This is a genomic window from Alteromonas sp. a30, assembly GCF_026788005.1.
Lineage (GTDB): Bacteria > Pseudomonadota > Gammaproteobacteria > Enterobacterales > Alteromonadaceae > Paraneptunicella.
In genome coordinates, this window is sequence record NZ_JABEPE010000010.1 from 1 (window position 1) to 57,671 (window position 57,671).

Here is a 57,671-nt window from a genome sequence, read left to right on the forward strand (position 1 = left end):
CTTTGCTAGACTTGCTGCCGCCGCATTTGCCTTCACCGCATTTGCCTTCGCCACACTTACCTTCTTTGCTAGACTTGCTGCCGCCGCATTTGCCTTCACCGCATTTGCCTTCGCCACACTTACCTTCTTTGCTAGACTTGGCGCCGCCACACTTGCCTTCGCCACATTTGCCTTCGCCGCACTTACCTTCAGCAGCTTCTTGCATGTAACCAGAATCTAATGTGTTCATTGCAAAAGGGTTAGCATTAGCTTCAATTGATACAGTGGCCAAAGAGCCTAATACAACTGCACCTAAAGCAGTAGCGATGTTCGTTTTCTTAACTTGTTTCATATTTGGTTCCTAATAACTAAGTTACGAGAGTCACGTTTAAGTATTACGCTCAAAGGCGTTTTCAAGTTTATAGACCTATAGTGCTAACTTTTAATTTCAAAATCAGCGCCACAAAAATTCTAGTTCATGTTCACTAATTTTTATCATTTTGTTAGTAGGAATATTGTGTTTACTCGTCTTAAACCCTCTAAATATTAACAAAAATAGGGTTGGTACTTCTCTATAAAACTCGCTAATAATTAGACATTTATGTTCTAACCACCAGTCGATAAGGAATTATTTTAACCGAATCAATTGGTACATCAACATCTTCTATTTACAAAGAACTAGGTCAATTCATTTAAAGTGAAAATTTGAATTTGAAGGTAAGACTTTTGTTGTAACTAAATATAAATAAGCAATCTCTACTCTAAAAGAGATATTAGATTTTAGGCATTAAAAAAGGCTCCTAGGAGCCTTTTTAGTTTAGAGCTTGATGCCCCGATTTTTTGCTTTTTCCTTGATGTAAGGTTCCCAAGCTTTAGCACTTCTAGAAGTGGAAGAGTCTTTACCCGCTTCTTTAATATGCTTGTAAGCTTCTCTGAACTTACCTTGGTAGAAGTAAGATTCCATTATTGCCATATGCACTGAACCCTTCTTCTGAACACCTGCATCTAAGGCTTTCTTAAGCGCTTTTATCGCCTCAGGATACTTCTCTGCACCCAGTAACAATGTACCTTGTTTTCTGTAATGCTCCGGATCTGAACTTAGCGCAGCAGCTTCGCCATAGTAACGAGCAGCCTTAACAAACTCCTTAGCTCTGTGGAAAGAGTTAGCAATTCGCGCCAAATTAGTCGCATCTTTCTTCAATAAACCCGAATCCACATATTTCTCGTGTAAAACAGCCGATTTATATGGAATTTCATTGGTCGCATAAAGCTGAACTAATGCGTTAATCTCGGATGATTTCGACAAATAACCTTGAGTATAAGCAAGTTCAAACGTCGCTAATGCCTTTTTGTAATCTTCAACAAGCATGTAGAAGAAACCAAGCTGAGTCCACCACTGTTTACTATCAGGGAATAACTTCACTAATGTTTCTGCTACCTTGATTGTCTCAGGGTACATCTTTCTCTCATAATAAGAAGTCATCTTAAGAACATAAGGGTTCTTATTTGGCTTCTCAAAGAGGGCGATAGCTTTGTCCGCAGGAGCAATCATTTTGGCTAACTGCTTAGTTTCGTAATACGCTTGAGCTTGACGCGTGAAAATGTCAGGGTCTTGCTTACACGTAAAATCGATCCAAGCGTCATACCACTTGATGGCGTCCTCGTAATTTTTCTCCTGCATATTCAGGTCACCAATCAATCTTAGAGTAATAGCGTGTTCGCTATCATTAAGTTGTTTGGTTTTCACTGACTTCAATAAATAAATCAAAGCTTCTTTACCATGCCCCTCTTTGCCGGCAATCAAATTACCAACAAAGCGGTTAACATAGGCCTGATCGAACTCATCTGAAGCATCAATATCCTTAAGAATAGCGATTGCTTCATCGACTTGATCATTGTTGTAAGCTTCAAATGCAGCTTGAACTTTTTTACCAACTCGTTGACCCGGGATTTGAGTAGGTCCTTGTTTGTAATTCGGACATACTACTGCGGCTGTAGATTGTGCGTATGCAAAATTAGCCGACAATGCTCCCACGACAACGAATGACGCAGATAAGCTTTTCAATAGTTTTTTCATTAACCAGCCTCCAATCTAAAGTCTAATTGGACTTTCATGTTGAACTGTTTAACGGGCTTACCTTCGACAATCTTAGGCTTGTACTTCCACTTACGGAGAGCACGCTTCGCCTCGCGGTCGAAAACACGTCTAGGCTCAGCCTCAATAACTTCAACATCATCTACACCACCAACTTCGTTAATGGTGAACGATAATCTAACCCAGCCTTCTTTACCGTCACGCGCAGCCTGAATCGGATAACGCGGTTCGATACGAACAATTGGAGTTGCCTCGCCATCTCGTTGTAATGCACCAGGTGAACCAATATCGATAGAGTTACCACCAAGATCAACTCCTGGCATATTAAATGAAACCGCACCTGCATCAGGATCTGATGCCTCAGGCTCCTGAGGTTCAATCTTAGGAGGTTGCTGAGGTGGTGGAGGCGGCGGAGGTGGCACACGTTGGCGCACCTCTGTCGCATTATCGGGTTCATCCATCACGATATCGATTACCGGCGTTGGTGGCACTTCATCTGCTGGTCGTTCTGAATTTTCGATCAGCTTAGCCATCAAAACGAACAAGGCAAAAGTTACTGTGGCACCTAATAATACTGATACTATTAGACGTCCCATATTAACCACCTTTTGCTGCGACCGAAATCCTAGCAATACCTGCTGCTTTGACTTGATCCATTACTTCCACAACTTTGCCGTGCTCAGCTTTTACGTCTGCTTGGATAATAACAACTTCGGTTGGTTGTTCTGCAAGCATTCTTTCAATGTTCGCGCGTACACGCTCAACATCAACTTCACGCTTATCCATCCAAACATCACCATCTTCATTAATTGCAATGAAAATATTTGCTGATTTTTGCTTAGTTGCATTACTTGCATCAGGTTTATTAACTTCAATACCCGCCTCTTTCACGAAAGAGGTAGTTACGATAAAGAAGATAAGCATGATGAACACGATGTCGAGCATCGGGGTCATATCAATGCTTGCATCTTCTTCTTCTGCACGATGTTTACGAGCCATATAAAAATCTCTCTAGTGATGAGGCAAACTGTCAACTAACTTTTCTTTGGCATATTTAACTTTCGCTTCAAGTCTGGTGCTGAAGAACAGACCAGAAAGCGCTGCAACCATTCCCGCCATAGTCGGGATTGTTGCTTTGGAGATACCTGCTGCCATTAGACGAGGGTTACCAGTACCCTGCGTTGCCATGGTTTCAAATACCTCAATCATGCCAGTTACCGTACCAAGTAGACCAATTAATGGACACATTGCTACTAAAGTCTTAATTAACAGTACACGCTCACTTAACTTATCGGACGCTTCTGAAATCCATGCGTCACGGATTCTATGCGCATACCAGGAAGTGGTATCCGTCCGCTTTTCCCAATCAGCAATTATATTGCTTTGTAACTTAGGGAAAACCGAATTAAGGAACCAAAAACGCTCTACCATGAAAATCCACATTAGAAAGAGCGCAAATGCGACAACATAAAGTACATCGCCGCCAGTAGCGATAAAATCCCTGACAGATTCCCAAAGTTCTATCAGGAATAACATCTTACTTCTCCCCTTCTGCTCTAGCCGCTACGATACCCGCAGCCTGCTCATCGAGAATGTGGATGATTGATTTACTACGGCCTGCAACAATGCTGTGCAACAAGATTAGAGGCAATGCCGCAATGATACCCTGTGCAGTTGTTACCAATGCCATTGAGATACTACCAGCCATGATGCGAGGGTCACCTGTACCAAACAATGTGATTTGTTGGAAGGTTGCAATCATACCGATAACTGTACCTAGTAGACCTAGTAAAGGCGCAATAGCTGCAAGAATCTTAATTAAGTTAATACCACTTTCGATTGATGGTAGTTCACGAAGAATCGCTTCATCAAGTTTTAACTCTAGGGTTTCAGTATCAGCACCTTTGTTCTCTTCATAAACCTTAAGGATACGACCCAGAGGATTAGAAGTAGAAGGTGAGCTTAGATTATTTAGCTGTTTTCTAATTCCACCACCCATTACTGTAAGAACAATAATTTTGTAAAGTGCAATCAATAAACCAAGCGCTAACATACCAGTGATAACATAACCAGGTAAGCCACCTGCATGGTATCTTTCCATTAATGTTGCTTTAGCTGTTAACAATCCTAGAATCTGACCTTGTGAAGGGTCGATATATACTGGGAATAAACCATTTGAGCTAGCAGAGAACTTAGATGCACTGTTTACCATGTAGCCATCAGGTTGACGACCAAGTGGTTGAACTTGCTTCAAGTCATCTTTGTAAGCCAAGTAACCTTGCTCACTTATTAGGTTAAATGTACCAATACGAACTACTTCAGTTTGTTGAGAGCCACCATCTAGGCTTACAACTTCTGTAGTAAAGCGAGACACCTTACCAGACTGTGTCATTTCCGTTTGAAGCGCGAACCATAAGTCTTCTAATTCTTTAATATCTGGAAGACCTTTAGATTCGTTCGACATTCTTTCCAAGAATTCTGAACGACCAGGATACTCAGCACTAACAATTGAAGTAGAAATTCGACCATAAGCCTCAGCTGATGCTTGGCGTACAACACCGAACATCTCGCCCAAAGTACCCACGGCGTTTTTCAATTCAACTTCTTTATTTGCTAAAGTAGTTTCGTTTTCAGCAAACTGTGCTTTCAAACGTTCACCACGATCTTGCTCTGCTTTTAGCATTGCTTGCGCTTTTCGCAAAAGTGCTTGCTTATCGGCACGCGCTGCTTGGAACTCTGCTTCACGTTGTTTATTAACTCGTGCTTCAGAAATACGGTTCTTTTTAACTTCTTCAAGAAGTGCGTCTAGTGAATCCGCCGCCTGTGCAGAAACAGACGTCAAAGCTACAGCCCCACCGACGAATAGTAGTTTAAACAAATTCTTCATTGTCTCTTACTCCGCAGCTCGGATTGGCATCTTGATTAGGTTAACAGGAACAATCTTACGTGCCATTTTAACTGACTCAACTACGGCACCTAAGTATTCGCCACCCAATTCTTCCCATACACGAGATTCGTTATTCCAAACCCATGCGTTTTTCTGATCAAGAGACAATGCTAACATCGCAGTACGACCTAAGTTGAAGAAGTCAACCGCAATATTTGTACCATTGTATGATAGCTCACCTTGATAAGCGCGGATGCTTGAACCATATTCAAGTTCCACTTGATAAGCTTCTAAAACTTGGCGGAATTGCTCAGAAGTAGAAACGTTAGAGTTAGACATTAAATCGCGTAAACGTGCTACGCGTGCTTGTCTTTCCTCTAGGTTAATAGGTACGTCAAGATTGATGAATTGCTCTAAAGACTCAATCATCTTGTACATTAAAGGTACTACGCCACGCTTAACACCTTCGATACTGTTGATTTGGCGTTGTAAGTCGTTAATACCTTCTTGTTGGTCTGCAACCAATCGTGCAACATGATCGTTGTAAACTTTCAAGTTTTCAGTTTCATCTAGAACCTGACGATACTCAACCAAAAGGTCTTGAGTCTGCTCGTAAAGCTTATTAATACGCGTTTGGGATTTAACCGCAGCGGCGTGATTTTTTGCTTCCTCTTTTTGCAGGTTGACGAGAGGATCTGCAGAGACTGCGGGGCTGCTACTAAGGGCGAAGGCCCCCATAATTGTAGAAGCAATAATATTTCTCTTGCTCATCTTGGACATAGTTCCCAACCAATTGTCTAGTTTTGAATCCTCGTTTTCAGCATCCTGATGCCGTTAACAAGGGACGATTAAAAACGTTTTATTTTATTGGATTTCAGCATCGACCGAGACATCAAGGTCAGACACTGGAACTCGAGGATATTCACACGGAAGACAACGCTAAGTCAAGCCGATCTGGCCTAAAGAACTATGGTAGAAAACACTATTTAAACATCATTTATAGTTATTTCGGCACATTTGGAAACATTTCAAAGCATTTTATGGAAATCCGTAGTAAATTTAATCTAAATACGTAATTTTATTACGGTAAATTAATGGCACTACCCACGTTTATTATTTAATCAAAATATATAAAATGGATTTTTATGCATATTTTAATATATTAAAATTCAGGATATTCAAATTACCATATCGTTTTCACGAACATCAAAAGCAATGGTTAATCTCTTATCTGATAGGCCATTCGGCAGAGTCCCGTGCCACATATAAGAAGGAAATAGAACTAACTTCCCTACCTCCGGTTTTATATATTTAACCGGCTCTGTCTTTGCACTTCTTTGCAATGGAAGACTTCCAAAATGCAACCAGCTTTCTTTTTTCACCTCATCGCCGACAACAACGTCAAGGTAAAAAACACTGCTTAGCCAGCCTTCTGGGTGTATGTGACTATTATGGTGCCCATTGTGACTTAATTTAACCGACCACGCCCCAGCAAATTCAACTTCGCCAACATCCCTTTCACCATGAAAATTTCTCGGTAGTGATGCACATGTGTTTTTATAGTCCTCTACACACTCTAATAAGATTTCTTTTAGCGTTTGAATCAAAGTTTCCTGACTCTTAAACAAATTTCCTTTTGTTTGTGTCCCTTCGACTAGCGTTTGGTTTAGTGGGGCACGTTGGGCAGAATGTTGTTTCAACAAGAACACTTTTATGTCATTTAGGTAATCTTTTCCAAGCTTTTCTTCCAAGCGTTGCAGAAGGTTGTATTCTTTAATCATACCTTCGTAATCATTTACATTTTCTGCCCATTCAGGATTGCTTTTCTCTCGACAATAAGCCAACAGTGCGATTCCTAGTTGATCATTTGGCTCTTGCGTTAATAGTTCAACTAACTGGGCTTCTGCCTCTTCTAGACGATTAGCTTCAACCAACTGATGCCCCAGTTCTCTCTTCAACCCTTGGTGCTTGGTTAAACTAACACCAAACCGAAGCGTGTCGATAGCTTCGTCATAATGCTCTAGAGCAAATTCGCAGCTTGCTTTGAATCCATAAAATTCTGCTTCGGACTCAAGCATATATTTATATTGCTCAAGTGTGGTTAAAGCAGATTCCCACGCTTTAGCAAAAACCAACAGTTCGATATATGAAAACAGTAAAGGTGGAGATATTTGACCAGTATTTAGAAGAGGCTGAAATGAAAGTAAAAATTCTGAATTTCGCTCTGATTCCCATAGTAGATGATTAAGATTTTTATGCGTTTCTACGTAGGTTGGGTTGTATTGTAGCGCCACTTCGTAATTCGCTATCGCCTCATCAATATTCCCCATATCAGAATAAGTATTACCTAAATTATGATAAATTGAGAAGTTTTCGGGCTTTGCTTGTTTAACTCTCTTGAAGCAAAGCAGCGCTTTATCCAAGTCTCCATTCATTCTGCAAGCAATACCTAAGTCATGCAGAAAGCTTATATTGTTAGCCTCACCTGCCAGTAATTCTTCAAATACTTCAATCGCGGTGTCATACTTACCAACAAAATTCGCAGCCTTAGCGTATAAATACCGAACATCAGTATCCGAATGCATTTTTAACATCGCGTTATTCGCTGAGCGCCAAACCGCGGCAAGATCCTGCTGCTGCATAGCCAACTTCACAATATTTTTATGTGCGCTTTTAAAATCAGGCTTATGTGCTATCGCCTTTTCGAAACATTCCATGGCTTCATCTAACTTATTCATACGTTTAAAACACGCACCTAAGTTATTCCAAACATGGGGCTGTTGTGGCTCCACTTGCAAAGACTCTTGCATTAGCCTTGCCCCTTCATCTAGGCGATGGGTGGACATTTTCAAAAGCCCAAGCAATTGCAAAGTGTTGTGTTCTTGTGGCGCTTCTTTTAATTGTTTCTGATAAAGTTCTTCTGCCAGCAAAGCATTTCCACTTTGATGGGCCGCGATAGCTTGTTCTAGATGTTTCATTCTCACACTTTTTTCTTTTTCAGACGTAGGATCCATCCGATGCAGTCATCGATTTTTTCAGATTTATCTTGTTTGACACCATGCAGCGGACTTAAAGTTTGAATCAACTCGGCATTTGCTTTCTGATTTTCTCGGCAAGCATCAATAATTTGATGTAGTGATATTTCGGATTGAGCACTCTCAACCATTGAAGCCATTCTTCGCTGGTAGGCTTTCATTTCAATGGACGTATTATCAATCCAATCCGAAACATCTTGGCTGTTATAGCTTTGTATCTTCGAAAACATATGCCCTAATTCAGAGAATATGCGAAATAAATATCCACCGGCGATGTGTTGACTGTATTCGGCGAATATAGCTTTACATTGATTTACGCACAAAGAGAATGCCTTATCTTCAGAGGCAAATGCAGATTGTGGTTTTCTATTTGCCATCACCTCTGCGGCGGTGGCGAAGACACGTTTTCCTTGGGCAAGCACATTCGAATCAAAAAAGGCTTTGGTGGCCTTCGCATTGGCAACACACTCCTGATAAATAGAACCATTTTTTGCGTGGACAATAGCGACAAATTCGCCATTATCACGAAGGCAACGTATTGCTTCTTCAAATGCCTTTTGGCCGGAATATTCAATGCCATATTGACTGATAATAAGGTCAAAACTTGCACTCGCAAAGGGTAAATTAGCAGAGTCACAACAAACCGCGTTTATTTTAGCATGACGTTCTAACGTCTCTGCGCAAGCACTTCGAGAGTAGTCGCTTGCATATAAATTTAAAGCCGTATTGAAAGTGTTATATTTAGCGAAATGATGTATTAAAGCCCCATCCCCACAAGCAATGTCCAGCACATTTAAATATGGTCGTTCTGCTAACGTTAATGAAGAAAATAGCTGTTCCCATGTGCCCTGAAGTGTTGCTGTTTGCTCACCAAAACAAGGCATCTGATTATCTTTAGCAGTATGCTTCCAAAAGTTATCCCAGCTATTAGCGCTCATGACAGCACCTCGCCTTTAATGTAACTTTCTAACTCCGGTAGGTTTGAGATAAATGGAAGATAATGCTTGGCGACGCCATTAAAATTGGAAACTTTATCCCTAACCTGTAAAGCACTGAAGGTAGTAAATGCCTGAGCTTCTATACCTTGCTGCAAATCTATTTCTTCACCTTGTAAGCCTAATGTTTGCATTAGAGATTCAAAAAAGCTTTGGGGATTTTTTACCAGCTCTTCATAGGAAATATTGATAAAGTGGCGACTCTCACTTCGCCAATTTGCAATAAATCTCTGATACACGCCGTATTGGTGAGCTATTGACTCTAAGGAAGTTGCATAAGACCATAAATGACTAAACTCATGCCTAAAGATAGAAAAGATTGTCTCTAGTGGCTCTCTCTCAATATTAATAATTAAAGCATTGGGGAACAAAGTGCGAATTATCCCAACACTCATATAATTGGCAGGATTTTTATCAATAAAAAAGCAACTTTTGCCCTGATTATTGCCTTTCGTAACATATTCATCAACGAAGGAGGTTAAGACCGTTCCGAGTCGCTCTTCATCAATATCTCCTTTTATAATGCTACTTAGTAGGTTAGGAAATTCGATTCTTTCACCCGTCTTATGGATACTAGGGTGGCACGCCAACATTCCTTCCAACAGCGTCGTACCTGAGCGAGGCATTCCAATGATAAAGATAGGACTGCATTCATATTGCTTCGAAGCAAACAATTCAGAAAATTTATGATGGAGAGATGTTGAAGCGTCCAGAACACGCTTAAAAAAGTCTTCTGCATCATTTTTGTTGTATTCAGCGCCTTTCTCTTGATTGCTTTTCTGTCTCAACTCATTGGCTTTTTGATACCACTCATAGGCCAGAGAATATTCTTCGGCATCGTGATAAAAGTGCGCTACAACAAACGCAAGTGAGTCATTTTCAGGATGATCACTACCAGCTGCTTTTTTTAGTAATTGCAATTGCGATAGAGAAATAAGCCCAGACTCAATTCGGACTAGCTGAATGAAAATAGTTAAGTACTCGGGAAACTGCTTTATGCACTCTAAGCAAAGGTTCTTGGCAGTTTCTTTATCACCTTGAAAGATAGCTAATTGTGCTTGTGCATTGAATAAACCAGGAGCATTAAACGACACCGAAGTTAATTGTTCTATTGTTTCTTGCGCTTTCTCAAGCGCTAAAGAACTGACACATAACTCAACATATTTCGCTTTGTCCTTCAAAGTTTCAACGTCATCCTGATTTGAAGGCAGCGAAAGCAGTTTTTCATAGACAGAAATAGCCTCGTGCTGGCGACCAAGTTGAAAAAATGCTGAGGCAAGAAATCGATACCCATTTTTATCTGTATCAAACTGAGTACACCACATTTGAGCCGCTTGAGAAAGTTTACTCCATAGGTGCTCAGCATCATATAACCAACACAATACATGCCAATAGGACGCATCATATCTTGCTTGTGCTTGATATTGTTCAAGTATGGCGATTGCTTCATACTTTTTATCCATTCTTACAAGCAATTGGGAAAGTGAAATTAAGCGCTTTAAGCTAAACTGAATTGTTAGCAGCTTTTTTAATGCCTCGACTGAAATTTCCTTTTGATTTGATGCCAACGATGTACTGACGAGGCATTGCCACGATTGCTCATTCATTGAGCCATCAGGAATATTTTCAATTAATAAAGAGGTAGCTTGTTTTGGATCTCCTTTTCTCACGGTGTGAGTTGCTAGATTAACCCAGAAACCTTCCTCTTTTGGCTCTAACTTCAGCGCGCCTTTGAGTAGATTTTCAGCTTCATCAAACTGGCCTAATTGAGATAAGACACTTCCCTTCAAACTTAATAATTCTGCATTATTGGGGGAATGGGTAAGGAGGTCGGAATAAAGAGAGAGAGCTCGTTCAAGTTCTCCCTTTTGGTGAGCTGCTAACGCAGCTTCAAATGTATTTTGTGAATTAGTCATATTACTTTAGATTAGCCACTGCTTAAAGAAGCTAACTTTCGTCGCACTTCTGATCGATTCGGTTGCACCGAGTATATCGACGACGAGAGGTAGACTCCAGTAGTACCAGAGTCTCAATGAATCATTTTGACTAATTCTTACCGACTTAACGGCTAGTAGAGGTAAAACCTCTTTTTTGCATGTGATCTACCATACCTTGGCTAGCTTCTGCTTCTCGTCGACGTTGCTCAGCTGTAGTACAAATGCGTTTAGGTAAACGGCTTCCCGTAACCATTTCGTTTCTGCACACTAATCCCGTTCTAGCAACGGATTCTTTAGAAACACAATCTTCTTTGTGCTCTTTATTTTCTTTCATGCACTTGGCAATCTTTTCTTTTTTAGTGTCAACATCTGCTGTTTTAATATCAGATGTTGCTCCACATGCACTTAGTAATAGGCTTGCCACAAATACGGCAATGCTTTTCTTAAACATAACTTACTCCCAAAAATGTTATGAGCTATCTATCCTCACCTTTTACGGACGATAAATCAATCAACTTGCTATTCTAAATCTACAAAAAATGTATATTTTTCACACTCATATGTTACAATTTTTTTCAGCATAACATGTTGTTTTATATGGCTTTTATTTTTTGAGTTTAATTTTTACCTGCTCTTTTGGATATAAAAAAGGCCAGCTATAAAAGCTGGCCTTCTTCATTACTCATCAAAGATTAGAACGATACGTTCACACCCATGAAGATGTAACGACCTAGGTTGTCATAGTGAGGGAATGTATTACCATTCGCAGAACCAGAAGGCGCATCAGGAAGTAGTGGTGGCTCTTCGTCAAATACGTTGTTTATACCTAAACGTAATTGCGTAGATTCCAATACATTCCAAGTCGCCGCTAAGTCAAAGTAAGCTTGGCTATCTAATGTAGTTTCGCCATCTGTACGGTTGTTATTACCATCGAATACAGCTTCTGTAACTTCGTCGATATAACGGATTGTACCCGTAATCGTTGCATCCCAAGGTGTTACCCAAGAAGCACGAACGTTGTAGCGAAGTTCTGGAGTAGGTGGTCCACAAGTACCACGGTCCCATACACCAGCACAATCTTGAACACCTTCACCTGGTACAGGTTCTTGATCCCACTTAGTTAGGTAAGTACCAACTAAGTTAAGTTTCAAGTCGCCCATATCAGCTAAACCGAACTCGTAAGAAACATCAAAGTCAACACCAGAAGTTTCAAAGAAGCCAATGTTAATGTCTGTAGATTGGATGAAGCTTTGGTTGTTGATCCAAAGGTCACCGGCAGCACCACGATTAATGAGTGAACAGAACGCTGCGTCACCTGATTCGGCACACTTAGCCAAAATAGTTGCAGGAGGAACTTCACTGATTGCATCTGTTACTTCAATGTTGAACCAATCCAATGCAATGTTTAGGTTAGGAATAGCACTTGGCGCTAATACCAAACCAAATGAAACTGTATCAGACTCTTCTGGCTCTAGGTCTGGGTTACCACCACTCAACTGGTTGTATTGACCAGCAGGGTTAGCAGAAATATTTCCGTACTGAGCACTTGTTACGCCGGTACGAGCACATTGTTCTTCTGTAAAGTCAGGGTTTGTGCCTGCACAAGGATCAGTATCTAAGTTAAATAGACCCACTGTTTGAGGACGGAACAACTCACGTACGTTACCTGCACGAACGGCACGTTGGAAGCTCGAACGGAAACGAACATCGTCATTGATATTCCAGTCTAAGCCCACTTTATACGTATCAGTTGTTTTATCAGTTGAGTAATCAGAGTAGCGATATGCTAATTCTAAGTTAATTTGCTCAGCAAAAGCCTGACCTTCAACCAATGGAATTAACGCTTCACCGAAGATTTCTTCAACGTCGAAATCACCAGAAACGGATGCTGTTGGACCACCTTGACCCGCACCGTCACCTGATTGGTAACCTTGGTCAGGGCTGTATACTAACTTCTCAGTACGACGCTCAACACCTAATACAAGGTTAACACCAGTAGATGTACCAGGTACTACGAAACCTGCGTCAGTCAAGTCACCAGTTACGAAACCACCCACTTGCAGTGATGTTGTTTCACCTGTTGCAAATAGCGGAAGCGTGATGTAATCAAGCGCTTCTTGAGTTACACCGCCAGTTCGGAAAACATTCCAAGGAACACAAGCTGGATCTACAGCTGGAGCACCCGTTACAGGGTCAGGTAATGCGGTACGGCAAGCTGGGTTACCATCTGCGTCTTCAACTACATCGAATGCACGACCAATGCGAGTTGTTGATAAATCGTTTTGATAAACTTCAGCTAACACTACTCGGCTGAAGTTACCAAATACGTCGTAAGACCAGTTGTCGTTAATTAGACCACGAATCCCCATTACACCACGGTAAGAAGTGTGACGTAAGTCATTTGAACGCTCAGCGCCCTCAACGTTACGACGACCGATGAATACGTTAGCAAAATCGTCTTCAGTTAATCCGTTGATTCCACAGATTGCATCGAACTGTTGCTCAGAAAGAAGTGGGTTACCACAAGAAAGTGAGCTAGTTACGAAGAACGCACCAGAAGGAGCGATTTGCGCGAAACTTCTGTCATCCATGAACATCATTTCAGCATACACATCTGCATGCTCATTGATTTCATAGTGACCAAATGCACCTAATGTGTAACGTTGGTCAGGACGTTGGAAGTGGTTGCCCGGTGCATAGTTATAAGTCAAACCGTTTCTGTCGACGAATTGGTCGCCTTGAACGATATAGTCGAAACCTTGAAGACCTTCAGCAGCGTTCAAACCAAAGTCCGTAATGCGGCCTTCAGGAAGAGTAGATGAACCTGAACAGAAGAAGTCATCAGGAGTACCACCAAGAGCACAGTTACTGTAGTCACGGCTGCCTTGGCGAATTTCATCGATGTTACGGTAAGTAGCATACATTGTTACGTTACCGCGACCATCAGCAGTATTACTACCGATAACAACAGAGAAGTCACGAGTGTTACCGTCAGTGACATTATCAGTTGGCGCGTTATAACCGCTTTCAGCGTTTACGCCTTGAAGGTAAGCATTGTCATTATCGTGTTGATAGAAGCTGTATTGGAAATCGAAGTCGATGCCTTCGAAGTCATCTTTCATGATGAAGTTAACAACACCACCGATAGCGTCAGAACCGTAAGTTGCTGATGCACCACCAGTCAATACTTCTACACGCTCAACCATAGCCGCTGGAATTTGGTTGATGTCAGCACCGATACCACCTGCGATAGGAGAACCTGAAGGCATACGACGACCATTGATAAGTACCAATGTTCTTTCTGCACCTAGGTTACGCAAGTCAACTGTTGCTGTACCTGTCGCGCCGTTTGCCGTATTCGCTGTTTGCGAAGCAAAGATTGCAGGCATATCGTTAAGTAAATCCTCAATCCTTGTAATACCACTAATCGCGATATCTTCGGCAGTAATCTCTGTTACCGGGCTTGAGCTAACCATATTGGCACGTTGGATACGTGAACCTGTAACAGCGATTTTTTCAACATCGTCTGCACCTTCTTGAGCGAAGGCAGTATTTGCTGAAAGAGCTGTAACAGAGGCGGCACCAAAAGCTAAAGCTAATCGTACTGACTTAGCCAGTTTTGAGTTTGTATACATGTGTTGTCTCCCTGGAGCACTCGTTCTTGTATATATTATTTTTGAAGGTTACCCAGTGTGTGGTAGGTAACTTTTTTCAGTAAGGTTAGAACACCTCGACCCGCATCATACAACCTTGATTGAACTTCGGTCAATAATCAAAGTCTAAGGCTAGTTACTCCTATCAACTTAACAAATAATCCACGACTTGCAAGCGGATTCTTTGTCTAATCCCTAAGCTGAAAGTATTTATGTTCTTAGATATAACCAAATTTGTAACGTTGTCTTTGCAAAGTAGCTGGGTAAGTATTAAAGCCTTGTTCTAATTAATAAAGGCGTAGTAGAAAGTGTTAAATGTGTCAATAATCACACTAAAATAGTGTGGATTTTTCAACATTATAAGAAACCACGAGGCAGCACCCATCGCACCTACCTCGTATGGAGTCCTAATCAACAAACTGTCTTGATGAAAAATAGACTAACTAAAACCAAGTGACTTCTTAACGTTATCAGGTAATGGAGGTAAAGCGGACTTAGCGAGTATAAATGTTGCCATATTGAAGAAGTCTTTAAATATACGATTTGAATCGGTGGTTTTCTTCAGGTAATCATGACCTGATGATCCTCCAGTCCCAATTTTCGTTCCCAACATTCGTTGCACCATCATGGCATGACGGTAACGCCAAATCGTCAACTTCTCATCAACTTCTGCCAGTTGATGCAGAAATTGGCACGGTAAGTTGAAAATAGGCTCTTCTGAATATTGCTGGATAAACAGTGCAGACAATACCGCTTTTTGTGACATTCTAAACTGACCACTATTTTTTACTTGCTGGTACTTTTCTGGATCAAGTAGTGCATCAAAAGAGTCAGCGGTTGACGCTAAATCTTTTAACTCCTTGGCTTTATCGGCGTCACTAAGATACTGGTTGTTTTTGATAATAGCCTCATCACTTTTCAGCATATCTGACGTTGCTTTGCGGTAATGCTGCCAAAAATCGAAATTCTCAAATTTTAAAAATGGCATACGTTCTAGCCACTTTTCTACAAGTTCAAATAAACTTGCTTTTTTCTCTAGATCTTCCAAAAACGTTCTATCTTCTGTCTTTAAACGTTGAAAAAACGACTGTTTGTCGAATTCAATTCGATATTGATGCTTTAAACCTAAGCTAATTTCCAAAATCTTAAACTGGATACTTTGAAAGCCGGAAGCGGGAACTAAATAATCACGGAATGCGAGAAACTGCTGAGGCGTCATGGTTTCCATAATCGCTATTTGATCATTCAGCAGGTCTTGTATTGCAAGAACACGCTTCAAACGATGTACAACAATAGTTAATTGTTCATCTTTAACTTCACATTGCGAAAAAATATCAATTATTGAACTCAATTCGTGCAAAATTTGTTTAAACCACAATTCGTACACCTGATGCACTACAATGAATAACATCTCTTCATGGGCAGGATCTGTATACTTGCTAGACTGAAGGGATTGAGCTGAGAGAAGTTTATCTAGCTGAAGGTAGTCACCGTAATAGACAGGGTGTGTATTTTTTTTCATATCTTGTCCGATTGATATTGTTATATTATTGCCTAAATGAGCTGAAATTTAGGTTATCAGAGTCTGGAGTTTGTATGAAATTAGATGACGATGTTCACAACTACTATGAGCACTTAGTTTTAGAGCGGATCGGGGAGTTAGGTTTACAAAACACTAAGGATGCCGATTATCTGGCCGATTTATGTTGCCTTGCGTTAAATCAGGTCCCACCACGATATATTCGGTTTGAAGTCGATATGGCGTTTTTTCTGAGCTCTAACGATAGAAGCCAAATGCAAAAAGAAGTGGCACAAGCGATTGATAAATCGATGAAGATTCTGAACGAACGTAGAGCCGCTGTCGACTAAAAACACACTCCGTCGTTTTCTTACTCACTTAGTCAAAGAAAGGCAGGTAATCACTTCACCTGCCTTAGATCTACTGATATTCTCCGCCGCTTTTTAAGAGCAAATACCTGTGTACAATTTTGCAAAGCAAGATGCCGTTGAGTGGTTACAAAGCCTAAATAACAACAGCATTGATCTAGTTATCACCGATCCCCCCTACGAATCCTTAGAAAAACACCGAGCAAAAGGTACAACTACAAGGCTCAAAGTCAGCAATGGCTCAAGTAACCAGTGGTTTGCAATTTTTCCTAACAGTCGGTTCGATACACTTTTCAAAGAAATTTACCGCGTACTTAAACCTAACGCGCATTTTTATTTGTTTTGTGATCAAGAAACTATGTTTATTGCTAAACCCATTGCAGAACAAGCAGGATTTAAGTTTTGGAAACCTTTGGTGTGGGATAAGCAAGCGATTGGTATGGGCTATCACTATCGTGCTCGTTACGAATTCATTCTATTCTTTGAAAAAGGTAAACGTAAACTTAACGATCTTGGTATTCCAGATGTATTGTCATTTAAACGCGTATGGCGGGGTTATCCTACAGAAAAGCCTGTGGAATTAATCGAAACGTTAATCAAGCAAAGTTCAATCGAAAACGATGTAGTTGCCGATCCTTTTTTCGGTTCTGGCGCGACTTTAGTGGCAGCAGATAATTTGAACAGATATTATTTGGGGTGTGATATTTCAGATGCCGCACATCAACATGCCAGCTTAAGATTGAACACATAAAAAGGAATTTGGGTGGCAGTCCAACCAGCCACATCTCGGCACATGAGTCACTCGCTACGGCTGCTCCCTTCCGGGCCTGACCGGGTTCACCAGTTATCATTGCGAGAGGACCGAAAGGACCACCATAGAAATTATTAAGCGCTTATTTAACTAAGCGGCGGGCATTATGCCCAATGACTTCGAGATATGCAACGCTGTATTCACGCTTACATAATCTCCTTGAGCAAAAGGCCAGCAAATTGATGATATTTACGTCACCTACTGGCCTAAAATTCATGGCTTGTTATTTACCGAAGCGCTCTTCTGCAATGGTATTAGCAATAATATTTGTAGCCTCGTCGGCCTCATCCGCTCGCCGATACACCTCAACTAACGTATCGCCTATTGCATCCAAGTGCGCTTTTAATTCTGCGGGCGTCCCATCCTGCGTTTGATGATAGATATCAATAATGCCACCAGCATTAATTACATAGTCAGGGGCGTACAAAATTCCCTGTTTACGTAACGCCTGACCGAATGATTCATTTGCCAATTGATTATTGGCTGCTCCTGCAATCACTTTCGCCTTAATCTGAGGCAAGGTCGTCGCGTTGATAATAGCCCCCAACGCACAAGGTGCAAATACATCAACATCTAAACCAAAAATATCTTGCGGCTCGACAATTGTTGCGCCAAATTCTTGCTGCGCCTTTTCAAGCTGCTCAGGATAAATATCGGTAACAAAAAGTTCTGCGCCAGCCTCGTGTAAATGTCGCGCTAAGCGATAACCAACATGCCCTAGCCCTTGAATGGCAACCTTAACACCCTGTAGGTCTCGGTTAAGGCCATATTGAACAGATGCTTTTAAGCCAACAAACACCCCATAGGCTGTACCGGGAGCGGGGTTTCCATCAGCAGGGCTACCATCGTAAGTAAACTTGGCCTTGATGCCAGATACATACTCTGTTTTTTGCGCCGTTATTTGCAGGTCAGATACACTAATTCCAGAGTCTTCCGCTGTAATGTAATCGCCGCCCAATTTCTGAACAAACTCACCAAGCACTTCAAACATTTCTTTGCTTTTATCGGAGCGAGGATCGCCAATAATGACGGCCTTTCCTCCCCCTTGCTTTAGATTTGCCATCGCCGCTTTGTAAGTCATGCCTTTGGACAAACGTAATACATCGGTAAGCGCTTCTTCGCTACTCGCGTAAGGAAACATACGACAACCGCCCAAAGATGGGCCTAAGTTTGTATTATGAACTGCAATTATTGCCTTTAAACCTGATTTCTCATCATTACAAAATACAACTTCTTTATGCTGATCAAATTCATGGTGCTCAAATAACGACATAGTTTGTAGAGTTCCTTATTTTTAGTTTGGCGAGAGTTTACATTAATTTTTCTTGGGGTAAGACGCTTCAAGTTGTGAAAGCAGTGGTCAGACCTAGTAGGATCTGTAATCTTTTTATTCCAATGCTTATATAAGCAGCGATATGTAAACTCTTCACCCCATTTTAATCATTTTCATCGACACCACAGAACACAAATAAATCCACCCAACAGGCCAATAAAAGACACATGAAAAAGAAAATGAAAACGCTTTACTGATACATTTTTAACTCTAATTACATAACTTCTTACCATCTTATCTAATAACAAATCTTGGTTGCCACAGAAGCTTATATTATAGTTTGCGCTTCTATCTGAAGCGGCGCTCATATTAAAACCGCAATCGAATCACGGACATTAGCAATATCATGAAACTAGATAAGTTTGATAAAGAAATCCTGCGCGTTCTGCAAAAGGATGCAACGATTTCAATGGCTGAGTTGAGTCAACGTGTTGGGCTTTCTCACACACCTTGCTGGAGACGTGTAAAGAAACTAGAAAAACAAGGCATTATTAAACAAAAAGTGACGATTCTTGATCATAAGAAACTAAACCTTGGCGTGAGTGTGTTTATCTACGTTTCAATCAAAAACCACGATAGTGTTTCACTAACCGCCTTTGAAAAAGCCGTTCAAGATATTAACGAAATTGTGGAATGTCATACAACAAGCGGGGACAAGGATTACCTGCTGAAAGTTATTGTAGAAAGCGTTGAAGAATACGAAAAGCTACTAAAAGCGAAATTAACTCAGTTGCCTTGTGTAGATCATATCAGTTCCACTTTTGCACTTAAGCAGGTAAAAAATACCACGGAACTTCCTCTTTAGCTGGATACAATGAGCTTCTTACCTCATGTAGAAGCTCATTACATTATCCCCTATTCTGCTGCATCCGGTTGATTCTCAGGCAAAGCCTGTATGAATGCAGGTTGGAAATTGCAATGCTCGGCAACCCGCTTGATTGTTGGGAATGGACTTAAATCGATATTGAATCGCTCAGCATTATATACCTGCGGGATAAGGCAAACATCAGCTAAAGACACCTCATCTCCCACACAAAAAAGACCTGAGGTAGGAGCTATTCGAGTCTCTAAAGATGCAAGTCCTTTTGCAATCCAATGTTTAGCCCACGCTACCTTACCCGCATCACCTTGTGCTAAGTCTTTTGCGACATAGTTAAGCACACGCAAGTTTGCAATGGGTTGCGTATCACAGGCAACGTCGTATGCAATAGTGCGTATTAGCGCTTTTTGTCTTGCTGAGCCTGAAATTAAGGGAGGCGACTCAGGAAAGGCTTCCTCTAAATATTCAATAATGGCCAAAGATTGGTTTAGCGTGACCGCTTCTTTTTCATCCACTAACGTTGGAACTAGCTGTGCTGGATTGAGTGCTTGGTATTTCCCCGAGTATTGCTCACCGCCATTTTTCACTAAATGAACGGGTTCGTACTGATATTCAATCCCTTTAAGATTGAGCGCCAATCGAACTCTGTAGGTCGCTGATGAGCGCCAATAACCGTAAAGTTTCATACTTGACCTATTTGGAATATGTAACGAATTGCATAAAAAAGGGAGCGTCGGCACTCCCTATATATGATTAAGCTTGCTTAACTGTTTGCTCAATACTACCGAAGACTGATGCCCCTGATTCATCTAACATTTCGATTTTAATCGTGTCACCAAAGCGCATAAAAGATGTGCTCGGTTTGCCATCGCGAATCGTTTCGATCATTCTCACTTCAGCAATGCAGGAGTAACCTACACCACCTTCGTCAATGGACGTACCATGATCTGTTCCTTGCTTATTTGATACCGTTCCCGAACCAATAATTGCACCTGCACCTAAATTTCGAGATTTAGCGGCATGTGCAACCAACTCAGCAAAATTAAAAGTCATGTCTTCACCGGCCTGAGGCTTACCAAAGGCTTTTCCATTGTATTCAGAAAGCAGTGGTAAATGAACTTTGCTATCTTGCCACTTATCACCCAATTCATCAGGCGTTACCGCAACAGGAGAAAATGCACTTGCCGGTTTAGATTGGAAAAAGCCAAACCCTTTCGCTAATTCACCGGGAATCAGACCACGAAGCGATACGTCATTTACTAGCATTAACAAACGAATATGCTTACCTGCATTTTCCGGTGAGACACTCATTGGTACATCACCTGTGACAACCGCAACTTCGCCTTCAAAATCAATGCCCCATTCATCACTGGGAAGTAGTACATCATCACGAGGGCCGATAAAATCATCCGAGCCACCTTGGTACATAAGTGGATCAGTCCAGAAGCTTTCTGGCATTTCTGCACCGCGCGCTTTTCGCACTAACTCAACATGATTAACATAAGCACTGCCATCTGCCCATTGGTAAGCTCGTGGTAGGGGTGATTCACAGTTTGCTTGTTCAAAATCGGTCGCTTGCGCCATTTCACCCGCATTAAGTTTTTCATAAACGCTTTGTAAGCGCGGCTCAACTTGGTCCCAGTTATCTAGCGCACTTTGCATGGTGGCTGCAATTTCGGTTACGGCAACTGCTTTAGATAAATCTTTACTGACAACCACTAATTGCCCGTCTCGTGTGTCATTTTTTAACGTAGCTAATTTCATATTATCTGCCTTTATTGAATGCTCATTTGATTCAATGGGAATATTTTAACGACAAAAAGCGAGGTTTTCTCGACCTCGCTTTTCTCTACTAATTTGATTTAGTTAGGGTTATTCAGAAATAACACCACGGCGAATTTGATCAAGTTCAATCGACTCAAACAATGCCTTAAAGTTACCTTCGCCAAATCCTTCATTACCCTTACGTTGAATAATTTCAAAGAACACTGGACCAATAACCGTATCGGTGAATATTTGCAGTAAGATGCCGTCTTTCTCGGGGGCACCATCTATTAGGATACGCAATTCACGCAACAAATCGACATCCTCTTGATGTCCTTGTACACGCTGATTCACTTGCTCGTAATAAGTATCAGGCGTATCCATGAATGTCATTCCACGGCCTTTCAGCGTACGAACAGTTTCGTAAATATTGTCAGTGGATAGCGCAATATGCTGTATGCCTTCACCATTGTAGGCTTTCAAATATTCTTCGATTTGAGACTTATCATCAGAAGACTCGTTGATTGGAATGCGGATCTTACCACAAGGACCTGTCATCGCCTTACTGACCAAGCCTGTTAACTTACCTTCAATATCGAAGTAACGGATTTCGCGGAAATTACCAATATTCTCATAGAAGCTAGACCATACAGCCATATTGCCACGTTTAACATTATGAGTTAGGTGATCGAGCGTATGTAAACCCGCGTCCATTTTCGCTAAACGCTCTTGGTAGTCTGGATAGAAATTAAAGTCAACATCATAAATCGTTTTGTCACCATAGCGGTCGACAAAGTAAAGAGTACTTTCACCAATACCATAAATGGCGGGGATATTAAGCTCCATTGCTCCGATATTACCGGCAAACTGTTTACCACCATTTTCTAACGCATGTTGCAACGCAACAGAAGCATCCTTCACTCTAAATGCCATGCCACACACGCTTGGGCCGTGGACTTTGGCAAATTCCTCAGCTTGTGATGAAGGCTCTGCATTAACAATAAAATTCACGTCTCCTTGTTTGAACAACCAAACATCCTTTGATTTGTGTTTTGCAATTTCTGCAAAACCTAACGATAGAAACAAATCTTTAAGAGCTTGAATACCTTCAGCATCAGCAGCCGTGTATTCAACAAACTCAAAACCATCAGTACCCAAAGGGTTATATGCTTCATTAACGCTCATTTTTTATCTCTTTGATAACAACTAAATAGATACATGCCTGCATATTAGCGACAAAAGCCAGAATGCAGTAGAGAACGCTGTTTTGAGATGTAAACCAAATGTAAAGGAATATCCGTAAAAATTGATTTACATCAAAGGATAGGGACAAAAAAGCAGGCTCAATTGCCTGCTATCTCTTGTTTTTTATGTAAAGGAGACAATACAAGTTTGTCATTATACCTTTACAGTCTTCCGATTAATGCCATATTCCCGCAGCTTATTCGCTATAGCAGTGTGGCTTAAACCTAACTTTTTGGCGAGTTGACGAGTGCTTGGGTAGGAAGGATACATACGTCTAAGTAGGTCACGCTCAAAGCGCTTCACTTCTTGCTCCAATGTGCCATCAAAATCTTCCGAAATATAATTGATAGTTCCAGCGCAAGAAGGCAACTGAATGTGCTCTTTACTTAACTCTTTACCATCTAACAAGGACAAGGCCCGATAAAGGGCATTTTCTAACTGACGAATATTTCCGGGCCAAGGGTAGTTTGTAAGGAAGTCTACGCAAGACTTATTCAACTTAGGTGGACGTCTACCTAGCTTCGCGGAATTCTGTTTAATAATGTCTTCTGATAATGGGATAATATCTTGTTTACGTTCTCTTAAGGCTGGTAAAACCAAACTCAGTACATTTAAGCGATAGTACAAATCTTCACGAAATAAGCCATCGGCAACCATCTGCCCCAAGTCTTTTTGGGTGGAGCAAATAATACGAACATCTGCAGAAACTTCTTTTTCGTCGCCGATACGTCGAAAACTCCCGTCTTGTAAAACACGAAGTAATTTAACCTGAAGATGCGAGGACATATCTCCTACTTCGTCCAAAAATAAGGTGCCGCCATTAGCAAGTTCAAACAACCCCGGCTTGCTATTTTGATTGCCGAATGCCCCCGGGCCGTATCCAAATAGCTCTGTCTCAGCAACATTATCGGGGATCGCCGCACAATTAAGCGCCAAAAAGGAGCCATTTTCTCTGCGGCTTGCTTTGTGACAAGCCTTAGCAATGAGCTCTTTACCTGTACCTGTTTCGCCAAAAATCAGAATTGGCGCGTCAAGTTCAGACATTTTCTTCGCCTCCCGTACAACACGTTTCATACTTGAGCTATTTGCCTGAATATGAGCAAAGCCATCCTCTGTACTTTGGTGAAAGGCGTGAACTTGCTGGCCTAAACGAAATTCTGACTTGAGCATAATAACCGCACCGGCCAGTACGTTTTTCTCGCCGTACTCTGTCACTTGGACAGGGAGCATTTCAGCGACAAAGTCTTGTTCAATAAATTTAATTCGGTGAGTTTCAGAGGAAATGCTTTTTGAATTTAACCATTTGGCAAAGTTAAAGCCTTTTATTAAATCCCCGATTTCTTTGTCTTTAACGTCTTCAAGTTCCATCTCTAAACTTGAAGTGGCGGCCTCATTTGCGAGGATAACTCTTCCTTTAGTATCGACTGAGAAGATAGGATCCGGCAGGATTTCAAGTAATGCTCGAAGCTCTTTCTTTTCCCTCTCAATAGGCATGAAAGGAATGGTTTTCACATCCATGACACCATCTAGCTTTCGAATTTCTGGCATCAAGTGTTGGAATTCTTCAAATTCGATATTAGGGAAATTTAGAAAAATCTTTCCAGTTCCATCAATCTCAATGTCACGCAAATCGATTTGATATTTAACCAGAATGTCTAACAGATCTTGTACAATACCCAATCTGTCTTGGCAGATAATCTCGAGTCTCATTCGAATTCCTGAACACAGCGAAATGTAAACTAATCAGTACAATCTAACTCAGATCTGCTCGATAGCAAAGCAAAACCACTCTAGTACCCTGCACTTTGAACGAAATTTGCAATGTCTTTGCTAAAAAATAGGGATCTGAGAAAAGATTTCTGCGAACTTACCAATCCATCGAAAATCTATTTCACCAACTTCCTTGTTGGTTCATGAGTAAATGCAGATTAACTAACTGGCTTTCTTAATTTTTGGTGGAAACAAAGGTTCATGTAAACCAAGTGCTTTAGCTTCTTGAACTTTAGCAAGCAAATCCATTTCTGAAAGCTCGTATAACTGGTCCATACCATTCAATAAGAAATAAGCGGGCTGCATAATATCAATGCGGTAGGGGGTTCTCATGACATCAATTACATCCAGATCTGTTCTACGTACAGACGGATCTTCAAGCGCTGCGATGGTTTCCCCCGGAGAAGACAAGATGCCACCACCATAGATGCGCAAACCTTTCTCAGTTTTTAACAAGCCAAACTCAACTGTAAACCAATATAGACGCGCTAGAAATACACGATCCTCTTTGCTTGCACTGTAGCCTAAACGACCATAAGTATGTGTAAAATGTGCAAAGGCTGGATTCGTTAGCAATGGACAGTGACCAAAAATTTCGTGGAAAATATCGGGTTCCTGTAGGTAATCAAATTCTTCTTTGGTGCGAATAAAAGTCGCTACAGGGAATTGTTTATTGGAGAGTAAACGGAAAAACTCGTCGAAATTAATCAATGCTGGTACTTCCGCTACCTGCCAACCTGTCGTATCACCTAACACTTCATTCACTTGATTAAGCTGAGGCACTCGATCATGAGGTAAATCGAGTAGTTTCATACCATTCATGAATTCATCACATGCACGCCCGGGCATCAACTCAAGTTGCCGTGTGACAAGTTTATTCCACGTATCATTCTCATCAGCAGGCCAATCAATCACTCCATTAGCATCTGATTGTCTTGAAGTATATTTTGATTCTTTTGCCATGTTCTTTCCTGTCGTTTTCTGCTTTTCTTTATATTTTTGTTTAAGGGCTTTAAGTACACATTTGTGCACGAAGGCTCAACGTAACCTGAAAAGTCATTACTGATAGATAAGACCGAGTCTACTGAAATTGATTAAGGGGAAAAGAGAGAGAGGGATTAAAGCGATTATCACCTTTGTAACACTTTCGTTACAAATACACCCTAAAGCACTAATACAAAAGAACATTCACAACATGAATAGTTAAACAAAGCTTTATTTATGAGTAAAAAAGCAACCCTGCAAGTTGCTTTTTCATGTCAAATAGAGTGTGGAAGACTGCAATTAGAGCTTGCTAAACTCCCTGTTTAATTGAAACTCTGAAGAAGTCACATAACTTTCCATCTTACGTAACCTTTGCTCCAATGAGTCAAAGCTTTTATCAATATCCTGAAAGGCTTGAACAGGGGGTTCACCCGCCTGCCATACGCGTGATTTCACTTCGACTTTATGTCTGGTTTTGTCTTCATGACCAAAAAAATTCAATTTAGATTCGGTTTGTTTTCCAGTTGTTGGTTTTTTATCCAAAATTAACCACCCAACGATATAGGCCAGTAAGAAAAAGCTTCCACCAGTCAGTAGAAAACCGGAAATAAAGACGATTCTGACCATCCAAAGTTCCCAGCCAAAATATTCGGCAACCCCAGCACAAACCCCTGCTAACTTCCCTTTTTGCATGTCACGATGTAGTTCTCTTCCATTACTCATGCTTTTTTCCTCCATTCAGGCGACTCTGCATCTAATATCGCTTCAAGCGTTTGGATTCGGTCTGCCATTGACTCTGCTGTTTTCGCCAAATTATTTAAAGCCGTAACCTGATCTTCTGACAGTCCTTGGTTTATCTGCTTCTTGCTACGGTAGTGTAAAATTAGCCAAATCGGAGCAACGATGACTAAAAATACGATGATTGGCGCGATAATCAAACCAATGATATCTTCCACTTTGCTATCCTCTATTGATTAGTTTTCGGTGAGTGAGCAGGCTCCACCTGCTCACTATTCGCCACTTGAAGACTTATTCGTTTGCATTTTTTTCTTTAATGCAGCCAACTCATCTTCAACTTTTCCTTCGCCTTCTAATTCAGCAAACTCTTGAGCAAGTGAACGTTTGCCCAAATCGTAGGATTCAACCTGAGACTCTAGCGAATCAATTTTTCGCTCGTACTGTTCGAAACGACCAATAGCATCGTCGACTTTGTTGTCATCAAGGCGCTTCTTCACTTCCAAACGTGTTGATGCTGTTTTCTGACGCATCAAAATCGCTTTTTGTCGCGTTTTTGCGTCTGCTAATTTATCTTGTAATTGCTGAATTTCATCTTGTAATTTCGCAATTTGCTCTTCAACAAGATTAAGCTCGTTCTCTAAAACTTCAACTTGTTCACTACACTTTTGTTTTTCTAAAAGTGCTGCACGAGCCAAATCTTCTCTGTCTTTACTTAATGCGAGTTCGGCCTTATTTTCCCACTCTGAAACTTCCTGCTTCAGTTGCTCAACTTGGCGCGCTAAATCCTTTTTATTTGCCAAGGTTTTCGCCGATGCTGAACGCACCTCAACTAAAGTGTCTTCCATTTCTTGAATGATCAATCTGACCATTTTTTCTGGATCTTCCGCCTTATCAAGTAAAGCATTGATATTGGCATTGATAATATCTGTGAAACGAGAAAAAATTCCCATATTCTAATACCTCTTATGGTTAGCTTTAGGTATCTATTGATGCCTGATTCATTAATGTTGATGTTAATGCATTCAATTTACAGGCCAAGTCACAAACAAACCACAACCAATTGAATAATAAAGAAATATTTATATCTGGGCTTTTTTCCAATTGTAGAATATTATTAGTTAAGGCTACAAATTAGTGAAATTAACTAATTTTTGAGGTTTTTAATGAGTCAGTTTCGCCAGCAAGATAATTTACTTGGGCAAGCCAATAGCTTTCTCGAAGTATTAGAGCAAGTTTCTCAGATTGCTCCCCTTAACAAACCCGTCCTTATTATTGGGGAACGAGGCACAGGTAAAGAGCTTATCGCAGCCCGCTTACACTATTTATCTAAGCGATGGGAACAAAATTATATTAAATTAAATTGTGCTGCACTGAATGAGAATTTACTTGAATCAGAATTATTTGGTTATGAGGCAGGTGCGTTTACGGGTGCTAGTAAACGCCGTGAAGGCCGTTTTGAGGTAGCCCACAATGGCACCTTATTCTTAGACGAATTGGGTAATACTTCAGGACTGATTCAAGAAAAGCTACTCAGAGTGATTGAATATGGTGAATTTGAGCGCGTTGGCGGTTCTCGTTCTATTAAAGTTGATGTGCGATTAGTTGCTGCCACCAATGAAGACTTGCCCACTCTGGCAGAAAAGGGGGAATTTAGGGCTGACCTGCTCGACCGTCTCGCTTTTGATGTCATCACCATTCCACCTTTACGCGAAAGACGAGAAGACATACTTCTTTTAGCGGAACAATTTGCCATTAATATGGCTCGAGAGTTGGAAATGGAATTATTCAGTGGCTTCACCGAAAAAGCTAAACAAACGCTACTTACGTATCATTGGCCTGGAAATGTAAGGGAATTAAAAAATGTCGTAGAGCGTGCTGTTTACCGTTGCAATAACCCCTATTTACCTGTGCATGACATTGTATTAGACCCGTTCGAATCGGCTTATCGGCCTAAAGCAGTGATAAAAACACATGATCGCAGAGTTGATCCCATCCCCCACCCCACTGCTCCACCGGAAACAGAAACAACAAACACGGCTGAAAACATCGAGTTTTCGGTAAGAAAAGTGGAAGCTCCTCTGAGCTTTCCGGTAGACTTAAAACAAAAGAGCCAACAATACGAAATTGAGATGATCAAGCAAGCATTGATCGATAGCCAATATAACCAAAAGAAGACAGCGGACAAACTCACTTTGACTTATCATCAACTGCGCGGTTATTTGAAAAAATACAATTTGCTGGATCAAACTGAAGATGCCGAAAGTTGAGTCTCTAAACATCACAATTAGGCCATTATTAACTGCATTAATTAGCAGCTTTTTACTATTTGCATGTGGTGAAACGAACCCGATAAACACTGAAAAAACCGGACTGATATATTGTTCGGAAGGCAACCCATCTACGTTTAATCCTCAGCTAGCGACATCTGGCACAACCGCTGATGCATCCTCATACCAAATCTATGACCGCTTGCTAGAGTTCGATCCTGAAACGAATAAAATCGTGCCCGGGCTCGCTTCTCATTGGCAAGTCAGTAAAGACGGCCTGACCTATACATTTACTTTAAGAAAAGAGGTTCACTTCCATTCGACCCAGTTCTTCAAGCCTACGCGTGAATTTAATGCTGATGATGTCATTTTCAGCATGGATCGCTGGCGGAATTGGGATCACCCTTATCATGATGTGTCAGGCGGCAACTACCCCTATTTTGCTAGCTTAGAGTTAGATAACTTGATTGACGCTATTTACCGTGTGGATAGCCATAAAATTAAAATCACTTTAAGTAAGCCCGATAGCTCTTTTCTTGCAAACCTCGCTACCGACTTTGCGATTGTATTGTCTGCTGAGTATGGTGATTTCTTGCTCAATAAAGGCACGCCGGAACTCATTGATGAACACCCCATCGGAACGGGCCCTTTTCAATTCATACATCATCAGAAAGACCGGTATATTCGATATAAAAAGAATGCAAACTATTGGCGAGATATCCCCCTTGTCGATCAACTCATCTTCGATATTACCCCCTTAAGTTCGCTGCGCCTTGCTAAGCTCATGACGGGTGAATGTGACGTATTATCCCTTCCTGCTCACAGTGAATTAGAAATCATCCGAGAGAGAGAAAACTTAATTCTTGATGAAAAACCGGGACTGAATGTCGGTTTTTGGGCATTTAACACTTCCCGCGCTCCTTTTGACAACATCGAAGTTCGCAAAGCACTTGCTATGGCGATTGATAAATCAGCACTGGTTGAAGCGGTGTATTTTGGCAGTGCAGTTAAAGCCAATGGAATTGTTCCTCCCTCTTCCTGGGCGCACCAAAGTGATCTACAAGGTACGAGTTACAACCCGATATTGGCTAAAGAACTGCTTAAAAAAAATGGAATAGAAGATGGCTTCACCTTGGATATTTGGGCGATGCCCGTAGAGCGAACCTATAACCCAAACGCAGTAATGATGGCCGGATTGATGCAGGGCTTTTTGAAAGACGTCGGCGTCAACGTCAACATCGTCAGCTTTGAATGGAATTCATTCAGAAGGCGGCTCGCAGAAGGTAATTACGATTCTATTTTAATTGGCTGGTCAGCAGATAATGGCGACCCCGATAATTTTTATCGGCCTCTGCTTAGTTGCCCTTCCATAGACTCAGGAACAAACCGAGCAAAATGGTGCTCGCCACAGTTTGATGAACTCATTAATGAAGCCTTAACTTATAGCGATGAGAGAACTCGAGTTGCTCTTTACCAAAGTGCAAACGCCATCATAGCGGACCAAATACCACTCGTTCCCATTGCACACGCTTATCGTTATCAGGCGTACAGGAGCAACGTAAACGACTTAGTCATAAATCCTTTCGGCGGCATTCGATTTGGTGGGGTATATAAGCAGTGATAACGTATATTCTTCGGCGTTTAAATTTACTACTGCTAACACTGCTCATCTTAGCGCTGGCTTCTTATTGGTTGGTACATGCATTTCCGGGAGACCCTGTCGCCAACCTATCTGGCGTCAGTTTTATCACAGCAGAGCAAAAAGCTTATCTGGATCAGTATTATCACACCGACAAGAGTTTTCTAAACCAATTCATTCGCTACTTAGAATTGCTCTGGCTGGGTGATTGGGGAAAAAGTTTTGTATCGGGTCAGCCCTTAGTTGATGAAATTGCTACCTTTCTCCCTGCCAGCATCGAACTTGGAACATATGCACTTATTCTATCGCTCTTATTTGGAATTCCTCTCGGCTTTTGGGCTGGAATAAAACATGGAAAAGTGAGTGATTACTCAATTCTATCATTTAGTTTACTTGGTTACTCTGTTCCCGTTTTTTGGCTCGCATTGCTGCTAATTCTATTTTTCTCCTTGCAGCTCGGTTGGCTACCTATCTCGGGCAGAATCAGTTTACTTTATGATATTCCTCAAGAAACCGGGTTTATTGTTTACGATATTCTTGCTTCGAATATTGAGAATAAATATGAAGCTTTAGTCAATGCTGCCAGCCATATGCTGTTACCAACTATATCCATTTCCATTGTAACCAGTACCATTATCATGAAAATGACTCGTCATTCTGTTATCGAAGTATTGTCGAGCGACTATATTCGAGCAGCCTACGCTAAAGGACTAACTAGCCGTCAGGTACTATTAAAGCATGGCTTACGTAACGCTTTACTCCCGATTGTGCCGCAAGTTGCGATGCAGTTTACGACGCTGCTAACGAATGCCATGATTGTCGAAACGATTTTTTCTTGGCCGGGTGTCGGCAACTGGCTAATACAAGCCATTTATCAAGAAGATTACCCCGCAATACGAGCAGGTATGTTGGCAGTGTCAGTATTGGTGGTTGTCTTTACTGTATTTATTGACCTAACACACAAGGTTTTTGACCCAAAAAGGATGCATCACAGACGTGTTAAAAACTAGCTTATATCAGGAAGAGGCCCCCCCTTCCCCATTACAACAAACTTGGCTGGAATTTAGCAAAAGCCATGCAGCCTTTTTCGGCCTGTTATGCATGTGCTTCTTTGTCTTAGTAATTAGCTTTGGGCCTTTAATAACACCATATTCTCCCCTAGAACAAAATACCGACGCCTTATTGGTGCCTCCTGCATGGACTGCCAGCGGAGGAATCGATTATATGCTCGGGACTGATGCCTTAGGTAGAGATATTATGTCCAGAGTGGTGTACGGAACACGCGTTACATTGGGGATTAGCCTATTTCTCGTTATTGTTTCCATGATAATTGGCATTCTAATTGGCGCCTTCGCGGGGATGATGCGTGGACTGCAAAGTAGCATTTTGAATCACTTACTGGATTCTCTTATGGCTATTCCCACGCTATTAATCGCCATCATTATTGTCGCTATCCTTGGACCGGGTTTAATCAACTCAATGTGGGCCATAACACTTGCACTTGTCCCACAATTCATTCATTACACTCGAGACGCTGTCCGTTCTGAACTGAGAAAGCCCTACGCTGTTGCAGCAAAGCTAGACGGTGCTTCCAAAGCGCATATGTTTCGCTCCACTATTTTTCCAAACATCATCGAAATGCTTGTCGTCAGAGGCACGCAGGCGCTATCAACAGCAATTTTGGATATAAGTGCACTCGGCTTTCTTAATCTGGGTGTGCAAGCTCCTGGAACTGAATTAGGCGCCATGTTGTCGGAAGGTTTGGACATATCCTATATTGCGCCTTGGAGCATTGCTGCACCGGGAGGCGCAATATTCCTAATGATATTATCCATTAATCTCGTCGGTGATGGTTTGAGAAGCGCACTTCATAATAGGTTCTTACACTAATGCCTTTACTCGACATCAAAAACCTAACACTAGAAATAGAAACAACAAATGGTTGGGTGAAAGCACTTGATAAAATTAGCTTGACCATTGCGCCTAAAGAAATTCGAGCATTGGTTGGGGAATCCGGCTCAGGTAAAAGCCTAATTGTAAAAGCGATTGTAGGAGCGATTAACGAAGGATGGCGCTTAACCGCTGATCGACTAAATTGGGGTGGCAAGGATTTGCTAATGTTATCCGATGAAGAAAGGCGGCAAATTACTCGAGAAGATATTGCTGTTATTTTCCAAAATCCCACACATTCTCTCGACCCGACGGCAACATTAGGTGAGCAACTTGAAGAAGCAATTCCTGACCACTTGATCGGTAAAGGCTGGTATTGGGAAAGACGGCAAAGGCGCAATGAAATAGTTGCTTCACAATTACATAAAGTCGGCATTAAAGAGCACGATGCCTGTGTTAGCAGTTATCCACACCAAATCCCTGATGATATATGCCAGAAATTTATGATTGCGATGGCATTAGCTTCTGAGCCCAAGTTATTGATTGCGGATGACCCAACAAAGGGCATGGAAACGACCACAAAAATCCAAATTCTTAAACTACTCAGCCGCCTCAATGAAACCAAAGAGCTTAGTATTCTATTTGTTAGCCATGACCTACTTGCTATTGCCTCTTTAGCTGAAACAATGACGGTATTGTACTGTGGTCAAACGGTTGAAAGTGGACGATTGATGCAGCTAAGAAGGCGCCCTCTGCACCCATATACGAAAGCCCTACTCGACAGCGCACCAAGTTTCAGAAAGGACTTATTACCGAAAACAGAACTCAATGCATTAGAAGGCACAATTCCAACATTACAAAATCTACCCGCTGGTTGCCGGCTTGGTCCTCGTTGTCCAAGGGCACAAAAAGAGTGTGTAAAAATGCCTGAGGTTCGCTATATACAGAATCATTATTATAGTTGCCACTTTCCATTGCATAGGTATAAATAATTGACTCCCGTTCTCGCAGTAAAACAGCTTTATTATAAACGTAAGACCGTTCGAGGCTGGCGTCAGGCAGCAGTTGACCAATTCGTTGTAGGTCCGATTAACTTTGAAATAAATGCAGGGGAAACACTAGCGGTTATTGGTGACAATGGCTCGGGGAAGTCCACTATTGCCAACTTACTTGTTGGTGTAGAAAACCCAACATCTGGAAGCATTTTATTAAACGGACAAAAAATCCAATATAACAATTTAAAACAGCGTAGTTTAAATATCAGGATGATATTTCAACAGGCAAGAGAGTCGCTCAATCCAACTGTCCCCGTAGGAAAGATACTTGAAGAGCCATTAAAGCTAAACACTGATTTAACAGCGCAAGAACGCCATGAACGGATACGAGAAACGTTACAGCAAGTTGGTTTGCTATCGGATCACGCACACTTTTACCGGCATATGCTTTCCGACGGACAAAGCCAACGCGTTGCCCTTGCAAGAGCTTTAATACTGAATCCACAAGTGATAGTCGCTGACGAGCCATTCGCAGCACTCGATCCTTCGGTTCGCTCTCAAATGGTAAATTTGTTAATGCAATTGCAAAAGAAACTGGGGCTGAGTTATATCTTTATATCTCATAATTTGGGGATTGTTCGACATATCAGCGATCGTGTGTTGGTTGTTAATAACGGCAGGATAGTGGAGTCAGGAAAAGCAGAAGTGATTTACAATAATCCGAAAACAGACTACACAAAGCGCTTAATCAACGCCTTTAATACACTAATTGATAATCGCGTATTCTAACCCCCTACAGAAACCCTATTCCCTTAGGCATAAAAAAGCCAGCTCCTAGAGCTGGCCCAAAAACTGTCAATCTACCCTAGTAGGATAGGCATCACTTAAATTAATTAGTTTCAGCGGTTTTGGCATAAGTAATATCAGCCGAAGCCTTTAATTCTTCCAACATACTCTGAAAACTAGATGCACCAATTTGTCTCGCTAAACGCTGCTGCGTGCTTTTCACTTCGTTCTCATCAAATTGTTCTGGATTAGCAATTTCTTGTAACTCTACTAACGCCACATCGCCACCGGCCAATTCAACAACATCAAACTTATCATCTTGAGAAAGTTTAAATAATGCAGTGCGCACCTCAGGATCAACTTCATTAGATGCTCGAATAATCGCTTCATGGGTCTCCCATGCAAGTTCTTTAGACGCAAGTAAGGTTTCCGCCTCACCTGTCTCTACTAACGCATGTTTCACCTCATTTGCCCAATCCTTTGCCGCTTCAAGAGCCTTTTCTTGAGTTAGCGCTGCATCCACTAGCATTTTTACTTCTTCTAATGCCTGAGTACGACGAGGGCTATGCTCTATAACACGAACAACTACAATATGATTATCACCAAGGCTGAGTACATCGCTATTAATCTTTTCATCAATCGCATTTTCAGAGAAGACTTGCTCCAGCAAGATAGGATTTGCCAATACCCCTTCTGCTTCATCTCGAGAGAAAAGCGCGGATGTCATCACATCAACATTCGCTACCGCTGCAACTTCACCAAGGGAGTCCGGCACTTCAAATGCTAGCTCTTCTACTTGAGTTTGAATATCGTAGAATCGCTCAACAGCTTTTTCTTGTTTGATGGCTAATCTAATTTCATCGGCGACATCTTCTAATTCTTTGACCTGCTCTTCTTTTAAGTCCGTAAGCTTAATGATATGAAAACCAAACTCACTTTTTACCACATCAGAAATATCACCCACCTGAGCAAGTGAAAAAGCGGCTTCTTCAAAGGCGGGATCCATTTGACCTTTCTCGATCCAATCTAAGTCGCCCCCATTTTCACCACTGAACGTGTCTGCGGAATTTTCTTTTGCTAAAGAAGCAAAATCAGCTCCTGTGCGGGCAATATCTAATAACCCCTGTGCATTTTCTAAGCTGGCCTCTTCGTCATCACCAAGCTCGACTAAAATATGCGACACACGACGTTGCTCATCACTACGATAACGAGACTGGTTACTTTGATAATAATCTTCTATCTCTTGTTCAGTGACTTCCATTTCAGATGCCAACTGACTCGCTTCCAACTCGATATATTCGACCTTCACTTTTTCTTGGGTATCGAAATCGGTGATGTTTGCACTGTAATAGGCGTTTCTTTCTTCGTCATTAATTTCAATGCTATCGCTGAACAAAGAAGCGGGAACCTTCACAACACGCGCAGTACGTGTTTGTTTTTGAAGCCTTAAAGCTGACTTAGCTTCACTAGGTAAAGTAAAGTTGCTCGCTAACACCGCATCAGATAACTGACGACGAGTTAGGTCTCCACGCAATAGTTCTTTAAATTCATTTACCTGCATACCTGACTGAGCAATTAAGAGCTTGAAACGTTCATTATCAAACTGTCCACCTAGCTGAAAAGCGGGTGTTTCAATTATTGCTCTTTTAACGTCTTCGTCACTTACACGCATTCCCGACTCTGTGGCAAATTGATCAAGTAATTCTTCACTTACCAGTCGTTCTAAAATTTGCTGCCTAAAGTTACTTAAATATTCAGGGTTAGCGGCTAGCTGAGAGAACAACTCACCGAGTTGTGACTCCATACGTCCACGCTCATTTTGATAAGCTCGCTCTAGCGTTAGACTTGAGATTTCCTCACCGTTAACAACAGCCGCAGGAACTTCACTCCCTGAGTTGATATAACTTCCTACACCCGCAAAAACAAAGCTTAGGATGACTAATCCGAGCACCACTTTTGCAAAGATGCCGGTTGCCCCTTCTCTCATTTTTTCCAACATTGTATTTCAAACTCTCCAATTTACGTTCCGCCATTTAGGTCGTAAGTGACTCAACAAGCCTATTAGTCTTACTGGAACTCGATGTTCATTCAAAATATCTACGAGTTAACTTATTTAGGCGTTTGTTCGGCATAAAATTTGACGCTGCATTATAGACTAATAATTAAATAGGGAGTACCGACAATTTTGATTCTTAACACTAGGAATTACTCTATTGCTGGAAAATCAAACAATATTTGAAGGTAACAAACAATTAGTGAAACGAGCGACTTGGTGGGAAAATAAAAAAAGCCTCCATAACAGGAGGCTCTTAGAATCTTTAAAGACAGCTAATGATTAGTTACATGCGTCTTTCAGAGCTTTACCAGCTTTGAAAGAAGGAACTTTCGCTGCAGCAATTTGGATAGTTTCACCAGTTTGTGGATTACGACCACTACGAGCTGAACGCTCACGTACAGAAAAAGTACCGAAACCTACAAGAGCCACTTGGTCGTTACTTTTAAGTGCTTCAGTTACAGTATCTGTAAACGCGTCTAAAGCGCGAGTAGCAGAAGCCTTGGAAATATCAGCACTAGCAGCAATCGCGTCGATAAGTTGAGCTTTGTTCACAATATCATCCCCTTCAATTGTTATTATTAATTGTTCCGCATTTGTAATTGCAGAGACGTTATAGCAAGCCTGAAATGTAACTTCAAGCAAAGGCTAACAATTCTATAAAATTTGACGAATCGCTTTCATCCCTTTGTTTACAAGGCTTCCAGCAAATCTGCTCCTAAGGCTACCACAACTTTTACGTTTGGGAAGCCCCTTGGAGTCAAATAATTTAAAAAAAGTGCGAACAGGTCGATACTTTCCCCCATTTACAAGCTAAAACGCTTATGAAACGGGCGATTGAGCATACTTAGCCTGCCAATTCTATACCTTCTGGGTTCTCCTGAAGCGCAATTTTCAAAACATCATCAATCCACTGTACAGGATGGATTGAAAGATCTTTTTTCACGTTTTCAGGAATTTCTTCCAGATCACGTTCATTATCTTTCGGAATAACGACGGTTTTGATCCCACCTCGATGCGCAGCTAGTAGCTTTTCTTTTAAGCCACCTATCGCTAACACTTCGCCTCGTAGCGTAATTTCACCTGTCATGGCTACATCACATTTCACAGGGTTTCCAGTTAAACTAGAGACCAGCGCCGTGCACATTGCAATACCTGCACTAGGTCCATCTTTAGGCGTAGCCCCTTCTGGCACGTGGACATGAATATCACGCTTTTCATAGAAGTCATCGTTGATACGCAGTTTTTCAGCTCGACTTCTCACGACTGTCATCGCTGTTTTGATTGACTCCAACATCACATCACCCAGTGAACCGGTAAACGTCGTTTTGCCTTTTCCGGGAACAGAGGTCGTTTCAATCGTTAACAAATCACCACCAACTTGGGTCCATGCTAGACCAGTAACTTGACCAATTTGATTGTTCTTATCGGCCTTACCATAGTCAAAGCGTTGCACACCTAAGAAATCTTTCAAGTTATCTTGGTTAACAATGACCGATTTACATGTTTTATCAGTTAAAATATTTTTAACGGCTTTGCGACAAATCTTTGAGATTTCTCGTTCCAAGCTACGCACACCCGCTTCACGAGTGTAGTAACGAATAATGCCGATGATGGCAGAGTCATCAATGGTCAACTCCCCTTCTTTTAGACCATTTCTCGACATTTGTTTTTTAATCAAATGGCGTGTAGAAATATTGAGTTTTTCGTCTTCGGTGTAACCCGACAAACGAATTACTTCCATACGATCTAGTAGCGGCCCAGGGATATTCATACTATTAGAAGTAGCTACGAACATAACATCAGATAAATCGTAATCCACTTCCAAATAGTGATCGCTGAAACTGTTGTTTTGTTCTGGATCTAAAACCTCAAGTAGTGCTGAAGAAGGATCGCCCCGCATGTCTGACGACATTTTGTCTATTTCATCTAGTAAAAATAGTGGGTTCTTTACACCCACTTTTGACATCTTTTGAATTAACTTGCCCGGTAATGAACCAATGTACGTTCTACGATGACCACGGATCTCAGCTTCGTCTCTAACACCACCTAACGCCATACGGATATATTTACGCCCTGTTGCCTTAGCAATAGACTGACCCAGAGAGGTTTTCCCTACTCCGGGAGGACCAACCAAACACAGAATTGGGCCCTTTAGCTTACGCACACGCTGTTGCACGGCAAGATATTCAACAATACGCTCTTTGACTTTATCTAAACCATAATGATCTTCATCAAGAACACCTTGCGCCAAGGTTAGATCTTTTTTGACTTTACTGCGTTTATGCCACGGCACACTCACAAGCCAGTCGATGTAACTTCTTACGACTGTTGCTTCTGCTGACATCGGTGACATCATCTTTAATTTATTGAGTTCAGCTTTTGCTTTATCTTCAGCCTCTTCAGGCATCTTAGCTTCTTCAATTTTTTTAGATAACGCTTCAAATTCGTCAGGCGTATCGTCCAACTCGCCCAATTCTTTTTGAATTGCCTTCATTTGCTCATTCAGGTAATACTCGCGCTGGCTTTTTTCCATTTGCTTTTTCACACGAGTACGAATTTTCTTTTCAACTTGCAGCAAATCAATTTCGCTTTCCATCAAAGCCATTAGATATTCCAAACGTTCTGAGACGTTGGTCATTTCCAATACTTTTTGCTTTTCAGCAAGTTTTAAAGGCATATGAGCAGCCATGGTATCCGCTAATCGAGCCGCCTCATCAATGCCATTAAGAGAAGTTAGCACCTCTGGTGGTACTTTTTTGTTTAACTTTACATAGCCTTCAAATTGAGAAATGGCAGAGCGAATCATCACTTCCTGCTCTGCTTCGGGAAGCTCCTCATCTTGATTACGGCTTACTTCAGCCACAAAGTAATCATCTGTTTGCGTATATTTATCGATAGAACCGCGCTGATTACCTTCGACCAACACCTTTACCGTACCATCCGGCAATTTTAGCAACTGTAAAAGAGTCGCTACTGTACCAACCGTATAGATGTCGTCAGTTTTAGGATCATCGACGCCAGCGTCTTTTTGAGCGACCAAAAATATCTGTTTATCTTTATCCATGGCGGCTTCGAGACAACGAATTGACATTTCACGCCCTACAAACAGAGGGATGACCATGTGCGGATACACAACGACATCTCGCAACGCCAATACCGGCATTTCGATACTGGTTAGCTTTTCTTCACTCATCTTGATTCTCTTTTACAATCGTTCAATTCATTAAGATGGAATATGGGGATAGCCATTAAAAGATCAAATGCTTATCCGTACTTTTCTGAAAAATTTAGACATTAATTGCACATTTAGACATTAAAAAAGGCCCATCGGGCCTTTTTTCAAACTTGCTATATTTACTCAGATGCGGCTTTTTTATCAGATGCACTGTCATAAATCAGTATGGGCTTGGATTCGCCTTTAACAACTGTTTCATCAATAACAACTTTACTGACGTCATCCATTGCTGGGAGTTCGTACATCGTATCAAGCAAAATTGACTCCACTATGGAACGCAATCCACGAGCCCCTGTTTTACGCTCCATTGCTTTTTCTGCAATAGCGTGTAAAGCATCATCTCTAAATTCTAACTCAACATCCTCAATTGCAAATAAAGCCGCATATTGTTTCGTTAATGCATTCTTTGGCTCTTTCAAAATACGGATTAACGCGTCTTCGGTAAGTTCTTCCAAACTGGTGACTACTGGTAAGCGCCCAATAAACTCAGGAATTAAACCATATTTAATGAGATCTTCTGGCTCAACCTTTTGGAACAAAGAACTTAATGACGTTGTATTGCTCTTGGACTTTACTTCAGCGCCAAAACCAATACCAGTACCGATATTTGCTCGTTGCTCAATAATTTTATCTAAACCTGCAAACGCACCACCACAGATAAATAAGATTTTCGAAGTATCGACCTGCAAGAATTCTTGTTGAGGATGCTTACGACCACCTTGTGGCGGCACTGATGCAATTGTCCCTTCAACTAACTTTAGTAGTGCTTGCTGAACACCCTCACCCGAGACATCGCGAGTAATGGATGGGTTATCCGACTTACGAGAAATTTTATCGATTTCATCTATATAAACAATACCACGTTGAGCCTTTTCAACATCGTAGTCACATTTCTGAAGTAACTTCTGAATGATGTTTTCAACATCTTCACCAACATATCCAGCCTCGGTCAATGTTGTTGCATCTGCCATTGTAAAAGGCACATCAAGTAGACGTGCAAGCGTTTCCGCTAACAAAGTCTTACCAGAGCCTGTTGGACCGATTAATAAGATATTACTCTTACCCAATTCAACGCCATCATGAACATCACCATTACGCAATCGTTTATAGTGGTTATACACCGCTACAGACAACACTTTTTTGGCGTACTCTTGACCAATAACGTAATCATCTAAATGGGTATGGATTTCAGTTGGTTTAGGTAATGCATCTTCCTTTTTCTTCGGGGAAATTTCTTTAATTTCCTCACGAATAATGTCATTACACAACTCGACGCATTCGTCGCAGATAAAAACAGAAGGGCCAGCGATTAATTTACGTACTTCGTGTTGGCTTTTGCCACAAAACGAGCAATACAGTAATTTGTTATCGCCGTCTCCACCTTGTTGCTCACTCATTTAATACCCCACCTGTGCATTGATTTGAGCCGCTTCATTAAAAACGTCCTAGAAATATCTATGTGTTACTGTTGATTTTAAGCCTCTAATCACTAGACACTTAATACCACTAATTCTATTTCATTCCTAAACACATAGTAGAAGCTTAGGGCGCTTCTCTTCTTAATAGAACAGCGTTCTTTAGCTAATGTATAGGTTGCAAAGTAAAAACCCAAGTTTCATTAAGAACGACGTTCACAAGTCATTGCTTTTATTATTTATTAATTAAGGCATCCGCTCTGCTAGATAGCACTTGGTCAACCAAGCCATAATCCATAGCCTGCTGCGCACTTAGAAAGTTATCACGATCTGTATCTTGAACCAATCTTTCATAATCTTGACCGGTATGTTCAGCAAGTAATCGGTTTAACTTCTCTTTAATTGCTAATGTTTCTCTAGCATGAATTTCAATATCGGATGCTTGACCTTGATAGCCACTTAAGGGCTGATGAATCATCACACGAGAATTATGAAGACAATAGCGCTTACCCTTTGCTCCACCAGAAAGTAGGAATGCCCCCATACTCGCAGCTTGACCAATACAAACGGTACTCACATCTGGCTTAATGAAGTTCATGGTATCGTAAATAGCCATTCCCGCCGTTACTGAACCACCCGGAGAATTAATATATAAGAAAATATCTTTTTCTGGGTTTTCAGCTTCCAAAAATAACAACTGCGCGACAATCAGGTTCGCCATATGATCTTCAACTTGACCAACAAGGAAAATCACATTTTCTTTTAAAAGACGGGAGTAAATATCGTATGAACGTTCACCCTTAGAGGTTTGTTCAACGACCATAGGGACTAACGCACTGTTTATATCAGGAATAGGATTCATCATATTTGGAAGTCTTTTTTAAATAAAAAAATGCTCAGAAAATACTGAGCATTTAAGCAGGATGAATACTGAAAAGTCAATTCAATACAAACAAATTATGCTTGTTTGTTCATGATCTCTTCAAACTCTTTATTTACTTCTGTTACTACAGCTTTTGCAGCAATGGCGTCAATAGCTTGATCTTCAAGTGCTAAATTTTCCATTTGCTGAAGCAACTCTTTGTTGCTCTTGTAGTAATTGATCACTTCTTCAGGATCTTCATACGCAGAAGCAGAAGTCTCGATCATTGCATCAACGCGAGCAGGATCAACTTTCAACTCTTCGTTGTTGATGACCTGACCTAGCAACAAACCGATTGAAACACGGCGACGCGCATTTTCTTCGAATAAGTCATCTGGCAACTCTGGCATATTACCTTGCGCTGCTTGCTGACCGAAACGTTGCATTGACTGTTGACGCAAAGCATCGATTTCTTGCTTAACCAATGCTTTTGGCAAATCAACAGGGTTATTTTCAATCAGACCCGAAATAACTTGTTCTTTTACTTGGTTTTTCAAGTTTTGATCAAGCTCTCTTTGCATATTACGTTTAACTTCTTCACGCAATTTGTCTAAGTCGCCGTCTTCAACACCAAATAATTTTGCGAATTCGCTATCTAATTCAGGCAACTCTAATTCTTCAACTTTTTTCAAAGTCACAGCGAATTGTGCATCTTTACCTTTCAATTTTTCAGCGTGGTATTCTTCTGGGAAAGTTACGTCGATAGTAAACTCATCACCCACTTTTTTGCCTACGATTGGCTCTTCAAAGCCCGGGATCATTCGGCCTTTACCCATTTCTAAAGCGAAATCTTCCGCTTTACCGCCTTCAAACTCTTCGCCGTCTACTGAGCCAACAAAATCGATAGTGACTTTATCGTCTTCTTTCGCTGCACGCTCCACTTCTTTCCAAGATGCGTGTTGCTTACGTAGCGTTTCCATCATATTGGCAAGATCTTCATCTTTGATCTCAACAACCGGCTTTTCAATTTCGATTTTTTCCAAATCGTTCACTTCGATTTCTGGATAAACTTCGAAAGATGCAACGAACTCTAGGTCTTGTCCGTCTTCATCTTTATTTAATTCAAACGCTGGCGCACCGGCTGGATTGATCTTTTCCTGCACAACTGCTTCGTAAAAGTTGCGCTGCATCACTTCGACAGCAATTTCTTGACGAACTGCTTTGCCAAAACGCTTTTGGATTACAGAAACAGGTACTTTACCGGGGCGGAAACCATTAATGCGTTGGGTTTTAGCCAACTGTTGCAAACGGGCTTTAACAGCAGAATCAATTGTGTCCGCTGGAACAGTAATAGTAAGGCGGCGTTCTAAACCTTCTTTTGCCTCTACTGAAACTTGCATTCTTTTACCTCAACTTTAGTGCATCTGCACTTCTAAACATTGCTTCCAGTTCCTAGTCAATTAAATGTATTGACCCACTTAAAAGGCTACTTAAAGTCAATCTACCTAGGGAAACCGGAGACATTACCTGACAAAAAGACGCCGTAGTATACCGATGAGTTATGCATGAGTCGAGGGCTAAAACACAGGTTATTTTCTTGGGAATAAAGATTTTGAAAAAAATAGGAACAAAGCCGATAAAAGCGTAAAAGTAAGGCTCAATATTAATTGGAGGATACAGACGAAATATTGAATAAACTTAAGAGGGAGTGGGGTGGACGATGGGACTTGAACCCACGACAACCGGAATCACAATCCGGGGCTCTACCAACTGAGCTACGCCCACCACTGGAATTGCGAGATATATCGACTGTTTTAGATATTTCTCTGGAAGCTAAATTTATGCTAAACGCTACTTGCTTACGCTAATGGCGCGTCCGGCAGGATTCGAACCTGCGACCCACGGCTTAGAAGGCCGTTGCTCTATCCAGCTGAGCTACGGACGCATCGAATTTAACCGAACATCAACGCTTGACGTTGCTAAGCATATTTATCGTATAATCGACTAATTTAGCTTTTACAAGATGGTCGGTGAGACAGGATTTGAACCTGCGACCCCTTGGACCCAAACCAAGTGCGCTACCAAACTGCGCTACTCACCGACATAACTTGTATACTGCTAACCACTGTTTTGCTCAGTGGCTACGGGTGGCGAATACTACGGATTTGAATTTAATCCGTCAAACACTTTTTTCAAACTTTTTTCCGTTCGCTGAAAAACACGCCAATAACAACATAATTTAATCAAATAGAACAATTATCGTCCTACACAACAAAGGCTTGGCACGGATTTGCTATTTCCTAATCAATCCAATTGCGAGGCGCACAAAGTTCATGAGAAAATGCGCTTCCCTCTTTTTTAGTTAATGGCTCAAAATTAGTATGACGGCACAAATCATCGACGGAAAAAAAATCGCTAAATATTTAAGAGAAGGTATCGCCACGCATGTATCTTCTATTGTTTCATCGGGAAAACGTCCACCCGGTTTAGCCGTTGTCCTTGTTGGTAGCGATCCTGCCTCAAAAGTTTATGTAAAGAATAAACGTAAAGCATGCGAAGAAGTAGGATTTGTTGAACATGCTTACGACCTCCCTTCCACCACCAGCCAAATTGAGCTCATTGCCCTTATCGAAAAACTTAATCAAGACCCGCAAATTGATGGCATCCTAGTACAGCTTCCTTTACCTGCGGGTTTGGACGCCAGCGAAATCCTAGAGCGCATTCATCCGCATAAAGATGTAGATGGCTTTCACCCTTACAATATAGGGCGTTTAGCACAACGCATCCCATCGCTTCGTCCTTGCACGCCGAAAGGGATTATCACCATGGTTGAGTCCACCAAACGACCACTTAAAGGGTTGGACGCAGTGGTGGTTGGTTCATCTAACATTGTCGGCCGCCCAATGGCGCTAGAACTGTTGTTGGCAGGCTGCACCACTACAGTTTGTCACAAATTCACCAAAGATTTATCTAAACATGTTAGCCGCGCCGATTTACTGGTTGTAGCAGTTGGTAAACCAGAATTTATTCCCGGTTCATGGATTAAAGAAGGGGCAATTGTAATTGATGTTGGCATTAACCGCCTTGATTCTGGCGAGCTAACTGGCGACATCGCCTTTGAAGAAGCGCAAGAACGCGCTGGCTGGATTTCTCCGGTTCCCGGCGGTGTTGGCCCAATGACAGTCGCAAGTTTAATGGAGAACACGCTAGAAGCGTATGTGAAGTATCATAGTTAAGGTTTAACGCGCTCCAGATCGATGAATGAGAACTGGAGCGCTTAAATCATCAAATAGGACTCAACTACTCTTCTTGCTCAGGCTCCTCCTGCTCCGCCAAAAAGTGGCTCAGTTGTTTATCAAACTGCTTCACCGAGAACGCGGAAACGTCGTACACGTACTTGGTAAAGTAGTCATTCTCCGGTGACGAAAACGTGGCTTGATAACCGTCATCGGTTTCAACAAACTCAACCATTATTTGCCCGCTATTAGTCAGCGTTAAGCGAAAAGACAGCACCGATTCTGCATCTACTGTTTGCGCTTGTTCAAGATCCTGTTTTTGCTCTTTATCTTGGCCTTCGCCCAAAAGTTCAACGCTATCGAAACGCAAGTTAGTAATGTTATTAACGGTGTTTTCCAAAATTGTGGCATAGGCGAGTTCTGCATCTTCATAACCCTTTAATTGCCATTTCCCGCTGTCGCTTTCATTTTCGTTTTTGTACATCTCCCAACCCTTATCGCCCAATCTAGCAAAAGCGCTGACTTGTGAAGCATCAATATTAAGAATGGGTTGTTGCAGCCAGTCGGTACGGTTAATTGGCGCAGTTAAGCGTTCGTTGACCAGCCACGTTTGCTCTTCTGCGAAAAGGCGCACATACGTACCGCCTGAATTCGCTTCATTACCAATGACCACAGAAGCTAGCGGCGTATTTTGAGAAAACACCTCCACCAACACAGAGTTGGCATTTTCAGCATCAATAGGCTCAACACCAAGCCGCACATAGTTTTCTGGTTTACTGGTTTTGGGTTGTTCACGCTTAGCCTTAACCAAACCTTGCATCAAACTCGATAGTTTTTTCTGGTCTACCGGATAATCATGGAAATTGCTTGCAAGCCAACGCCCGTCTACTAAATGTGCAACTAATACTTCTCCTTCCGAACTTTTGATTCGGATTTTATCAACCGAATTTGCCGAAGTCGCAAGCTCAGCCAATAATGGGCCTTCAAGGGTGGTTTGCTTACTGGTTTTTGGTTGTGTCATCGCAATCAATACAATGGCAATAACGACTAAAATGCTTAACGGAAATATCGCTTTTTGCATGATTAAGCTCCTACGTGTGAATAGGTATTATTCATTATTTCCCTCGAAATCATTTTCAAAACTTCTCTGGAGCTTATTCTCTAAACTGCCTTGCCGTGACGCGTTTTGCGCGCATCACCAGCATTAACAACAACACAAGGAAAATAGGCGCAATGGCAATGTTTGCGAACTTTAATAAAGAGCCAAGTTTTTCTATATCTTTATCGAGCTGATGCCTCACATCCCGCAACTCTTTTCGAATGGCAATACGCTCTTTATTAAACTTTTCGATAGCTTGAGTTTGCTCATCTGAAAGCACCAGTCGGCCATCCTCTGTTTGCTTGGCTTCCAACTCAGACAGTACCGATTCGGTTTCAAACAAACGTTCTTCCAAAATAGCTTCTTGCTCTTGGAATTTCATTTGCGCTTCGAGCATTAAATCATCTACTTTAGTGAACGGGCGCGAATACGTGCCTCGTCCTCGAATGCTAATTAGAGCGCTGCTTCCCCCCATATTTTCAACCAAATTGGTTAACAATGAGCCGTTATCCGCAAACGCTGTATAAATAGTTTGATCAAACAAACGGGACTGGCTCACCCAAAAGTGATCGGCGAGCAAATCGCTATCTCCCACTAACACCACGTTGATGTCACCTTGATTGGTATGTTCTGCTAGCTCAGTTTCAGGTGACTCTACAAAAGCCGATGTCGCGGGGCCAGAAAAGCGTGCTGCCAATGTGCGTGTTTCTGTGTTTTGTGAGAGTAAATCACTTAGATTATTGGGATCTTGCACCGCAGCATATTCTGAGCCTTGCGCTAGGCTTCCTAGCTCAGATGAATGCATCAACGGCAGCATGGTTAATTGGCTATCCTCACTGAGCATCATCGAAGCAAACGAAGCACCATTAATCACTTCTAAATTGGCCGAAACCACATCGTTTTGGTCAATCAAATCACGACTTAACCCCAACACGCCTAAGTGCTTCAACGGTCCCATTTGTGTGTTTAATTCCAAACCTGTAGCAGGGTCTAAAACAATCTGTTCTAAATCAAGATTAATCCCCCACGCCGCTAACATTTGTTCTAGTGCTTGCGCGTCTTCCCCCGCAGAAACATTTGCGCCACTTGAAGCCATAGGTAGCATTGGGTCGCTCTCATGATGCGGATCGAAAAACGCAACCAACTTGCCACCAGACAACACAAACTGGTCGATGGCATAACGCATTTCCTCCGAGAGGGAGCGCGGGTGAATCAATAAGAGCACATCCAAGGCTTCAGGTAATTCACTGGCATTAGAAGGTAGCGTTTCCACATCGTAAAGCGACTGCAATTGACTGTAGAAGTGCCATGGTGGATCAAACTGCCCTGTCATTGGGTTTTGCCCACCAGACACAGAAAGCCCGGAAAGCAACCCTACTTTCACTGGCTTCGCATTGCTCAACTGATAAATCATTTGGCTAATGTCATATTCTAGAAAGCGTTCTTTTTGTGGATCGAAAAAAGGAATCACTTGCTGGTCATCCAAGGCATTTCTGGCTGCTAAACCGAAGTAGATAGCGTCATTTTCTGCTGCCAGTGCTGCTCCTGTTAACCCAAAATCGACCGCTTGATCTTCGGCTTCGGAAAATGGCTCTGGATCAATCCAATGCAGTTTCAACATACCATCGGAAGCAGATTCGTACTCTTTCAGTAAATTTTCCACTCGAGTGGCGTAGTTTCTAAGTGTGGTTGCACCTTCGGAGGCTTGCTCCGAAAAGAAAAAGTACAGATGAATAGGTTCGTCGATGTGTTGTAAAATCGACTTACTGCCATCAGAAAGCGAATAAACCTGATCTTCCGTTAAATCAACCCGTAGCGGTTGAAACAAACGTTGGCTCAACAACACGGAAACGAAAAATAAGACTGCAAGTAGCAGCATAGCAATTGGCGTAGAAAAACGTTTATTCATGAGGTTGTTACTCCGCTTTTTTCTGCTCAATAACAAGTAACCCGGCATACAGCCACACGGCTATCACGATGCCAAAATACATCAGATCATTTAAAGCGATAACGCCGCGCGACATGTTTTCAAAATGCGTCATGAAGCTAAAGGCTGCGAGGGTATCTAAGAACCACAAAGGCACCCAGCCTTTGAAGGCATCGAGCACCACATCTGAGCCACTTAGCACAAATAAAAAGCAGACTACCACCGATAAAATAAAGGCAATCACCTGACTTTTTGTCAGTGCAGACATGCACACACCAACCGCTAAAAATGCCCCTGCCATCAACCAACTCCCAATATAGGCAGCGATGATAATGCCGTTATCTGGCGCACCAAGGTAGTTAACGGTTATCCACAACGGAAAAGTTAGAATAAGAGAAAGCCCTAACACCGCCCACGCTGCAAAGAACTTGCCTAACATGGCATGCAGTGTGGAAATCGGTAAAGTCATGAGCAATTCAATACTGCCGCTTTTGCGTTCTTCCGACCATGTTCGCATTGCCATCGCTGGCACCAAAAACAAGTACAACCACGGATGGAAATTAAAGAATGGTAGCAAATCGGCCTGACCGCGCTCGTATAAATGCCCCACGTAAAAGGTAAAAATCCCCGAAAGCACTAAAAAGATGGTGATAAATACATAAGCGACGGGGGTTGCGAAAAAACTGGAAAATTCGCGTTTAAACAGGACGCCAACATGATTCATGATAAGTTTGCCTCCTCGGTTAATTCTCTGAATACGTCGTCTAATCGGCCTTGCTCAACATACATGGATTTTGCTGTTAGCCCCTGAGATTGCAGCGCAGCAGAGGCTTGCTCTAATAAACCTGTCCCTAATTGATCTTCGGCATTCTCTGGAATAAGAGTAACGGCACAATTTACCTCATCAACTTCAACCGACTTTACTCCTTTGAGCGCCGAAAAAACCTCTACCGCTGGCAAATCGTCAAACAGAATATTTACCGCTTGATGATATTTGGATTTCGCCTGCAACGCTTGCGGTGAGCTATCGAACAGCATTTTTCCGCTAGCAATTATCATGGCGCGATTACACACGGCGGTCACTTCTTCGAGAATATGCGTGGAAATGATAACAATTTTATCTTTCGATAAGTTTTGGATAAGTTTTCGAACTTGATGTTTTTGATTTGGATCCAAGCCATCTGTTGGTTCATCAAGAATAAGAATATCGGGATCGTGCAGCAGCGCTTGAGCTAGCCCAACGCGTCGCTTAAAGCCTTTGGATAAATTCTCAATGGGCTTATCCAACACGGCTTCTAAATCAACAAGCTCAATCACTTTATTGACCCGAGCCCGCTTGTGCTTACCCGTTAAACCGCGAACATCAGCAATAAAGTTCAACATCTGAATAGGCGTCATATCACCATAAGATGGCGCCCCTTCTGGCAAATAGCCAATGCGTTTTTGAATGGCCTGTCGAGAGGTATCAATCGCCATATTGGCAATGCGAATCTCGCCACTATCCGGTTCTAAAAACCCGGTTAACATTTTCATTGTGGTAGATTTACCCGCCCCGTTTGGCCCAAGAAACCCAACCACATCACCTGAATGAATTTGAAAAGATAAATTATCAACGGCAACAAAATCGCCGAAAGTTTTTCTAATATTAGTTGCTGTGATCATGTTAATCCCCATATGATCAAAGGAAGGACATAAAATCGCTGAAAATATGGCGCTGACAATCCAGATTTCAAGTGATTAATTTGAAGTAACTTTCTTCCAACTTGTAACGATTTTTAACAGAGCTGACGCGAGGTCATGGTATGGAATTAACGCCAATTGCTTATATTAGCACTCCGTATAAAGAAAAGTTTGCTATTCCTCGCCAACCGGGATTAGCCCCGGCAGTGAAAGGCAAAATCACCATGCAGCCAGACTTCAACGACATCAATGCTTTTCGAGGGTTAGAAGGGTTTAGTCACATTTGGTTAATTTTTCAATTTCATCAAGTTCCTGACAATAAATGGACGCCATTAGTTCGCCCTCCAAGACTCGGTGGGAACAAGAAAAAAGGCGTATTTGCCACGCGCAGCACACATCGCCCCAACAATTTAGGCATGTCGGTGGTACGTTTAGAATCCATTTCTCACGACAATGGGCAAGTGTGTATTGAAGTCTCAGGGATGGATTTACTTGATGGCACGCCTATTTTCGATATTAAACCTTATATTCAATATGTAGATAGCTTACCAACTGCCCAAAGCGACTTCGCTCAACAGCCGCCTATGCAATTGGCCGTGGAATTTTCTGAACAAGCACAACGAGCGCTAGCGCGACACAGCGAACACTATCCTGACTTGGAACAAGAGCTAACACAGATTTTATCTTTTAATCCCTGCCCCGCTTATCAGCAAGACAAGGATGAACAGCGTATTTACGGTGTGCGATTATATGACTTCAACGTCAAATGGCGTCTTTGTGGTCATATTGAAGTGTGCGATATTGAAACCGTGTAGGCTCACTAGACTCATATAAAAAAGGCCCCAAACAGGAGCCTCCAGACGTCACTCAATAAAAATAAGTGGGCTAAAAACCGCTTTAGATAATCGACTTAAAAACCAATATTGGGAGCAAGCCATTTTTCTGCTTCCTGCAACGACCAGCCTTTACGTTGTGCATAATCTTCCAGTTGATCTCGCTGGATTTGCGCCACCGCAAAATAACGCGAATCAGGATGCGAGAAATACCAACCTGAGACCGACGCACCGGGCCACATAGCATAACTTTCTGTTAACTTTATACCTGTTCTAGCCTCTGCCTCTAACAAATCCCAAATCACTTGCTTTTCGGTATGTTCTGGACACGCTGCATAACCGGGTGCAGGGCGAATACCTTGGTACATTTCGCGAATGAGCTTTTCGTTGTCTAAGCCTTCATCCTCAGCAAATCCCCAGAAGACTTTACGTACTTGTTGATGCAGATATTCTGCAAACGCTTCTGCTAAACGGTCACATACAGCTTTCACCATAATATTGTTGTAATCATCGTGCTCAGCTTCAAAAGCCTTCGCTAAAGCATCTTCTTCAACCCCCGCAGTCACCGCAAACATGCCAATGTAATCTTGTTTATCGCTATCCACTGGCGCAATAAAATCACTCAGGCAGTTATTCGCGCCTTTGGGCTTTTGTGATTGCTGGCGCAAATGATGGCTAGTTGCCAATACTTCTTTTCGCGTTTCATCTGAATAGATTTGGATGTCATCTTGCTGGGCATTGGCAGGAAACAGGCCGATAACGCCTTTCGGGTGTAAAGAATCTTGCGCGATTAACGATTTCAACATGGCGTTGGCATCGGAAAAAAGCTTTTTCGCTTCTTCACCCACTACGTCATCTTCAAGAATACGGGGATACTTACCCGCCAGAGACCATGTCATGAAGAATGGTGTCCAGTCGATGTAGTCCACCAAGGTTTCAATAGAAACCTCCACCTCCTGAACGCCCAACTGCTTGGGTACAGGCGGCTGATAGTTGGCCCAATCAATTGGAGCGGCATTGGCTCGAGCTGCTTCTAGGCTAATAGGCTTACTTTTCGGACGCTTACGCGCATGTTGCTCACGCACGACTACATATTCATCACGAACCTGTTGTGCAAACTCTATTTTCGCGGTTGGTGACATGAGCTTCTGACACACACCTACCGCTCGAGAGGCATTAGGCACATAAACGGTTGCACCTTCATAGTTTTCTTCAATTTTGACTGCGGTATGAGCTTTAGATGTCGTTGCACCACCAATAAGCAGAGGGACATCCATGCCTAAACGCTGCATTTCTTTTGCCACGTACACCATTTCGTCCAACGACGGTGTGATAAGCCCTGACAACCCAATCATATCGACATTTTCTTCTTGTGCCTTTTGCAAAATATTGGCACAGGGCACCATTACACCCATATCGATAATTTCGAAGTTATTACATTGCAGCACTACGCCCACAATGTTTTTGCCAATATCGTGAACATCACCTTTTACGGTTGCTAACAAGATTTTGCCATTACTGCTGCCTGCAGCTTTACCTCTTTCGATATATGGCTCCAAGTACGCCACTGACTTTTTCATGACTCGCGCCGACTTCACCACTTGTGGCAGAAACATTTTGCCTTCGCCGAATAAATCGCCAACCACATTCATGCCGTCCATTAACGGACCTTCAATAACATGCAACGGCTTTTCGGCTTCTAAACGAGCCGCTTCGGTGTCTTCTTCAATATAATCGGTGATACCTTTTACCAACGCATGCTCTAGCCTTTTACTAACCGGCCACGAGCGCCACTCTAAATTTTCTTTAACTTCTTCTCGTTTACCACCTTGATACTTAGGCGCAATCTCTAATAACCGATCGGTCGCTCCATCGTCTTTATTCAAAATAACGTCTTCTACGGCCTGGCGTAACTCTAGTGGAATATCATCGTAAACCGCTAACTGACCGGCGTTAACAATCGCCATATCCATGCCTGCTCGAATGGCATAATACAAAAACACTGAGTGCATCGCCTCGCGCACGGGATTATTGCCGCGAAACGAGAAAGAGATATTCGATAGTCCACCGGAAATATGTGCGTGCGGTAAATGCGCTTTAATTCTGCGCGTGGCTTCTATGAAGTCGACCGCGTAATTGTTGTGCTCTTCAATGCCAGTGGCCACCGCAAAAATATTCGGATCGAAAATAATGTCTTCTGGTGGAAAACCCAGTTCATCAACCAAAATACGGTAAGAGCGTTGGCAAATTTCAAACTTGCGGTCTTCGGTATCGGCTTGCCCCGTTTCATCGAAGGCCATCACCACCGCCGCCGCACCATAACGGCGAATTAATTTTGCCTGATGCTTGAACTGAGCTTCACCTTCTTTGAGTGAAATGGAATTGACAATGGCCTTGCCTTGAACGCAACGTAACCCGGCTTCAATCACGCTCCATTTAGAGGAGTCGATCATGATGGGTACGCGGGCGATATCGGGTTCGGAAGCAATGAGGTTCATAAAACGCGTCATCGCCGCTTCGGAATCCAACATGGCTTCGTCCATGTTGATGTCAATAACTTGCGCGCCGTTTTCAACTTGCTGACGAGCGACATCCAAAGCCGTTTCGTAATCCTCTTCAAGGATCAATCGTTTAAATTTGGCAGAACCAGTAACATTAGTACGTTCACCAATGTTGATGAATGAGGAAGATGCGTTAACCATAAATTCTCAATCCGTTAGCAATTAGTGAACAAAGGGCTCAAGGCCGGATAAACGAAGCTTAACTTCTTGCTTGACAAGCGGTCGTGGAGCACACCGAGCAACCTTTTCGCCAATCGCTTTAATATGCTCGGGAGTTGAGCCACAACAGCCTCCCACTAAATTCACTAATCCCGCTTCAGCCCATTCACCAATTTGTTGCGCCATTTCTTCTGGGGTTAAATCGTATTCCCCAAATTCATTTGGTAAACCTGCGTTGGGATAGGCAGAGACGTAACTTTCACTAATATTCGAGATGTCTTGTACATATTGGCGCAAAAGGTCTGGCCCTAAGGCACAATTCAACCCAAAGGTAATAGGTTGGGCATGACGCATGGAATTGTAAAACGCTTCTGCGGTTTGACCCGATAATGTTCTGCCGGAGGCATCGGTAATCGTGCCAGAAATCATCACTGGCAAACGTGTATCTAATTCTTCAAATACTTGCTCAACTGCGAAAATAGCGGCTTTCGCATTCAAGGTATCGAAAATGGTTTCTATTAATAGTAAATCCACGCCCCCTTCAATCAAGCCTTTTGTTGCTTCGGCGTAAGCCTCAACCAATTGCTCAAAATTAACGTTGCGTTTACCCGGGTCATTAACATCTGGAGAAATGGAAGCGGTACGATTTGTTGGGCCTAACGCACCTGCGACAAAACGGGGTTTGTCAGGGGTTTTCTGGGTGAACTCATCCGCAGCAGCGCGAGCAATGCGCGCAGACTCAACATTCAACTCATAAGACAGCGATTGCATATCGTAATCGGCCATTGAAATTCGATTGGCATTAAATGTATTGGTTTCTAACACATCCGACCCTGCCTCAAGAAACGCCTCATGAATAGCTTTAATGATGTGAGGCTGAGTTAAGGACAACAGGTCGTTATTACCTTTCAAGTCCGAAGGCCAATCTTTAAAGCGCTCGCCGCGATAATCTTCTTCAGTCAGGTTATATCCCTGAATCATGGTTCCCATGCCACCATCCAACAACAATATCCGTTTGGATAGTTGTCGTCGAAATAAATCAGCAGTGCTATCAGTCAAGGTATGTCTCCAAAATCATGTGTTTTAATTTACCGCTACTACAGATCGTTAGCAGACAACTCCTTCAAATCATAAGGCGTGGTTTGATAAACATAGTAATTCAGCCAATTGGTGAATAATAACGTACCATGTGAACGCCAAGTCATTTGAAGGCCAAGCTCGGGGTTATCTTGTTTAAAATAATGCTTGGGTTTTGACACCCGAGTGCCATTGCTTAAATCCCTATAATACTCATCCCGTAAAGTACGAAGATCATACTCTGGATGCCCTGTAAGAAAGACGATACGTTTATCTTCAGAGGCAATTATATACGCCCCAACTTCTTCTGAGCCAGCCAATACGTGCAAGTCACTCACACCTTCATATTGTGTTGTTGCAATATGTCCGTATCGAGAATGAGGCGCCCAGAAAAAAGGGTCAAAACCACGCACTAACTCATCTAAAGGGCGATACACTTCATGTTCAAAAACACCAAACAACTTTTCATCTCTGAATTTTCGCTGCACATTAAAATGGTGATACATGGCTGCATGTGCCGCCCAACATAAATACAAAGTGGATTGCACATGGCTGGTCGCCCAATCCATGACTTGTGTAATCTGCTGCCAATACGCTATTTCTTCATATGGCAAGTGTGCGACTGGCGCACCAGTGATAATAAGCCCATCGTAGCGTTTATGCTGAACATCCTGAAAGTCGTGATAAAACATATCTAAATGTTGCTTCGGCGTATGCTTCGACTCACGACCGTCAATCCGAATCAAATCAATATTAATTTGCAATGGAGTATTGGATAACAACCGACATAACTGTGATTCTGTTTGAATTTTATTCGGCATCAAATTCAAAATTCCGACTTCTAACGGACGAATATCCTGACGTTGTGCAACTTCGTCATTCATCACAAAGATATTCTCTTTTAACAAAATATCTTGTGCGGGAAGTTCAGATGGAATTCGAATCGGCATAGTTAAACCTGCATAACTAATTATGAACACTAAAATAAAAGCCAAGTGCAGCACCTATGAGCTTACTTTGCCTTAATGACAGACGGTAAAGTGCTCTCAACCCTATACCGAACAAAGTTAACATCTTTCCATCTAGACGTCTATATGGGCAAAGTGAATAATCATGACTTTCGCTGGATCTATGTAATGCAGCCGCTAAGATACGGGTCCACTCATCGATATAGCCGTTTAACTATAGCAACTAGGCAAAACCTATCAGGAAATAAGATGCAAGCGACGATCTGCAAACTCCATGTTTATCCCGTAAAATCACTACAAGGCATTGAAGTAAAAGAGGTTACTTGTTGGGAAACAGGGTTCGAACTCGATAGAGAATGGGTCATTGTAGACGACAAAAATTTGTTCGTAACCCAAAGGCAACTGCCCAAAATGGCAAGTATTCGCACCGCATTGACGGAAAATAGCTTGGTACTTTCCCATCCTGACCATGAGTCCTTGCATGTCCCCCTAACACGCGAACATTTAAATGAAGATGAGCAAGTCACCTTTACTATCTGGAAAGATGAAGCCCAAGGTGTTGATGAAGGCAAAGCTGCCAGAACTTGGTTGAATGACGTATTCGGCGAGTACCGTGGTGGAGGTCTACGTTTACTGCGTTTTTCAAAAAGTTATCGCCGTGATGTGCGTGAGAAATACTCCACGCATCCGCAAGCTCAACTGAAGTTTGCTGATGCATGCCCTTACTTAATTGTCAGTCACGACTCACTCGAGGCACTCAATTCAGTGTTAAGCAACTCGGGTCAACATGAAGTCCCTATTGATCGGTTCAGAGGCAATATTGAAATCTCTGGTGCAGCGGCATGGCAAGAGTTTCAGGCGGAAGAACTGCAAATTAATGACGTGATATTAAAAAGCATCGGCCCATGTATGCGTTGCCCTATGATCGGTATGAATCAACAAACCGGCGAGGTGATTGACCCAGGACAGCCATTTAAAACCTTGATGGCACTCGCTATACCAGAAGGAAAAGACGGTGCGTTCTTTGGTATACACGCCAGCTTCTTAACAGGTGAAGGTAAACGTATAAAAGTGGGTGATACTCTACATATACAGCCTAAACGATAAAGCCATTGCATAGTTCTAATAATGGGATAGAATCTTTTTTGAACAGCAATTGGGTTCATGTCAGTGAAAAGGTGGTTCTGACATGTGCGCGAGATCATGTATCGATCTATCCGTTCCCTATTTAAGTAGTGCTAAGGGCGTGACATCTGTATGGCAGACAAGTTCTTTTTCACTGACGTCGTTGAATCAGTGCCGTTCTAAAATTGAACATTCATCTGTTTTGTCACGTTAACGCAAAGAAAATAGGAACGACCTTGGAACTGCCAATCCCCCAAAATATCATACCGTTAGATAGCATTTTGCCTGATGAGCCTTTGTTGATGATGGGAGCTGGCCCAGTGCCAATTCCAGCAAGAGTTGCAGCGGCAAATGGTATTGTTATCAACCACCTCGGGGATACTATGTCGCAGATCATCGAGCAAGTTAAGGTGATGAGTCGATACGTATTCCAAACACAGAATGGCTATATACTGGGTGTTGCCGGTCCCGGATCTGCCGCTATGGAAATGGCGATTGCCAATATTGTTTTGCCGGGAAGTAAAGTCTTAAATATCTGCAATGGCTTTTTCAGCAGCCGTTTATGGGAAATGTCTAATCGCATCGGTGCTGACACCATTAAGCTACAAATTGATAATGCTAATGCTGCCTCTCCAGCGTTAGTCGAAGAATATATCATCACCCACAAACCCGATGTAGTGACTATTGTTCAAGGCGAAACATCAAATACCGTTTGCAACCAACAATTACCCGAAATCGCTAAAATAGCCAAGCACTATGGTTGCCTATTAATTGTTGATGCCGTTTGCACCCTCAGTACCATGCCACTAAAAATGGATGAATGGGGCGTTGATGCAGTTATTACTGGCGGGCAAAAAGGCTTATCCTGTATTCCCGGCATATCCCTCGTTGGTTTTTCCGAACAAGCGTGGGAACACATCCAAAACCGCCAAGATAAACTCAAACATTGGTGTTTAGATGCCAAGCTAGCGGATCAATTCTGGAACAAAAACTCCTATCACTACACAGCACCTGTTTCAGGTATTCTCGCAATTCACGAAGCATTACGTTTAATCTGTATAGAAACGTTGCCATTGCGATTTGAACGGCATAAACGTTGCTCCGAAGCTCTGCAAGCTGGCATCGAAGCTATGGGATTAACCCTACATGTCGAGTCTAACTCTAGACTTAATTCCGTTGTTGGTATTAATGTCCCGGACGGAATTGAATCGAAGCAACTATTATCTCAAATGTCATCCCGCTACCGCGTTGAGATCTCCGGCTCATTTGGCCCTAATATTGTTCGGATTGGTCAAATGGGAGAACAATGTCGAGCCCATAATTTGTTTAGAACCGTTCATGCATTAGGCTCATGCTTAAATGCACTTGGCGCTAAGCTCAACTTACCAGAAGGGGTTGCTTCACTGGAAGACACATTAGGTAGGGCCAACTTCAATGGGGAATAAAGTGCTGTGTTCTGCAACTTAGTGGGGCACTAAAAAGTGCCTCCCTGCCCCATTTCAGTGTAAAGGAAAATACAAGGTATTAGCGAAACACTAGCAAATCGGCCGGCCCCAAAATGTGATAAAAACTTCCCAGAGGCATACTAAGTAAGATAAAGTAGCGCGAAGGTTCATTGAATACTTAATTCAATTTTCAGACAACAACTATAGGGAGCAACCCCATAAATACGCGGTGGGAGAAAAAGGATGTACTTAAAAGTTTTACTGCTCGACAACGACAAAGAAAATATTCGAAAACTGAGCCGAACATTGGGCGATTCTGGTTTTATCCCACTTTTTAGCCAGTCCAACTCTGAAGCCCTATCTATCATCGAACATCAAAAAAACGAGATACTTGCCCTTTTCTTCTCCAAAGATAACCTCGCGTTTATTGAGCAGCACCAAGAAGCATTGAAAAAGCTTGCACCACAACTGAAGTTATTTGTC

The 57,671-nt window shown here is 42.0% G+C and carries 49 protein-coding genes, 3 tRNA genes and 1 other RNA gene (1 of these 53 running past the window's edge); 14 read left to right on the plus strand and 39 right to left on the minus strand.

Going from position 1 to position 57,671, the window contains the following annotated elements:
* The 13 genes from HJG39_RS11015 to HJG39_RS11075 all read right to left on the minus strand — a co-directional run.
* Positions 1–331, minus strand: a 331-nt coding sequence (locus tag HJG39_RS11015) for an HvfA family oxazolone/thioamide-modified RiPP metallophore (RefSeq protein WP_268409183.1), incomplete at its 3' end; no start/stop codon positions are given.
* A gap of 465 nt (positions 332–796) precedes the next feature.
* Positions 797–2,056: a tetratricopeptide repeat protein gene (locus HJG39_RS11020; RefSeq protein WP_268409184.1), complete on the minus strand. Its 1,260-nt coding sequence runs from the start codon at positions 2,054–2,056 to the stop codon at positions 797–799.
* A complete protein-coding gene (locus HJG39_RS11025) occupies positions 2,056–2,670 on the minus strand; it encodes an energy transducer TonB (protein WP_268409185.1) in 615 nt (204 codons plus the stop codon). The genes HJG39_RS11020 and HJG39_RS11025 overlap by 1 nt, the downstream gene beginning before the upstream one ends.
* Position 2,671: 1 nt before the next feature.
* Complete coding sequence (locus tag HJG39_RS11030; protein ID WP_268409187.1) at positions 2,672–3,073, minus strand: ExbD/TolR family protein; 402 nt, start codon at positions 3,071–3,073, stop codon at positions 2,672–2,674.
* 12 nt (positions 3,074–3,085) lie between these two features.
* Positions 3,086–3,610: a MotA/TolQ/ExbB proton channel family protein gene (locus HJG39_RS11035; RefSeq protein WP_268409188.1), complete on the minus strand. Its 525-nt coding sequence runs from the start codon at positions 3,608–3,610 to the stop codon at positions 3,086–3,088.
* Between the two features lies 1 nt (position 3,611).
* A complete protein-coding gene (locus HJG39_RS11040) occupies positions 3,612–4,961 on the minus strand; it encodes a MotA/TolQ/ExbB proton channel family protein (RefSeq protein WP_268409189.1) in 1,350 nt (449 codons plus the stop codon).
* A gap of 6 nt (positions 4,962–4,967) precedes the next feature.
* Positions 4,968–5,732, minus strand: a complete 765-nt coding sequence (locus HJG39_RS11045) for a DUF3450 domain-containing protein (protein WP_268409190.1) — start codon at positions 5,730–5,732, stop codon at positions 4,968–4,970.
* Positions 5,733–6,139: 407 nt separating this feature from the next.
* Positions 6,140–7,975, minus strand: coding sequence for a tetratricopeptide repeat protein (locus HJG39_RS11050; RefSeq protein ID WP_326849254.1), 1,836 nt, complete (start codon positions 7,973–7,975; stop codon positions 6,140–6,142).
* A complete protein-coding gene (locus tag HJG39_RS11055) occupies positions 7,942–8,934 on the minus strand; it encodes a class I SAM-dependent methyltransferase (protein ID WP_268409191.1) in 993 nt (330 codons plus the stop codon). Before HJG39_RS11055 ends, HJG39_RS11050 begins: the two co-directional genes overlap by 34 nt.
* Positions 8,931–10,907, minus strand: a complete 1,977-nt coding sequence (locus HJG39_RS11060; protein ID WP_268409193.1) for a sulfotransferase — start codon at positions 10,905–10,907, stop codon at positions 8,931–8,933. Before HJG39_RS11060 ends, HJG39_RS11055 begins: the two co-directional genes overlap by 4 nt.
* A gap of 145 nt (positions 10,908–11,052) precedes the next feature.
* Entirely contained in the window at positions 11,053–11,379 is a 327-nt protein-coding gene (locus HJG39_RS11065; protein WP_268409195.1) for a hypothetical protein, read from the minus strand.
* A gap of 241 nt (positions 11,380–11,620) precedes the next feature.
* Positions 11,621–14,563 (minus strand): TonB-dependent receptor domain-containing protein, encoded by a 2,943-nt coding sequence (locus HJG39_RS11070; protein ID WP_268409196.1) that lies wholly within the window; start codon positions 14,561–14,563, stop codon positions 11,621–11,623.
* A gap of 457 nt (positions 14,564–15,020) precedes the next feature.
* The gene (locus tag HJG39_RS11075; protein ID WP_268409198.1) at positions 15,021–16,103 is read right to left on the minus strand and encodes a tryptophan 2,3-dioxygenase family protein; all 1,083 of its coding nucleotides are present in this window, start codon (positions 16,101–16,103) and stop codon (positions 15,021–15,023) included.
* A gap of 74 nt (positions 16,104–16,177) precedes the next feature.
* Here HJG39_RS11075 and HJG39_RS11080 point away from each other — a divergent pair, with 74 nt between their 5' ends.
* Together HJG39_RS11080 and HJG39_RS11085 are read left to right on the plus strand one after the other, a co-directional pair.
* Positions 16,178–16,450, plus strand: coding sequence for a late competence development ComFB family protein (locus tag HJG39_RS11080; RefSeq protein ID WP_268409200.1), 273 nt, complete (start codon positions 16,178–16,180; stop codon positions 16,448–16,450).
* A gap of 103 nt (positions 16,451–16,553) precedes the next feature.
* Positions 16,554–17,219: a DNA-methyltransferase gene (locus tag HJG39_RS11085; protein ID WP_442781021.1), complete on the plus strand. Its 666-nt coding sequence runs from the start codon at positions 16,554–16,556 to the stop codon at positions 17,217–17,219.
* Positions 17,220–17,238: 19 nt separating this feature from the next.
* Here the strand turns inward: HJG39_RS11085 and ffs are convergent.
* Positions 17,239–17,335: signal recognition particle sRNA small type (gene ffs, locus HJG39_RS11090), an RNA gene on the minus strand.
* Between the two features lie 167 nt (positions 17,336–17,502).
* The gene (locus HJG39_RS11095; RefSeq protein WP_268409204.1) at positions 17,503–18,552 is read right to left on the minus strand and encodes a Leu/Phe/Val dehydrogenase; all 1,050 of its coding nucleotides are present in this window, start codon (positions 18,550–18,552) and stop codon (positions 17,503–17,505) included.
* Positions 18,553–18,958: 406 nt separating this feature from the next.
* Here HJG39_RS11095 and HJG39_RS11100 point away from each other — a divergent pair, with 406 nt between their 5' ends.
* Positions 18,959–19,417, plus strand: a complete 459-nt coding sequence (locus HJG39_RS11100) for an Lrp/AsnC family transcriptional regulator (RefSeq protein ID WP_268409206.1) — start codon at positions 18,959–18,961, stop codon at positions 19,415–19,417.
* A gap of 50 nt (positions 19,418–19,467) precedes the next feature.
* Here HJG39_RS11100 and maiA read toward each other — a convergent pair whose 3' ends face one another.
* The 8 genes from maiA to pspA all read right to left on the minus strand — a co-directional run bounded on the left by maiA (position 19,468) and on the right by pspA (position 26,883).
* Complete coding sequence (gene maiA / locus HJG39_RS11105) at positions 19,468–20,118, minus strand: maleylacetoacetate isomerase (protein ID WP_268409207.1); 651 nt, start codon at positions 20,116–20,118, stop codon at positions 19,468–19,470.
* Positions 20,119–20,185: 67 nt separating this feature from the next.
* Positions 20,186–21,196 carry a fumarylacetoacetate hydrolase family protein gene (locus HJG39_RS11110; RefSeq protein ID WP_268409208.1) on the minus strand — a complete coding sequence of 337 codons (1,011 nt, stop codon included), beginning with the start codon at positions 21,194–21,196 and terminating at the stop codon, positions 20,186–20,188.
* A 108-nt stretch (positions 21,197–21,304) separates the two neighbouring features.
* Complete coding sequence (hppD, locus tag HJG39_RS11115; protein WP_268409210.1) at positions 21,305–22,381, minus strand: 4-hydroxyphenylpyruvate dioxygenase; 1,077 nt, start codon at positions 22,379–22,381, stop codon at positions 21,305–21,307.
* Positions 22,382–22,594: 213 nt separating this feature from the next.
* Complete coding sequence (tyrR, locus tag HJG39_RS11120; RefSeq protein WP_268409212.1) at positions 22,595–24,151, minus strand: transcriptional regulator TyrR; 1,557 nt, start codon at positions 24,149–24,151, stop codon at positions 22,595–22,597.
* Between the two features lie 222 nt (positions 24,152–24,373).
* Positions 24,374–25,243 carry a phenylalanine 4-monooxygenase gene (gene phhA / locus HJG39_RS11125; RefSeq protein ID WP_268409213.1) on the minus strand — a complete coding sequence of 290 codons (870 nt, stop codon included), beginning with the start codon at positions 25,241–25,243 and terminating at the stop codon, positions 24,374–24,376.
* Between the two features lie 252 nt (positions 25,244–25,495).
* A complete protein-coding gene (gene pspC / locus HJG39_RS11130) occupies positions 25,496–25,918 on the minus strand; it encodes an envelope stress response membrane protein PspC (RefSeq protein WP_268409214.1) in 423 nt (140 codons plus the stop codon).
* A complete protein-coding gene (gene pspB / locus HJG39_RS11135; RefSeq protein ID WP_268409215.1) occupies positions 25,915–26,151 on the minus strand; it encodes an envelope stress response membrane protein PspB in 237 nt (78 codons plus the stop codon). The genes pspC and pspB overlap by 4 nt, the downstream gene beginning before the upstream one ends.
* Positions 26,152–26,205: 54 nt before the next feature.
* A complete protein-coding gene (gene pspA, locus HJG39_RS11140; RefSeq protein WP_268409217.1) occupies positions 26,206–26,883 on the minus strand; it encodes a phage shock protein PspA in 678 nt (225 codons plus the stop codon).
* A gap of 213 nt (positions 26,884–27,096) precedes the next feature.
* Here pspA and pspF point away from each other — a divergent pair, with 213 nt between their 5' ends.
* Genes pspF through HJG39_RS11170 form a run of 6 tightly spaced genes read left to right on the plus strand, consistent with a single transcriptional unit; the run spans position 27,097 to position 33,513 of the window.
* Positions 27,097–28,200 (plus strand): phage shock protein operon transcriptional activator, encoded by a 1,104-nt coding sequence (pspF, locus tag HJG39_RS11145; protein WP_268409219.1) that lies wholly within the window; start codon positions 27,097–27,099, stop codon positions 28,198–28,200.
* On the plus strand, positions 28,187–29,821 hold the full coding sequence (locus HJG39_RS11150) for an ABC transporter substrate-binding protein (protein WP_268409221.1): 1,635 nt from the start codon (positions 28,187–28,189) through the stop codon (positions 29,819–29,821). The genes pspF and HJG39_RS11150 overlap by 14 nt, the downstream gene beginning before the upstream one ends.
* Complete coding sequence (locus HJG39_RS11155) at positions 29,818–30,849, plus strand: ABC transporter permease (RefSeq protein ID WP_268409222.1); 1,032 nt, start codon at positions 29,818–29,820, stop codon at positions 30,847–30,849. The genes HJG39_RS11150 and HJG39_RS11155 overlap by 4 nt, the downstream gene beginning before the upstream one ends.
* Entirely contained in the window at positions 30,836–31,729 is an 894-nt protein-coding gene (locus HJG39_RS11160) for an ABC transporter permease subunit (RefSeq protein ID WP_268409223.1), read from the plus strand. The genes HJG39_RS11155 and HJG39_RS11160 overlap by 14 nt, the downstream gene beginning before the upstream one ends.
* Entirely contained in the window at positions 31,729–32,721 is a 993-nt protein-coding gene (locus HJG39_RS11165; protein ID WP_268409225.1) for an oligopeptide/dipeptide ABC transporter ATP-binding protein, read from the plus strand. The genes HJG39_RS11160 and HJG39_RS11165 overlap by 1 nt, the downstream gene beginning before the upstream one ends.
* Entirely contained in the window at positions 32,722–33,513 is a 792-nt protein-coding gene (locus HJG39_RS11170; protein WP_268409226.1) for an ATP-binding cassette domain-containing protein, read from the plus strand.
* Between the two features lie 100 nt (positions 33,514–33,613).
* On the opposite strand, the gene HJG39_RS11175 is transcribed toward HJG39_RS11170, so the two are convergent.
* From HJG39_RS11175 to HJG39_RS11215, 9 genes are all read right to left on the minus strand, one after another.
* On the minus strand, positions 33,614–35,509 hold the full coding sequence (locus tag HJG39_RS11175) for a SurA N-terminal domain-containing protein (RefSeq protein ID WP_268409228.1): 1,896 nt from the start codon (positions 35,507–35,509) through the stop codon (positions 33,614–33,616).
* 336 nt (positions 35,510–35,845) lie between these two features.
* Positions 35,846–36,145 (minus strand): HU family DNA-binding protein, encoded by a 300-nt coding sequence (locus HJG39_RS11180; protein WP_268409407.1) that lies wholly within the window; start codon positions 36,143–36,145, stop codon positions 35,846–35,848.
* Between the two features lie 265 nt (positions 36,146–36,410).
* Positions 36,411–38,759, minus strand: coding sequence for an endopeptidase La (gene lon, locus HJG39_RS11185; RefSeq protein ID WP_268409229.1), 2,349 nt, complete (start codon positions 38,757–38,759; stop codon positions 36,411–36,413).
* Positions 38,760–38,920: 161 nt separating this feature from the next.
* Positions 38,921–40,198, minus strand: coding sequence for an ATP-dependent protease ATP-binding subunit ClpX (gene clpX, locus HJG39_RS11190; RefSeq protein WP_268409230.1), 1,278 nt, complete (start codon positions 40,196–40,198; stop codon positions 38,921–38,923).
* Positions 40,199–40,451: 253 nt separating this feature from the next.
* Complete coding sequence (gene clpP / locus HJG39_RS11195; protein ID WP_268409231.1) at positions 40,452–41,081, minus strand: ATP-dependent Clp endopeptidase proteolytic subunit ClpP; 630 nt, start codon at positions 41,079–41,081, stop codon at positions 40,452–40,454.
* A 92-nt stretch (positions 41,082–41,173) separates the two neighbouring features.
* Complete coding sequence (gene tig / locus HJG39_RS11200; protein ID WP_268409233.1) at positions 41,174–42,478, minus strand: trigger factor; 1,305 nt, start codon at positions 42,476–42,478, stop codon at positions 41,174–41,176.
* Positions 42,479–42,787: 309 nt separating this feature from the next.
* Positions 42,788–42,863 (minus strand) — tRNA-His (locus HJG39_RS11205).
* Positions 42,864–42,946: 83 nt separating this feature from the next.
* A tRNA-Arg gene (locus tag HJG39_RS11210) sits at positions 42,947–43,023 on the minus strand.
* A 79-nt stretch (positions 43,024–43,102) separates the two neighbouring features.
* A tRNA-Pro gene (locus HJG39_RS11215) sits at positions 43,103–43,179 on the minus strand.
* A gap of 280 nt (positions 43,180–43,459) precedes the next feature.
* Here HJG39_RS11215 and folD point away from each other — a divergent pair.
* Positions 43,460–44,314 carry a bifunctional methylenetetrahydrofolate dehydrogenase/methenyltetrahydrofolate cyclohydrolase FolD gene (gene folD, locus HJG39_RS11220; RefSeq protein ID WP_268409235.1) on the plus strand — a complete coding sequence of 285 codons (855 nt, stop codon included), beginning with the start codon at positions 43,460–43,462 and terminating at the stop codon, positions 44,312–44,314.
* 64 nt (positions 44,315–44,378) lie between these two features.
* On the opposite strand, the gene HJG39_RS11225 is transcribed toward folD, so the two are convergent.
* From HJG39_RS11225 to HJG39_RS11240, 4 genes are all read right to left on the minus strand, one after another.
* A complete protein-coding gene (locus tag HJG39_RS11225; protein ID WP_268409236.1) occupies positions 44,379–45,395 on the minus strand; it encodes a DUF4340 domain-containing protein in 1,017 nt (338 codons plus the stop codon).
* A 73-nt stretch (positions 45,396–45,468) separates the two neighbouring features.
* Positions 45,469–47,322, minus strand: coding sequence for a GldG family protein (locus tag HJG39_RS11230; protein ID WP_268409237.1), 1,854 nt, complete (start codon positions 47,320–47,322; stop codon positions 45,469–45,471).
* 7 nt (positions 47,323–47,329) lie between these two features.
* On the minus strand, positions 47,330–48,064 hold the full coding sequence (locus HJG39_RS11235; RefSeq protein WP_268409238.1) for an ABC transporter permease: 735 nt from the start codon (positions 48,062–48,064) through the stop codon (positions 47,330–47,332).
* Entirely contained in the window at positions 48,061–49,002 is a 942-nt protein-coding gene (locus tag HJG39_RS11240) for an ABC transporter ATP-binding protein (protein WP_268409239.1), read from the minus strand. Before HJG39_RS11240 ends, HJG39_RS11235 begins: the two co-directional genes overlap by 4 nt.
* Positions 49,003–49,142: 140 nt before the next feature.
* Here HJG39_RS11240 and tsaA point away from each other — a divergent pair, with 140 nt between their 5' ends.
* The gene (gene tsaA / locus HJG39_RS11245) at positions 49,143–49,835 is read left to right on the plus strand and encodes a tRNA (N6-threonylcarbamoyladenosine(37)-N6)-methyltransferase TrmO (RefSeq protein WP_268409240.1); all 693 of its coding nucleotides are present in this window, start codon (positions 49,143–49,145) and stop codon (positions 49,833–49,835) included.
* 95 nt (positions 49,836–49,930) lie between these two features.
* On the opposite strand, the gene metH is transcribed toward tsaA, so the two are convergent.
* From metH to HJG39_RS11260, 3 genes are read right to left on the minus strand one after another with little or no spacing between them, the layout of a single operon-like run.
* Positions 49,931–52,555, minus strand: a complete 2,625-nt coding sequence (gene metH / locus HJG39_RS11250) for a methionine synthase (RefSeq protein WP_268409242.1) — start codon at positions 52,553–52,555, stop codon at positions 49,931–49,933.
* A gap of 21 nt (positions 52,556–52,576) precedes the next feature.
* Positions 52,577–53,632, minus strand: coding sequence for a homocysteine S-methyltransferase family protein (locus HJG39_RS11255; RefSeq protein WP_268409244.1), 1,056 nt, complete (start codon positions 53,630–53,632; stop codon positions 52,577–52,579).
* Positions 53,633–53,670: 38 nt separating this feature from the next.
* Complete coding sequence (locus HJG39_RS11260) at positions 53,671–54,600, minus strand: homoserine O-succinyltransferase (protein ID WP_268409246.1); 930 nt, start codon at positions 54,598–54,600, stop codon at positions 53,671–53,673.
* Between the two features lie 267 nt (positions 54,601–54,867).
* Between HJG39_RS11260 and HJG39_RS11265 the strand changes: the two genes are divergently transcribed.
* From HJG39_RS11265 to HJG39_RS11275, 3 genes are all read left to right on the plus strand, one after another.
* On the plus strand, positions 54,868–55,725 hold the full coding sequence (locus HJG39_RS11265; RefSeq protein WP_268409247.1) for an MOSC domain-containing protein: 858 nt from the start codon (positions 54,868–54,870) through the stop codon (positions 55,723–55,725).
* Positions 55,726–55,979: 254 nt separating this feature from the next.
* Positions 55,980–57,188 (plus strand): pyridoxal-phosphate-dependent aminotransferase family protein, encoded by a 1,209-nt coding sequence (locus tag HJG39_RS11270; RefSeq protein WP_268409249.1) that lies wholly within the window; start codon positions 55,980–55,982, stop codon positions 57,186–57,188.
* A 243-nt stretch (positions 57,189–57,431) separates the two neighbouring features.
* Positions 57,432–57,671 carry the 5' end (the start) of a response regulator gene (locus HJG39_RS11275; protein WP_268409250.1) on the plus strand. 525 nt of this gene lie beyond the right edge of the window, so the window shows 240 of its 765 coding nt (coding positions 1–240); it begins with the start codon at positions 57,432–57,434; its stop codon lies beyond the right edge, outside the window.

Bases quoted from the DNA above. Each gene is read 5' to 3' on its own strand.
- maiA (WP_268409207.1), bottom strand. From the start codon at position 20,118: ATGAAACTTTACGGTTATTGGCGCTCATCAGCGACCTACAGAGTTCGA.
- HJG39_RS11235 (WP_268409238.1), bottom strand. From the start codon at position 48,064: ATGAATCATGTTGGCGTCCTGTTTAAACGCGAATTTTCCAGTTTTTTC.
- HJG39_RS11080 (WP_268409200.1), top strand. From the start codon at position 16,178: ATGAAATTAGATGACGATGTTCACAACTACTATGAGCACTTAGTTTTA.
- tsaA (WP_268409240.1), top strand. From the start codon at position 49,143: ATGGAATTAACGCCAATTGCTTATATTAGCACTCCGTATAAAGAAAAG.
- HJG39_RS11030 (WP_268409187.1), bottom strand. From the start codon at position 3,073: ATGGCTCGTAAACATCGTGCAGAAGAAGAAGATGCAAGCATTGATATG.
- HJG39_RS11110 (WP_268409208.1), bottom strand. From the start codon at position 21,196: ATGAAATTAGCTACGTTAAAAAATGACACACGAGACGGGCAATTAGTG.
- HJG39_RS11055 (WP_268409191.1), bottom strand. From the start codon at position 8,934: ATGAGCGCTAATAGCTGGGATAACTTTTGGAAGCATACTGCTAAAGAT.
- folD (WP_268409235.1), top strand. From the start codon at position 43,460: ATGACGGCACAAATCATCGACGGAAAAAAAATCGCTAAATATTTAAGA.
- HJG39_RS11165 (WP_268409225.1), top strand. From the start codon at position 31,729: ATGCCTTTACTCGACATCAAAAACCTAACACTAGAAATAGAAACAACA.
- HJG39_RS11070 (WP_268409196.1), bottom strand. From the start codon at position 14,563: ATGTATACAAACTCAAAACTGGCTAAGTCAGTACGATTAGCTTTAGCT.
- HJG39_RS11265 (WP_268409247.1), top strand. From the start codon at position 54,868: ATGCAAGCGACGATCTGCAAACTCCATGTTTATCCCGTAAAATCACTA.
- HJG39_RS11150 (WP_268409221.1), top strand. From the start codon at position 28,187: ATGCCGAAAGTTGAGTCTCTAAACATCACAATTAGGCCATTATTAACT.
- HJG39_RS11100 (WP_268409206.1), top strand. From the start codon at position 18,959: ATGAAACTAGATAAGTTTGATAAAGAAATCCTGCGCGTTCTGCAAAAG.
- HJG39_RS11260 (WP_268409246.1), bottom strand. From the start codon at position 54,600: ATGCCGATTCGAATTCCATCTGAACTTCCCGCACAAGATATTTTGTTA.
- HJG39_RS11040 (WP_268409189.1), bottom strand. From the start codon at position 4,961: ATGAAGAATTTGTTTAAACTACTATTCGTCGGTGGGGCTGTAGCTTTG.
- HJG39_RS11045 (WP_268409190.1), bottom strand. From the start codon at position 5,732: ATGAGCAAGAGAAATATTATTGCTTCTACAATTATGGGGGCCTTCGCC.
- HJG39_RS11020 (WP_268409184.1), bottom strand. From the start codon at position 2,056: ATGAAAAAACTATTGAAAAGCTTATCTGCGTCATTCGTTGTCGTGGGA.
- clpX (WP_268409230.1), bottom strand. From the start codon at position 40,198: ATGAGTGAGCAACAAGGTGGAGACGGCGATAACAAATTACTGTATTGC.
- HJG39_RS11025 (WP_268409185.1), bottom strand. From the start codon at position 2,670: ATGGGACGTCTAATAGTATCAGTATTATTAGGTGCCACAGTAACTTTT.
- lon (WP_268409229.1), bottom strand. From the start codon at position 38,759: ATGAGTGAAGAAAAGCTAACCAGTATCGAAATGCCGGTATTGGCGTTG.
- hppD (WP_268409210.1), bottom strand. From the start codon at position 22,381: ATGAGCGTTAATGAAGCATATAACCCTTTGGGTACTGATGGTTTTGAG.
- HJG39_RS11050 (WP_326849254.1), bottom strand. From the start codon at position 7,975: ATGGATCCTACGTCTGAAAAAGAAAAAAGTGTGAGAATGAAACATCTA.
- pspC (WP_268409214.1), bottom strand. From the start codon at position 25,918: ATGAGTAATGGAAGAGAACTACATCGTGACATGCAAAAAGGGAAGTTA.
- HJG39_RS11095 (WP_268409204.1), bottom strand. From the start codon at position 18,552: ATGTCGTTATTTGAGCACCATGAATTTGATCAGCATAAAGAAGTTGTA.
- HJG39_RS11240 (WP_268409239.1), bottom strand. From the start codon at position 49,002: ATGATCACAGCAACTAATATTAGAAAAACTTTCGGCGATTTTGTTGCC.
- HJG39_RS11065 (WP_268409195.1), bottom strand. From the start codon at position 11,379: ATGTTTAAGAAAAGCATTGCCGTATTTGTGGCAAGCCTATTACTAAGT.
- pspF (WP_268409219.1), top strand. From the start codon at position 27,097: ATGAGTCAGTTTCGCCAGCAAGATAATTTACTTGGGCAAGCCAATAGC.
- tig (WP_268409233.1), bottom strand. From the start codon at position 42,478: ATGCAAGTTTCAGTAGAGGCAAAAGAAGGTTTAGAACGCCGCCTTACT.
- clpP (WP_268409231.1), bottom strand. From the start codon at position 41,081: ATGATGAATCCTATTCCTGATATAAACAGTGCGTTAGTCCCTATGGTC.
- HJG39_RS11175 (WP_268409228.1), bottom strand. From the start codon at position 35,509: ATGTTGGAAAAAATGAGAGAAGGGGCAACCGGCATCTTTGCAAAAGTG.
- HJG39_RS11230 (WP_268409237.1), bottom strand. From the start codon at position 47,322: ATGAATAAACGTTTTTCTACGCCAATTGCTATGCTGCTACTTGCAGTC.
- HJG39_RS11075 (WP_268409198.1), bottom strand. From the start codon at position 16,103: ATGAAAAAAAATACACACCCTGTCTATTACGGTGACTACCTTCAGCTA.
- HJG39_RS11225 (WP_268409236.1), bottom strand. From the start codon at position 45,395: ATGCAAAAAGCGATATTTCCGTTAAGCATTTTAGTCGTTATTGCCATT.
- pspA (WP_268409217.1), bottom strand. From the start codon at position 26,883: ATGGGAATTTTTTCTCGTTTCACAGATATTATCAATGCCAATATCAAT.
- tyrR (WP_268409212.1), bottom strand. From the start codon at position 24,151: ATGAGACTCGAGATTATCTGCCAAGACAGATTGGGTATTGTACAAGAT.
- metH (WP_268409242.1), bottom strand. From the start codon at position 52,555: ATGGTTAACGCATCTTCCTCATTCATCAACATTGGTGAACGTACTAAT.
- HJG39_RS11035 (WP_268409188.1), bottom strand. From the start codon at position 3,610: ATGTTATTCCTGATAGAACTTTGGGAATCTGTCAGGGATTTTATCGCT.
- HJG39_RS11060 (WP_268409193.1), bottom strand. From the start codon at position 10,907: ATGACTAATTCACAAAATACATTTGAAGCTGCGTTAGCAGCTCACCAA.